This is a genomic window from Clostridium sp. N3C, from assembly GCF_900095445.1.
In the GTDB taxonomy this organism is placed as follows: Bacteria; Bacillota; Clostridia; order Clostridiales; family Clostridiaceae; genus Clostridium_AU.
Map to the genome: position 1 here is coordinate 1 of NZ_FMJL01000010.1, position 56,809 is coordinate 56,809.

The 56,809-nt window shown below is 32.2% G+C and carries 51 protein-coding genes; 34 read left to right on the forward strand and 17 right to left on the reverse strand.

Annotation, left to right across the window (positions count from 1 at the left end):
- Nucleotides 1-63: 63 nt before the first annotated feature.
- From N3C_RS04805 to N3C_RS04845, 9 genes are all read left to right on the forward strand, one after another.
- The gene (locus tag N3C_RS04805; protein ID WP_074364930.1) at nt 64-606 is read left to right on the forward strand and encodes a cysteine hydrolase family protein; all 543 of its coding nucleotides are present in this window, start codon (nt 64-66) and stop codon (nt 604-606) included.
- Between the two features lie 36 nt (nt 607-642).
- The gene (gene nadE / locus N3C_RS04810) at nt 643-1,377 is read left to right on the forward strand and encodes an NAD(+) synthase (protein WP_074364931.1); all 735 of its coding nucleotides are present in this window, start codon (nt 643-645) and stop codon (nt 1,375-1,377) included.
- 82 nt (nt 1,378-1,459) lie between these two features.
- Nucleotides 1,460-1,693 carry a hypothetical protein gene (locus tag N3C_RS04815; RefSeq protein WP_074364932.1) on the forward strand — a complete coding sequence of 78 codons (234 nt, stop codon included), beginning with the start codon at nt 1,460-1,462 and terminating at the stop codon, nt 1,691-1,693.
- Between the two features lie 244 nt (nt 1,694-1,937).
- Nucleotides 1,938-3,071, forward strand: a complete 1,134-nt coding sequence (locus tag N3C_RS04820) for a GGDEF domain-containing protein (RefSeq protein WP_074364933.1) — start codon at nt 1,938-1,940, stop codon at nt 3,069-3,071.
- 212 nt (nt 3,072-3,283) lie between these two features.
- Nucleotides 3,284-4,399 (forward strand): N-acetylglucosamine-6-phosphate deacetylase, encoded by a 1,116-nt coding sequence (gene nagA, locus N3C_RS04825; RefSeq protein WP_074364934.1) that lies wholly within the window; start codon nt 3,284-3,286, stop codon nt 4,397-4,399.
- 177 nt (nt 4,400-4,576) lie between these two features.
- Complete coding sequence (locus N3C_RS04830) at nt 4,577-5,734, forward strand: glycoside hydrolase domain-containing protein (protein ID WP_074364935.1); 1,158 nt, start codon at nt 4,577-4,579, stop codon at nt 5,732-5,734.
- A gap of 55 nt (nt 5,735-5,789) precedes the next feature.
- Nucleotides 5,790-6,704, forward strand: coding sequence for a S66 peptidase family protein (locus tag N3C_RS04835; protein WP_074364936.1), 915 nt, complete (start codon nt 5,790-5,792; stop codon nt 6,702-6,704).
- 129 nt (nt 6,705-6,833) lie between these two features.
- On the forward strand, nt 6,834-8,642 hold the full coding sequence (gene pepF, locus N3C_RS04840; protein WP_074364937.1) for an oligoendopeptidase F: 1,809 nt from the start codon (nt 6,834-6,836) through the stop codon (nt 8,640-8,642).
- A 139-nt stretch (nt 8,643-8,781) separates the two neighbouring features.
- A complete protein-coding gene (locus N3C_RS04845) occupies nt 8,782-10,227 on the forward strand; it encodes an alpha/beta hydrolase (protein WP_083604422.1) in 1,446 nt (481 codons plus the stop codon).
- Nucleotides 10,228-10,292: 65 nt separating this feature from the next.
- On the opposite strand, the gene N3C_RS04850 is transcribed toward N3C_RS04845, so the two are convergent.
- Complete coding sequence (locus N3C_RS04850; RefSeq protein ID WP_074364939.1) at nt 10,293-11,153, reverse strand: preprotein translocase subunit SecA; 861 nt, start codon at nt 11,151-11,153, stop codon at nt 10,293-10,295.
- On the reverse strand, nt 11,128-11,436 hold the full coding sequence (locus N3C_RS04855; RefSeq protein ID WP_074364940.1) for a hypothetical protein: 309 nt from the start codon (nt 11,434-11,436) through the stop codon (nt 11,128-11,130). Before N3C_RS04855 ends, N3C_RS04850 begins: the two co-directional genes overlap by 26 nt.
- Before the next feature lie 284 nt (nt 11,437-11,720).
- On the opposite strand from N3C_RS04855, the gene N3C_RS04860 reads away from it, so the two are divergent.
- From N3C_RS04860 to N3C_RS04885, 6 genes are all read left to right on the forward strand, one after another.
- On the forward strand, nt 11,721-12,008 hold the full coding sequence (locus N3C_RS04860) for a hypothetical protein (protein WP_074364941.1): 288 nt from the start codon (nt 11,721-11,723) through the stop codon (nt 12,006-12,008).
- Between the two features lie 320 nt (nt 12,009-12,328).
- Nucleotides 12,329-12,688 (forward strand): hypothetical protein, encoded by a 360-nt coding sequence (locus N3C_RS04865; protein ID WP_143312598.1) that lies wholly within the window; start codon nt 12,329-12,331, stop codon nt 12,686-12,688.
- A 122-nt stretch (nt 12,689-12,810) separates the two neighbouring features.
- Nucleotides 12,811-13,500 (forward strand): ABC transporter ATP-binding protein, encoded by a 690-nt coding sequence (locus tag N3C_RS04870; RefSeq protein ID WP_074364943.1) that lies wholly within the window; start codon nt 12,811-12,813, stop codon nt 13,498-13,500.
- Entirely contained in the window at nt 13,497-14,330 is an 834-nt protein-coding gene (locus N3C_RS04875; RefSeq protein WP_074364944.1) for a hypothetical protein, read from the forward strand. Before N3C_RS04870 ends, N3C_RS04875 begins: the two co-directional genes overlap by 4 nt.
- Nucleotides 14,331-14,336: 6 nt before the next feature.
- Nucleotides 14,337-15,149 carry a hypothetical protein gene (locus tag N3C_RS04880; RefSeq protein WP_074364945.1) on the forward strand — a complete coding sequence of 271 codons (813 nt, stop codon included), beginning with the start codon at nt 14,337-14,339 and terminating at the stop codon, nt 15,147-15,149.
- A 19-nt stretch (nt 15,150-15,168) separates the two neighbouring features.
- Nucleotides 15,169-16,032 (forward strand): hypothetical protein, encoded by an 864-nt coding sequence (locus N3C_RS04885; RefSeq protein ID WP_074364946.1) that lies wholly within the window; start codon nt 15,169-15,171, stop codon nt 16,030-16,032.
- Between the two features lie 125 nt (nt 16,033-16,157).
- On the opposite strand, the gene N3C_RS04890 is transcribed toward N3C_RS04885, so the two are convergent.
- Together N3C_RS04890 and N3C_RS04895 are read right to left on the reverse strand one after the other, a co-directional pair.
- Nucleotides 16,158-18,413: a glycogen/starch/alpha-glucan phosphorylase gene (locus N3C_RS04890; RefSeq protein ID WP_074364947.1), complete on the reverse strand. Its 2,256-nt coding sequence runs from the start codon at nt 18,411-18,413 to the stop codon at nt 16,158-16,160.
- Nucleotides 18,414-18,654: 241 nt separating this feature from the next.
- Nucleotides 18,655-19,161 (reverse strand): DUF4829 domain-containing protein, encoded by a 507-nt coding sequence (locus N3C_RS04895; protein WP_074364948.1) that lies wholly within the window; start codon nt 19,159-19,161, stop codon nt 18,655-18,657.
- Nucleotides 19,162-19,537: 376 nt separating this feature from the next.
- Here N3C_RS04895 and N3C_RS04900 point away from each other — a divergent pair, with 376 nt between their 5' ends.
- The 4 genes from N3C_RS04900 (at nt 19,538) to N3C_RS04910 (ending at nt 22,445) form a co-directional block, all read left to right on the forward strand.
- A complete protein-coding gene (locus tag N3C_RS04900) occupies nt 19,538-20,824 on the forward strand; it encodes a 3-isopropylmalate dehydratase large subunit (RefSeq protein ID WP_074364949.1) in 1,287 nt (428 codons plus the stop codon).
- Between the two features lie 15 nt (nt 20,825-20,839).
- Nucleotides 20,840-21,364: a 3-isopropylmalate dehydratase small subunit gene (locus N3C_RS04905; protein ID WP_074364950.1), complete on the forward strand. Its 525-nt coding sequence runs from the start codon at nt 20,840-20,842 to the stop codon at nt 21,362-21,364.
- Between the two features lie 110 nt (nt 21,365-21,474).
- Entirely contained in the window at nt 21,475-21,627 is a 153-nt protein-coding gene (locus N3C_RS14970) for a hypothetical protein (RefSeq protein ID WP_178377765.1), read from the forward strand.
- Nucleotides 21,628-21,740: 113 nt separating this feature from the next.
- Nucleotides 21,741-22,445: a Pr6Pr family membrane protein gene (locus N3C_RS04910; protein WP_074364951.1), complete on the forward strand. Its 705-nt coding sequence runs from the start codon at nt 21,741-21,743 to the stop codon at nt 22,443-22,445.
- 77 nt (nt 22,446-22,522) lie between these two features.
- Here N3C_RS04910 and N3C_RS04915 read toward each other — a convergent pair whose 3' ends face one another.
- Both N3C_RS04915 and N3C_RS04920 read right to left on the reverse strand, forming a co-directional pair.
- The gene (locus N3C_RS04915; RefSeq protein ID WP_074364952.1) at nt 22,523-25,069 is read right to left on the reverse strand and encodes a YhgE/Pip domain-containing protein; all 2,547 of its coding nucleotides are present in this window, start codon (nt 25,067-25,069) and stop codon (nt 22,523-22,525) included.
- Between the two features lie 192 nt (nt 25,070-25,261).
- Nucleotides 25,262-25,828: a TetR/AcrR family transcriptional regulator gene (locus tag N3C_RS04920; RefSeq protein WP_074364972.1), complete on the reverse strand. Its 567-nt coding sequence runs from the start codon at nt 25,826-25,828 to the stop codon at nt 25,262-25,264.
- Nucleotides 25,829-26,162: 334 nt separating this feature from the next.
- On the opposite strand from N3C_RS04920, the gene N3C_RS04930 reads away from it, so the two are divergent.
- The 7 genes from N3C_RS04930 to N3C_RS04955 all read left to right on the forward strand — a co-directional run bounded on the left by N3C_RS04930 (nt 26,163) and on the right by N3C_RS04955 (nt 35,800).
- Nucleotides 26,163-28,718 (forward strand): EAL domain-containing protein, encoded by a 2,556-nt coding sequence (locus N3C_RS04930; protein WP_083604424.1) that lies wholly within the window; start codon nt 26,163-26,165, stop codon nt 28,716-28,718.
- 192 nt (nt 28,719-28,910) lie between these two features.
- Nucleotides 28,911-29,300: a hypothetical protein gene (locus tag N3C_RS15260; RefSeq protein ID WP_242944042.1), complete on the forward strand. Its 390-nt coding sequence runs from the start codon at nt 28,911-28,913 to the stop codon at nt 29,298-29,300.
- The gene (locus tag N3C_RS04935; protein ID WP_242944043.1) at nt 29,231-30,292 is read left to right on the forward strand and encodes a L,D-transpeptidase family protein; all 1,062 of its coding nucleotides are present in this window, start codon (nt 29,231-29,233) and stop codon (nt 30,290-30,292) included. Before N3C_RS15260 ends, N3C_RS04935 begins: the two co-directional genes overlap by 70 nt.
- A gap of 127 nt (nt 30,293-30,419) precedes the next feature.
- The gene (locus N3C_RS04940) at nt 30,420-30,773 is read left to right on the forward strand and encodes a hypothetical protein (protein ID WP_074364953.1); all 354 of its coding nucleotides are present in this window, start codon (nt 30,420-30,422) and stop codon (nt 30,771-30,773) included.
- Between the two features lie 265 nt (nt 30,774-31,038).
- A complete protein-coding gene (locus N3C_RS04945) occupies nt 31,039-32,580 on the forward strand; it encodes a hypothetical protein (protein WP_074364954.1) in 1,542 nt (513 codons plus the stop codon).
- Nucleotides 32,581-32,598: 18 nt separating this feature from the next.
- On the forward strand, nt 32,599-34,404 hold the full coding sequence (locus N3C_RS04950) for a hypothetical protein (protein WP_074364955.1): 1,806 nt from the start codon (nt 32,599-32,601) through the stop codon (nt 34,402-34,404).
- 223 nt (nt 34,405-34,627) lie between these two features.
- A complete protein-coding gene (locus N3C_RS04955) occupies nt 34,628-35,800 on the forward strand; it encodes an SGNH/GDSL hydrolase family protein (protein ID WP_074364956.1) in 1,173 nt (390 codons plus the stop codon).
- A 44-nt stretch (nt 35,801-35,844) separates the two neighbouring features.
- Here N3C_RS04955 and N3C_RS04960 read toward each other — a convergent pair whose 3' ends face one another.
- The 5 genes from N3C_RS04960 to N3C_RS04980 all read right to left on the reverse strand — a co-directional run bounded on the left by N3C_RS04960 (nt 35,845) and on the right by N3C_RS04980 (nt 40,462).
- Entirely contained in the window at nt 35,845-36,753 is a 909-nt protein-coding gene (locus N3C_RS04960; RefSeq protein ID WP_074364957.1) for a sensor histidine kinase, read from the reverse strand.
- A 27-nt stretch (nt 36,754-36,780) separates the two neighbouring features.
- The gene (locus tag N3C_RS04965; protein WP_074364958.1) at nt 36,781-37,671 is read right to left on the reverse strand and encodes an ABC transporter permease subunit; all 891 of its coding nucleotides are present in this window, start codon (nt 37,669-37,671) and stop codon (nt 36,781-36,783) included.
- On the reverse strand, nt 37,664-38,587 hold the full coding sequence (locus N3C_RS04970) for an ABC transporter ATP-binding protein (protein ID WP_074364959.1): 924 nt from the start codon (nt 38,585-38,587) through the stop codon (nt 37,664-37,666). The genes N3C_RS04965 and N3C_RS04970 overlap by 8 nt, the downstream gene beginning before the upstream one ends.
- Nucleotides 38,588-38,784: 197 nt before the next feature.
- Nucleotides 38,785-39,480 (reverse strand): response regulator transcription factor, encoded by a 696-nt coding sequence (locus tag N3C_RS04975; RefSeq protein ID WP_074364960.1) that lies wholly within the window; start codon nt 39,478-39,480, stop codon nt 38,785-38,787.
- A gap of 106 nt (nt 39,481-39,586) precedes the next feature.
- The gene (locus N3C_RS04980; protein ID WP_074364961.1) at nt 39,587-40,462 is read right to left on the reverse strand and encodes a VIT1/CCC1 transporter family protein; all 876 of its coding nucleotides are present in this window, start codon (nt 40,460-40,462) and stop codon (nt 39,587-39,589) included.
- Between the two features lie 327 nt (nt 40,463-40,789).
- On the opposite strand from N3C_RS04980, the gene N3C_RS04985 reads away from it, so the two are divergent.
- The gene (locus N3C_RS04985) at nt 40,790-41,671 is read left to right on the forward strand and encodes a hypothetical protein (protein WP_074364962.1); all 882 of its coding nucleotides are present in this window, start codon (nt 40,790-40,792) and stop codon (nt 41,669-41,671) included.
- Between the two features lie 386 nt (nt 41,672-42,057).
- On the opposite strand, the gene N3C_RS04990 is transcribed toward N3C_RS04985, so the two are convergent.
- Nucleotides 42,058-43,320, reverse strand: coding sequence for an O-acetylhomoserine aminocarboxypropyltransferase/cysteine synthase family protein (locus tag N3C_RS04990; RefSeq protein WP_074364963.1), 1,263 nt, complete (start codon nt 43,318-43,320; stop codon nt 42,058-42,060).
- A gap of 269 nt (nt 43,321-43,589) precedes the next feature.
- Here N3C_RS04990 and N3C_RS04995 point away from each other — a divergent pair, with 269 nt between their 5' ends.
- Both N3C_RS04995 and N3C_RS05000 read left to right on the forward strand, forming a co-directional pair.
- On the forward strand, nt 43,590-44,552 hold the full coding sequence (locus N3C_RS04995) for an ROK family protein (RefSeq protein ID WP_074364974.1): 963 nt from the start codon (nt 43,590-43,592) through the stop codon (nt 44,550-44,552).
- Nucleotides 44,553-44,577: 25 nt separating this feature from the next.
- Nucleotides 44,578-46,959: a glycoside hydrolase family 31 protein gene (locus N3C_RS05000; RefSeq protein WP_074364964.1), complete on the forward strand. Its 2,382-nt coding sequence runs from the start codon at nt 44,578-44,580 to the stop codon at nt 46,957-46,959.
- A 146-nt stretch (nt 46,960-47,105) separates the two neighbouring features.
- On the opposite strand, the gene N3C_RS05005 is transcribed toward N3C_RS05000, so the two are convergent.
- The gene (locus N3C_RS05005; protein ID WP_074364965.1) at nt 47,106-48,599 is read right to left on the reverse strand and encodes a protein adenylyltransferase SelO; all 1,494 of its coding nucleotides are present in this window, start codon (nt 48,597-48,599) and stop codon (nt 47,106-47,108) included.
- 47 nt (nt 48,600-48,646) lie between these two features.
- On the opposite strand from N3C_RS05005, the gene N3C_RS14975 reads away from it, so the two are divergent.
- Entirely contained in the window at nt 48,647-48,823 is a 177-nt protein-coding gene (locus N3C_RS14975; protein ID WP_178377766.1) for a hypothetical protein, read from the forward strand.
- Between the two features lie 80 nt (nt 48,824-48,903).
- Here N3C_RS14975 and N3C_RS05010 read toward each other — a convergent pair whose 3' ends face one another.
- Together N3C_RS05010 and N3C_RS05015 are read right to left on the reverse strand one after the other, a co-directional pair.
- Complete coding sequence (locus tag N3C_RS05010) at nt 48,904-50,781, reverse strand: M56 family metallopeptidase (RefSeq protein WP_074364966.1); 1,878 nt, start codon at nt 50,779-50,781, stop codon at nt 48,904-48,906.
- Nucleotides 50,782-50,784: 3 nt separating this feature from the next.
- Nucleotides 50,785-51,150 carry a BlaI/MecI/CopY family transcriptional regulator gene (locus N3C_RS05015; RefSeq protein WP_074364967.1) on the reverse strand — a complete coding sequence of 122 codons (366 nt, stop codon included), beginning with the start codon at nt 51,148-51,150 and terminating at the stop codon, nt 50,785-50,787.
- 169 nt (nt 51,151-51,319) lie between these two features.
- Between N3C_RS05015 and N3C_RS05020 the strand changes: the two genes are divergently transcribed.
- Together N3C_RS05020 and N3C_RS05025 are read left to right on the forward strand one after the other, a co-directional pair.
- Nucleotides 51,320-51,838: a nitroreductase family protein gene (locus tag N3C_RS05020; RefSeq protein ID WP_074364968.1), complete on the forward strand. Its 519-nt coding sequence runs from the start codon at nt 51,320-51,322 to the stop codon at nt 51,836-51,838.
- Nucleotides 51,839-52,051: 213 nt separating this feature from the next.
- Nucleotides 52,052-52,348, forward strand: a complete 297-nt coding sequence (locus N3C_RS05025) for a hypothetical protein (protein WP_074364969.1) — start codon at nt 52,052-52,054, stop codon at nt 52,346-52,348.
- 131 nt (nt 52,349-52,479) lie between these two features.
- On the opposite strand, the gene N3C_RS05030 is transcribed toward N3C_RS05025, so the two are convergent.
- A complete protein-coding gene (locus tag N3C_RS05030) occupies nt 52,480-53,481 on the reverse strand; it encodes a DUF4003 family protein (protein ID WP_074364970.1) in 1,002 nt (333 codons plus the stop codon).
- 311 nt (nt 53,482-53,792) lie between these two features.
- On the opposite strand from N3C_RS05030, the gene N3C_RS15405 reads away from it, so the two are divergent.
- Together N3C_RS15405 and N3C_RS15410 are read left to right on the forward strand one after the other, a co-directional pair.
- Nucleotides 53,793-54,455 carry a LacI family DNA-binding transcriptional regulator gene (locus tag N3C_RS15405; RefSeq protein ID WP_143312600.1) on the forward strand — a complete coding sequence of 221 codons (663 nt, stop codon included), beginning with the start codon at nt 53,793-53,795 and terminating at the stop codon, nt 54,453-54,455.
- Nucleotides 54,456-54,460: 5 nt separating this feature from the next.
- Nucleotides 54,461-54,817: a substrate-binding domain-containing protein gene (locus N3C_RS15410; protein ID WP_083604426.1), complete on the forward strand. Its 357-nt coding sequence runs from the start codon at nt 54,461-54,463 to the stop codon at nt 54,815-54,817.
- A gap of 31 nt (nt 54,818-54,848) precedes the next feature.
- On the opposite strand, the gene N3C_RS05040 is transcribed toward N3C_RS15410, so the two are convergent.
- Nucleotides 54,849-56,660 carry a methyl-accepting chemotaxis protein gene (locus tag N3C_RS05040; RefSeq protein WP_083604427.1) on the reverse strand — a complete coding sequence of 604 codons (1,812 nt, stop codon included), beginning with the start codon at nt 56,658-56,660 and terminating at the stop codon, nt 54,849-54,851.
- Nucleotides 56,661-56,809: the final 149 nt, after the last annotated feature.

Here is a 56,809-nt window from a genome sequence, read left to right on the forward strand (position 1 = left end):
TAGAATTTTAACTAAAGGCCATGCTAAAATTAAAGTATATGAAATTTAATGAGGGGGTCTAAAATGTCAAAACTATTAGTAGTTATTGATTATCAAAAGGATTTCGTAGATGGAGCGTTGGGTTTTGAGAAGGCAGTAACTTTAGAACAAGGCATATACAAGAAGGTTGCTAAATACTTAGAGGAAGGAAACAAAGTATTATTTACATATGATACTCATTACGAGGAATACTTGCAAACTAGAGAAGGAAAAAAACTTCCTGTAGTTCACTGTCTTAAAGGTACAGAAGGTCATGGTTTGTATGGAAGCTTAAAGGACTTCGTTAATGCTGAAAATACTTTGCACTATGAAAAAGAAGGGTTTGGTATAGCACCAAAGGATATGCTTAGATTGGCAGAGGAATTAGGAGAGGACATTACAGAAATTGAGTTAGTGGGAGTTGTTACTAATATATGCGTAATAAGCAACTTAGTAATGTTCCAATCCCAATACAGAAATGCGGATATAATAGTAGATGCCAGTCTTTGTGCTAGCTTTGATGATGCTTTACATGAAAAAGCCTTAGATGTAGCAATTGGTTTACAGGCTAAGGTGATAAATCGTTAGAAATATAAACTTAATTTTTACGGGAGGATAAATAAGATGAGAAAAGACTTTAATGCTCAAAAGGTAACTGAAGATATTATAAGCTGGATTAGGGAGTATTTTGATAATCAACCTGGAGCTAAAGGTGCTGTTATTGGAATTAGCGGTGGTAAGGATAGTACTGTAGTGTCAAGGCTTTTAGTTGAAGCCTTAGGCAAAGATAGAGTTTTTGGAGTTCTTATGCCTAATGGAGAACAGAAGGATATAAAAGATAGCTTAAAGTTAGTAGATTTTATTGGTATACCATATAAGATAGTAAATATAGAAAAAGCTTATAATGGCTTGATAGAAGCTATTTCTGAGGAAAATCTTTCTGAAGATGCCAAAATAAATATAGCACCAAGATTAAGAATGACTACCTTATATGCAATTGCAGCAAATATGCATTATAGGGTATGTGGCACAGGAAACAAATCAGAAGCTTTTGTAGGATATACAACCAAATGGGGAGATGGTGCTTATGACTTTAATCCTATAGGAGATTTAAGCACTGAAGAAGTTATGGCAGTGGGAGACTATTTAGGCTTGCCCTATGAATTGGTTCATAAAACTCCTAGTGATGGACTAAGTGGAAAATCTGATGAAGAGAAACTAGGTTTTACCTACAAGCAGGTTAATGATTATATGGAGAGAGGAACCTGTGGAGATAAGGAAGTAGATGAAAAGATTAGATTAAAACATGAGGCTAATTTACATAAGCAAACTTTGCCTCCAAAGTTTAAAGTGAAATAATTGATTTTAACTTTCTACCTTCGATGAGTTTTTAAATGAAAATCAGCTTGACTATAGAGCCTTTGCAAAGGCACTAGAGGGCATGGCCTTACTACCAAGTACTGATGAAGAACTGATTAGAGCTAGCAATAGTAGCAAGAATCTTTCTTTTGATGATGAAAATATTCTACGTGAAATTGAGGTTAAAAATAATAGCTGTAAGTATAAGTATTATGATGAAGGAAGTTTTAATAATTTGACCCTTCAATGGCAAGCGGGTAAAGGTCTTACCTATTATTTACGATCCAATGGTGGACATATGAAATTTAGTCTATAGGAATGCAATAAGATTTATTGTATTCCTGTTTTTCACTTATAGGAGCTTTAGAAGTTGTGATATATAAATTTTTTAAAATAGAATCAAAGATAGATGAATATACATATATTAAGCAAAGTTTATCTTTATCTTTGTCTAAAAATTGCTATTGTGGCTTTTGCTTGATAATTATAAATGTAAAGTTGTATAATATTGAATATAGTTATTTTTTATCGAAAAATGCGTACAAGTGAAGGAGATTACTGTGTATAAGGATAAATTTGAAGTAATAGAATTTGAAAAGTGGAATAAAAAGATATTAAATGTTTATTGGATAATTGCAATTATTTCTACTATTACTGAAATTATTATCTATTTCTTGACAAAGGATCAAATACTAAGTAATAAATTTGATTATATATTAGTTTATATCATTACACCATCTGTAAATAATGTTATACTACTTTCTATATCGGAGATTATAAATAAGTTAATTAAAAACAAGCATAAGGAAGCGGCAAAGTATTTAATAATAATCTCTGGTACCTTTATGGCTTTTAATTTAATTTGTATTCACTATTCTGTTTCCATGATGTATCTATTATTCATACTACCTATTATACTTTCTGTTTACTATGGAAGCCATAAAATAGCAGCTTTTGCTTTCTTTTTGAATATGATTTTGTACATACTATTTATAACATTTTATTTACCAAATATCCCTTCAGGTGAAATTTATCATGATTTAACTGATGTTATCACAACTATATCTGCAATGATTTCTACAGCACTTATTGTTAGATCCTTGATCATAAGAACTGGTGAGATAATAAATAACTTTTTGTCTACATATGAAAGGGAAAGAGATTTAACACTTAAGAATTTTGTTATGGAATATAACTCCAAAATTGAGCCCTTCACAGGCTTGTATAATCATAAAACCTTTTACGAGTATTTGAAAAGTTTAATAGAGCAAAGTGAGTATTATAATTTTCCCCTTACTTTAGCAGTGATGGACATAGACAATTTTAAGAAAGTTAACGATACCTATGGCCATAGTTTTGGTGATGAAGTTATTAAAGCCTTGGCGGACATTATTAAAGAGAATACTGGCACCGATGATTATGCTGCCAGATATGGGGGAGAGGAGTTTGCTATAATTTTTCCTGATAAGGATAAGAAAAAGGCTTTTGAAATTGTAGAGGCTATAAGAAAGCAATTTAATGAAAAAGTTTTCCAAGGAAAAGAAAATGAAAGATTTAGTATTAGTGCAGGTATAAGAGGACATTATAAAGGGTTGTCAATGGAAGATTTTTTTACACAGGCTGATGCTGCCCTATATGTCTCTAAGTCCTCAGGTAAAAATAAGACAAGCATCTATGAGGATATGGAAAGTTAACTTAATAGAAAAGGGCTTGGCAGCTTTTATTTAAAAGAATAGGAAATTTAAAAAGATGTGACCTAAAATGGGAGCATCTTTTTTTATTACTAATAAAAAATAATTTAGATTCTATGATAGGCTATTAAAAGTACTTTATAACCGTATAATATTTGTGAGTGTTTTTAAAGAGTTAGGAATTATATTCATATGTAATTTTAGGAGGCCTCTTTATGATTATAAAAAACGCTAAGGTATACTTAGAAACAGGAGTTTTCGAAAAAGGAGATATTTATATAAGAGATGATAGGTTTACAGAAAATAATGAAAATGATAATGATATCATAGAGGCAGAAGGATTATATGCTATACCGGGCCTTATAGATATTCATTTTCATGGTTGTGCAGGATATGATTTTTGTGATGGAAGTTTAGAGGCTCTAGCAGCTATAGCTAATTATCAGGCCCAAAATGGTGTTACTAGTATTTGTCCTGCCACAATGACCTTAGATGATGAATCTTTGGCTAAGATATTTACAAATGCATCAAAATATAGGAATGAAAGTGGCGCTACCTTGATTGGGATCAACATGGAGGGGCCTTACTTAAGTTATGCTAAAAGAGGAGCTCAAAAGGCAGATTTTCTTAGAAGGCCTGATGCAGAGCATTTTCGCAAGATGAATAAATTGTCTGCTAATTTAATAAAGCTAGTATCTATAGCTCCTGAGGAAGAGGGAGCCATGACTTTTATTAAGGAGTTAAAGAATGAAGTAGTTATCTCTATAGCACATACTAATGCTGATTATGAAACAGCTCTAGAGGCTTTCAATAATGGAGCTTCTCATGTGACTCACTTATATAATACTATGCCTCCCTTTAACCATCGTGCACCGGGAGTAGTGGGAGCGGCCTTTGACTATGAAAAGGCTAAAGTTGAATTAATTTGTGATGGTATTCATGTTCAACCTTCAGTGATTCGAGCAACTTTTAAGATTTTTGGGGATGATCGTATAATATTCATCAGTGATAGCATGATGGCAACTGGAATGGAAGATGGACAGTATTACTTAGGAGGGCAGTTGGTTACAGTAAAGGGGGATAAAGCTACCTTATCTGATGGTACCATTGCTGGTTCTGTAAGCAACCTAATGAAATGTATGCAAAAAGCCATATCCTTTGGAATTCCGGTAGAAAGCGCAGTGAAATGCGCCGCAGTTAATCCTGCTAAGCAAATAGGTATTTATGATGAATACGGTAGTATAGCTCCTGGAAAATATGCTAATGTGGTTTTGATGGATGAGAAATTTAATCTTAGAAATGTTATATTAAAGGGTAAGCTTATAAAATAATGGTTCTAGTTTAATCTATGGATTTTTATAATCTGTCTATTGAAGATGTAGTAGACAGATTATAGGGAACTTTATATTGTTAATATTTAAATATTGTAAGACTATAACATCAATGTTAAAATTAATATGCGAATTATATGTGTAAAATATTTACAGATACTAAAGGGGGAAAGTGGTATGAAAGCAATGGGGGCCTTTGGACTTAGTTTTATAATTGCTATGAGTACATTAGCTTATACTGAAACTAAGGCAGAGGAAGATAATACAAGGAATAAATATTCCCTAGCTGAAGAGGGGACAGATTTATTGAGAAAAACAGATATTAATTTAGATATGATTATAGATATTAAGGATTTATCCATAGTAGCAAAAAGCTATAATAAAAAGGCTAAACTGGCAGATATAAATGAGGATTCTTTAGTGGATATATATGATATAACCTTAGTAGCTAAAAACATGGATAAGTCCTATGAGGAAGAAGCCCATATTCAATCTGCTGGTAGTGTGAATTTCAGAAAGGGACCCGGTGAAAAAGAGGCTATAATTTATCCCTTGGAAAATGGAACAGCCCTGACTATAATAGGTAAAAGTGATGATTGGTACAAGGTTCGTTACAAGGATAAGGTTGGTTTTGTAGCAGCTCAATTTGTGATGCCAGATATAGCTCAAAGAGGTTTTGATACTTATACGTCATTGTCATTAAGCCAATATCAGCAATTTAAGAAAGATGGTTACAGCTTTGTTGCTAGATACTATAGTGCTAAGGATCAAGCTAAGAAGCTGACTAAAGAGGAAGCTCAGGCAGCATCCCAGGCAGGATTGCGGTTAGTGGCTATTTATCAGGACTATAACAATAAAGCTGAATATTTTAATTATGAATATGGAGTTGCTCAGAGTACAGAAGCTATTAAACAGGCTATAGAAGTTGGACAATCTTTCTCAGTAGCAGGTAAGCCTTCTGCTATATATTTTGCAGTGGATGAAAGTAATGTGGGAGATATTCCATTATCAAATATAGAAGAATATTTTAGAGGAATTAAAGATACTATGGACAAGTTTTCCGCTGATGATCCTGAAAAGAGAAGATGGGATATTGGAGTTTATGGAAATTATAGAGTAGTAAAATTCCTGCAGGAAAAGATGGGCACAGATCTGTATATATGGCAAACCTCCATGGGAACTGGTCAAGCTAATTATTTCTCTAAATACTTTAACTATAATATTTATCAAAATCTTCATGAAGTTAACCGTAATGGTGTAAGAATAGATGAAAACTATAGTAATGTAAGAGGTGATTTGGAGCATTTACCGTTAGCTATTAAAGGTGATATTTGAGAAAGTTAGGTTCATAATATAATTAAGAATCTAATATTGATTGGGAGGCTAAAAAATGATATTCCCAGAGAAACTAAAAAAAGGTGATACTATAGGAATACTTGCTCCATCCTCACCGGTTACTAAAGAAGAGGCTAGTTCATGTAAGGCTTTGGTTGAAGAGATGGGATACAAAGTAAAAATGGCTAGCTGTGTATGTCGTTCCATTCATGGATATTCAGCTGGCACCGGTGAAGAAAGAGCGAAGGATCTAATGGAGATGTTTGCTTGCAAAGAGATAAAGGCAATTTGGTGTATAAGAGGTGGAGATACAAGCTCCCATCTTATGGATAAAATAGACTTTGAAATAATCCGACAAAACCCTAAAATATTTGTAGGATATAGCGATGTAACTAATCTACACGTAAATATTAATCAAAGGTGTAATTTAGTAACCTTTCATGGACCTATGGTAAAATCCAATATGCTAAAAAATTTTGATGACTTTACTAGGGAGAGCTTTGAAAAAGCTTTGAACATGGAGAAGGAGTTAATTCTAGATAATCCTAAGGGAGAAGACTTTAAAGTAATGGTGGAAGGTCAGGCGGAAGGAGTAATTATAGGTGGCAATTTATCTTTGATTACTTCTATGATAGGAACCCCTTATGAGATTGATACAAAAGGGAAAATATTGTTTATAGAAGATGTAGATGAACCAGTAAGAAAATTGGATAGAATGATGTATCAATTAAAATATTCGAAAAAGCTAGATGAGGCAGAAGGAATAATATTTGGTGATTTCGCAGATTGTGTAAATAAAGCGGATAAAAGCTATGATGTTGTAGAAATGCTAAAGGATCTATTAGCAGATTACAAAAAGCCAGTAATGTATAATATAAAATCTGGCCACTGTCATCCTATGTCTACAATTCCTTTAGGCGCTAAGTGCATAATGGATACAGAATCTAAAACTGTTAAATTTACTCTTTAATTATAAAGCTTTGAATTTCTATTATTGTAGAGATTCAAAGCTTTTTTTTATAGTTATAGATATCTTTGTAGACTAAAAAAGTTATGAAGAGTAAAATATTAATAATATACAGTTGAAGGAGGAATTATAATGGCAAAGGAATTAAGGGATAGAAAAGATGTAGAAGAAGCTCTTACCTGGGATTTATCTGCTATTTATACTTCAGAGGAAGAATATAATGCAGCTATAAAAGAGTTAGAAGAGCTTGCTGTAGAAATTGAAAAGGAGTTTAAAGGCAAGTTAAACACTTCAAAAAATATCAATAGGTGTTTAGATAAATTAAGAAAGGTAACAGAGATTGCAGATCTTACTGGCAATTATGCAGAATTATCTTTATCGGTAGACCATACTAATAGCGAAAATGTGGATAGGTATATGAGATTTGCTAATACTATGTCTCATGTTTCTAGTAAATTGAGTTTTATAGACAGTGAAATAATACAGGAGGACGAAAGTCTTATAGATGAAGCCATTAAAGAGTCAAAGGAAAATGAGATTTATTTAGAGGATATAAAAAGAAATAAGCCTCATGCTTTGCATCCTGAAGCGGAAAGAGTATTAGCAGCTCTATCTGGAACTTTAGAGGCACCTTATAGTATTTATGAACAGGCAAAGTTAGCGGATATGAATTTCAAAAGTTTTAATGTGGATGGAAAGGATTATCCTCTTAGCTTTGTATTGTTTGAAAATGAATGGGAATATGAAAATGATACAAAACTAAGAAGGGCAGCCTTTAAAGCCTTTTCTGAGAAATTAAGAGAATATCAGAATACCGTTGCTGCTGCTTATCAAACACAGGTGCAGAAGGAGAAAACCCTTGCTAATTTAAGAGGCTTTGATTCTGTTATTGATAGTTTGTTGTTCCCTCAAAAGGTAGATAGGAAATTATATGACAGACAAATAGACATAATAATGGAGAAACTAGCACCTCATATGCGTAAGTATGCTAAGCTACTTCAGAAAATTCACAAGCTAGATGAAATAACCTTTGCAGATTTAAAGATTGCAGTGGACCCAGAATATGAACCTAAAGTAAGTATAGAAGATTCTAGAAAGTATGTTGAAGAAGCTCTATCTGTACTAGGGGAAGATTATTTACAAATAGTAAGAAGAGCCTATGATGAAAGATGGATAGACTTTGCGCAAAACAAAGGAAAGTCTACTGGGGCCTTCTGTTCTACACCTTATGCTGCCCATCCTTATATTTTATGCTCTTGGAATGAAAAGATGAGCGAAGTCTTTACTTTAGCCCATGAGCTTGGTCATGCAGGGCACTTTACTTTATGCAATCAGAATCAGAGTATTTTCGGTACTAGGGTTTCCACCTATTTTGTAGAATCACCTTCTACTATGAATGAGATGCTCATGGTAAACCATCTTTTGAAGACTAACCATGAACCAAGGTTTAAAAGATGGGTATTATCATCCTTGATAAGCAAAACTTATTATCATAACTTTGTAACACATCTTTTAGAGGCTGCTTATCAAAGAGAAGTTTATAAGATTGTTGATGAAGGAGGCAGTTTGCAGGCAGATAAGCTTAATGAAATAAAGAGAGAAGTGCTAGAAAAATTCTGGGGTGGCCAGGTAAAAATAATTGATGGAGCAGAGCTTACTTGGATGAGACAACCACATTATTATATGGGACTATATCCTTACACTTATAGTGCAGGTCTTACTATAGCTACAGAGGTAAGTAAGAGGATATTAGAAGAAGGTCAGCCTGCAGTAGATGACTGGAGAGAAGTGTTAAAGGCAGGAGGAACTAAGACACCGGTGGAACTAGCTAAGATGGCAGGTGTAGATATTACCACAGATAAGCCTTTATTGAATACTATTGAGCATATTGGAAATATTATTGATGAAATAATTAGATTAACTGATGAAATAGAAGGTTAAAGCTAACTTACTCACTGACACCCTTAATATATTTTCTCATATTATGTTATCAGGAAAGTACATTAAGGGTAAGTGAGTAAAGGGAGGTGAACCTGGCTATACCACTATTCACAAAATAAACTAATGGGCTAGGAAAAAAATGAGATTGTTAGAGATAATACTATTTGTGTTTGCAATAACTTATGCCATTTTATTTTATGTAGGATATTTTGAAAGGATTAAGAGAATTAGATATATTGGTATAATAGCTGCAATTTTCTTCTTGCTTCATAGGGTCACTGAAGGTACTCGGTGGCAGATGTATCCTATTTATTTCATATTTGTATTTATTATTATATTGTTTATTGTAGCTAATATTGATTTTGAAATCTTTAAAAGAATCTATGATAAAAAGGTTCTTAGAATATGTAGTATTATTGGGTTTACTATTTTAATATTTTTATCCGCAGTAGCTTCATATATGTTTCCTTTATACAATTTAATGAAGCCCAGTGGGCCTTATAAGATAGGAACCTTATCCTTTGATGCAGTAGATATGGAAAGAATATGGCTGGATAAGGACAATGATTATGGAGGAAGAAAAATTAGAATTCAACTATGGTATCCTTCAGACAAGGTGGAAGGATATGAGCCAAGTCCCTGGTTGGAGGAGGGAACTGAAGTAGCAGATTCTATAAGTCGATTGGTTGGTCTTCCTGAATTTTTATTAAGGCCTACTACCATGATAAAGTCTAATTCTTACAAGGGTGCACCTCTTAGTTTAACCAAGGAAAAGTATCCTATAGTAATTATATCTCATGGGTTGACAGGTCTCAGAAGTCTCCATACAGATTTGGCTGAGATGCTAGCAAGCAACGGATATATTGTGGCGGCAATAGACCACACTAATGTGGCAGCAGTTACTGTATTTGATGATGGTGAAGCGGCATATCTTAATAGCCAGGTTCTTTCCCTTGGAGCAGATAGAGAAGTTTTTTTATCCGATGGATATAAAATAATGAACGTATATTCAGAGGATATATTGTTTACTATCGGTATCTTAGAAAAAATTAATTTAGATCAAGAGTCAATGTTTGGAGGAAAGCTAGATTTGGCTTCTATTGGACTCATAGGACATTCTGCTGGAGGTGGAGCTGGAGTTTTAACTGCTCAAAGAGACAAGAGAATCAAGGCTATAGTATCCTTTGATCCTTGGCTGGAACCTTTAAGCTCAAAAGCTATTAGCAAAGGGCTTAATATCCCTGCACTTTTCTTGAGAAGTGAGCAGTGGAAAACAGATCCTAACAATAAAAATCTAATTCCTCTCTTAAAAAGCAGTAAAGGCTACAGAGAATTGTATCAGATAAATGGAACAACACACTTGGATTTTACTATGATTTATATGTATTCTCCTTTAAGTAAACCCTATGGATATTCTGGAAAATTAGATGGCAGTAAAAATTCATTAATAAGGCAGGATTTTGTTTTAAACTTTTTTAACGAGCATCTTCTGATTGAAGAAACTTCTATAGAATTAGATAATATATTAAGCAAGTATCCACAAGAAGTAGAAAAAATAGATTATCAAAAGGAAGAAAGTGAGTAAAGGGGCTTGTTCTTAGTGAAAGCTAAGAACAAGCCTAAATTTATTGGTGAATTTATTAAAAGTCTTTATTTCCTACTGCCTATAAATAATTTATTAAATTCGTATTCCGCAGCAAAGGTAAGCCAAGAAAAGAAATTGTTCATACCGCTTATTTTAACTAATCCTTTTAATAGTCCTAGAGTATTTTTAATAGAATCATCATTAACAAGATAGGTCCAAGTTGCTTCTGGTGCCTTTATCCTTTCTTTAAGCTCCTCAAAGGCTGATATGGAAAGCTCAACTTCTTTATAATCTTCTTTGATGGATTCTTCTATTTCTTCCTTGAGCGCTTTAAATTGCTCTATCAATTTTAATTGAAATTCCCTTAAAGGGTCTTTACCACCTATAGCGTTAAGGTGTATACCCTGGCGAAGATTGGCAACCTTATCAAGATAATCTGCCCAATGCTGATCCATATGAAATAATCTTAAATTTCTTTTAAAGGTTTCAATTTCCTCAGAGCTATATTTTGCTTTTAAGCTTTCGTATAACTTAGGATAATCCTTTTCTAGGATTTCATCTTTAAGTCCACCTAGTTTTTTTATTTTTTCTCTATTATTGCCCTCAGGTCCTCCTAATAATATGTCAACTCCTCGTCCTGCCATATTGGTTGAAACCGTTACAGCGCCTAAAACTCCAGCATTCTCAATAATATGAGCTTCCAACTCATCATTTTTAGCGTTTAGTACCTGACAGCTAATGCCTACTTCTTCTAAGAGTTTAGCTAGCTGATCTGATTCTTTAACGCTGCTAGTACCTATAAGTATTGGCTGTCCAGTGGAATGTACTTTTTTGATTTCTTCAATTAGAGCTTTATATTTAGCCTCTTTGTGAGTAAATACATAAGGTGGATAATCTATCCTATATAGGTCCCATCCAAAGGGCATCTCTTTTAGCTAGATAATCGTTGAAGGTAAGAATGTGTACGCCCTTTTTATATAGACTGTGTAGATATGATGGGAATACGGCAGTAAATGTTTTTCCTTCACCAGTATTCATCTCTATAATGTTTTTATTGTTTAGTGCAATAGCTCCTAACAGCTGTACATCATAGACATTAAAGCCTAGAGTTCTCCTTATTGCTTCCTTAACTAGGGCGTAGGCTTTTACAAGAAGGGTGTTAGAATCGGATCCAGTTAAAGCTTCTTCTTTTAATTTGCTAGATTCCAATAATAAATCTTCACTACTTAAGCTGGTTAAGTCAATTTTTTTTTATATCTTCCACTATTTTTTATACTTATTTATTAGGCTAGCTTTTGTATGCATAAATTCTCTTCTCCTTACATTTATATATAGAATTTTAAAGTTTTTACTTACTTTATACAACTGTTATTATATATGTTTATGGATAATATAAGCGATTGATAAATAATGAAAAGTTCGTTCAAAGGTCTATATATTTCGTAGTATATAACAAATAATACATTTAATCATAGCTTATAGGGAGGTTTTTTATGTTAAGGTTGTTAGGGATAATCATCTTAGTTATTATAGTTTCAACTTCTATAACTTTCTGTCTTAATAGACTTTTTAAGAAATATAAGTTTATTAAATATATTCCTTCTATAATGAGTTTTATAATTATGGCAAATAGCATCATCATTGCTATGGGAAATAAGGGGGAAGGTTTTAAGGATTTGGCTGCTATTATAATTGCATTGATGTGTTTTGCTGCTACAGTATCGGGGGGACTAACAGCTCTATATATAGATTTTATATATTTTAAATTGAGATCAAAATAAATTCAATAAGCATTTAAATTAATAAAGCAAAGTAAGAGATTGAAAGTTTTTTATTAATGTATTTAATAATTTTTATCAATTTTAATTTAGAAATAATAGTTGTGTTAAGAATTGCTTATTAGCGAATTGTAACAACAAAAGGGTTTGAAGATAAAAAAAACAAATAATGGTTGTAATTGGAAGTGATTGCTGGTATAATATGTATGTAGGCCAAGCTTGTCTTACTATTTTTAAAAATTTTCAAATTTTTTTAATGGACTAAATTTATAAATTAAAGTATGGAAGGGAGATTAAAATGAAAAAAAGGAATTGTTAAAGCTTTGCTTTGCACAACTTTAATAGCATCATTTCCAGTTGCTGCTTTTGCAGAAACATGGTATAGCTCAGACATAACATTACCTAGAACAGGAAGTTGGACAACTGTAACTAGAGAGGCAACTGCTAATACACAAAAAACAAAGGTTACTAATAACAAGTATGATGTTAATGCAAGAATATTAAATTCTGGTGGAAAAGCTTTAAGTGATTATAAAAAGCACCAAAATGAAGGTAACGATGATTATGGCATAGAAATTGAACATAAAACTGGTACTGCTAAAGGCGATAAAATTAAGGCTGAATTTAAAACAACTGCAGTTAATTACAGAACAACAACTGCTACTTTAAGCTGGAGACCATAGACATAAGTATTTAAAACTAGATGCCCACAGTTAATTAAAAATTGTGGGTGTCTAGCTTTAACATTATATAGTAGAAAAAATCCTCTTGCTTAAGCAATATAGATTTTTAAGGAGAGTATGACATGAGAAAAGATGAAAATATATTAGTAATAAAAGGTTTAGAAAAAAGTTTTAAAGGACAACTGATATTACAAGATGTCAATTTGTCTATTTCGAAAGGTGAAATTGTAGGTATTGTTGGAAGTAATGGATCAGGAAAGACAACTTTATTAAAACTCATTTTGGGATTAAGTTATCCAGAAAAAGGTGACATTATGGTGAGAGGGAAAAGAGTTTTTCCAGGTCTTTTAGGGGATTTACCTACTAGGGTTGGTGCCCTTATTGAAAATCCTACATTTTTGCCCCAATTTTCTGGCATAAAAAACCTGACTATGCTTGCTTCAATTAGAAAGGAAATAGGTAAAAGTGATATTGAAAATGCAATGAAAGAGATGGGGTTAGATCCAAATAATAAAAAAGCCGTATCAAAGTATTCCTTAGGCATGAGGCAAAGATTAGGTATAGCGCAAGCTATAATGGAAAAGCCAGAGTTAGTACTTTTTGATGAACCTACAAATGGATTAGATTCAGATGGTGTTGAACTATTTTCTAAAGTAGTAAATAGGATGAAAGCTGAGGGCGTAAGTTTTATTATTGTATCACATAGAAAGGATGAGATAGATAGCTTATGTGATACTATATATAAAATTGAAAATAGAGGCTTACATAAGGTGAATGAATATCCTGCTTCTTTCAAGGAGAATGTTGAATGATTAGTTTTAACTTGAAAAAGTATTTTTATTGCTCAAGAAAGAAGTGGCTTATTGCTATTATAGTTTTATTAGTATTAGCGGTGATTTTAAAATATATAGTAGGCTATGATTTTTTACCTGTTGGTAAACAACTAACCTTATGGGATTATATATTTGCCTCTTTATCTTACCCATTTGCTATGTTATTAGTTATTCCTTTGTTATATTGCTACTTAGTAGCGGATATTATAACAAAGGATTATGAGGGAGGATATGTGACATTTTTGTTGTCTAGATCATCCTGTAGATTAGAGTATTTTTTATCAAAGGTCATAATTATTTTTGTTACATCGAATATATTCTTTTTCATATATCTAATGATATTATTTCTAGTTGGGTTGATATATGGAATTCCTTCTAATGGTGCTTCTTATTTTACAGTAACAAGTACTATTTTGGAATCTGGTGGTACAATTTTTAATGCAATTATTATGCAATATAGTTTGTTTGTGACCTTATTATATTTATTAGGTATATTATCAGTAACTGTTTCACTAATATTTAATAAGTCTCTATATAGCTATATTTTTATAGCAGGTCTCATTTTGCATGGCCACAATACGGTATTTAATAATCATAATAATTTACCATATTCACCTTTAGCTCAAGGAATCATGTCCTTTCATTATCCATTTTATTATCGAGGGTTGAATAATATGACAGAGATAAGCGAATCAATACAGAGATTTAGTATAGGATATTCTATAGTATATCTTTCATTACTTTTGTTTGTTTTTTTTCTAGTTGGATTTATTAGAATTAGAACTATGAATTTATTTCTGAAGGATTGATAAGTTATGGGTACGTTAATTCTTAATGAATTATATGTATGTATAAATAAGAAAACTATATATATTTGGCTTTTAATACAGTTTGTTATTCTTTGCCCCATTTATTTTGTATATAGCAGTAGTAGTTCTGAAGGAATAGAGGCTACAACTTTAGAGGCAGCTTTAAATGTTTTTGGGGGGCTTTCTAAAAAACATACTATTCTTTCCTTAGCGTTTTGGTTAAGCATAATAGTTATGTTAATGATAATATCTTATAATATTACAAACGTATTATATGGCTTTGATGTAATGCTAATAACAAGGTGTGGTTCAAAAACCAAGTGGTGGCTTTCAAAGGTCATAGCCATCATAATAATTAATGTTATTTATTCTTTAGTTGTAATAGTATCAACTAAAGCAATATCAATTATATTCTTAAAGAATGTTGATCAATTATCTCCATATAGCCAGATATATTATGAACATATTTATGAATCTAGTATTAGTCCAGTTTATCTGAAGATATGTGTTATAGCCATATTAATCACTGGTTTTATGGCTATAAATACTTTATTTCAGAATTTTAATATAATATTTTTTAACAGTAGTAAAGCTTATGTATGTGCACTAATAGTGTCTATATTCCTTTTAGCGCTATATTCTAAAGGTGCTATTCCAAGATGGATGTCACCTTTAAATTATCCATCAATATTAGATTTAGATGGTGATAAAGATATATATTTGCACAGCATTATATTCAATCTTGTTTTGACCTTGTTCAACATAATTATAGGTCTAATAATTATTAATAGGAAAGATTATAAGTCTTTACATAATTAAATTGATAAGGAGAAAAGATATGTTTTGGAACTTTCTTAAGATAGAAGTAAAAAAAATAATTTGCAGAATGCAAACTTTAATAGCTTTTATTTTATTTATTGGTGCTTATATACATATATCAACTTTGGATAAAATGGATATACCCAACCATGATGCATATCCTAAAATTTTAATTTTAGAAGGTAGCAATCCCTTTATTAGTTATTTAAAAGCATTAGCAGGTAGTATTAACAGCTATATGCCTTTAATATTGCCTCTAATAATTCTTCTAATAGTAGCGGACTCTTTATTTACAGATTATAGGACCGGTTTTTTTCAGCTAAACTTATCAAGGATTTCATACAAAAAATATATTAAGTATAAGGTTTTATCAGTGTCGGTAATATCTTTTCTAGTAACCTTTGTATTTCAAATTATAGCTTTTATATATTCTTTAGCTACTAGTCCATATCATTTACCTACTAAAGCAGTAGAAGATATAATGGCTCCTGAATTAGAAAGAGGATTATATATAAATCATCCATACCTATATATTTTTCTGGTAGCATTAATCATAGGTCTGGTGGCTATGGTGGTATCAATGATGGGAATTATATCATCTAATATATTTAAGAGTACTTTTTCCGTACTTGGTGGACCTTGGATAGCATATTTAATTATTGGAGAAGGTTTAATAGTTATAGCATCTGAAATTAGTATGCTCCTATACGATTTTAGTCCTTTAAATATGATAGGACCGATTATTTTTGATGGAGGCTATAGCTTTATACAGGTTTTTGCTTATTGGATTATTTTATTTCTTTTACTTTCTTTTATTGCTTATAAGTTATCTGTTAAAAGATTTCTTAGTGGATATGAAGTTAAGCAGAAGGTAGCAGTATAAAAATTTAATTTAGTTAAGTAAATTAAAAATGTATTCATAAAGAAAATACAGGAGACATTTCCTTATGAAATGACCTCCTGTATTTTTATTTTAGATATTACTTGACTAATAAAGTCTCGGAGTTTTTATAAACGCCAAATATCCTCATCGTACTGAGCTATAGTTCTATCAGAGGAGAAGAATCCTGCCTTTGCAGTGTTAACAAGCATCTTCTTGCTCCAAGCTTTTCTGTCTTCGTAATCTGCGAAAGCTTTTTCCTTTGTAGCTATATAATCCTTTAGGTCAAGAAGAGCCATGAACCAGTCTTTGTTTATAAGATCCTTGTATAGTCTGCCTAGGTTCTCTGGATCTCCTATTTGGATTAGTTCTTTGCTTACTATGAAGTCTACCAATTCTTGAACTTGAGTATCGTTGTTGTAAATATCTCTTGGGTTGTAAGCATTTTTTGCATAAAGGTCAATTACTTCTTCGCTGGACTTACCAAAGATGTAGATATTGTCATCGCCAACGCAGTCGTGAATTTCAACGTTAGCTCCATCCATAGTTCCTAGTGTTATTGCTCCGTTTAACATAAACTTCATGTTTCCAGTTCCGCTAGCTTCCTTAGAAGCAAGTGAAATTTGCTCGGATACATCACAAGCAGGAATTAATTTTGAAGCCTTTGTTACGTTATAGTTTTCAACCATTACAACCTTTAAGTATGGGCTTACTTCAGGATCGTTGTTTATAAGCTGTTGTAAGCAAAGAATTAGGTGAATAATATCCTTTGCAATTACATAAGCAGGAGCAGCCTTAGCACCGAATAGTACAGTGATTGGTCTAGCTGGTTTGTTACCTGCCTTGATTTGCTTATACTTGTAGATTACATATAAGGCATTCATCTGTTGACGCTTATATTCATGAAGTCTCTTAATTTGAACATCGAATATAGAATTTACATCTATATCAACATTTTCTGTTTCCTTTAAGTATTTAGCTAAAGCTACCTTGTTATTGTGCTTTATAGCTAATATTTTATCAAGAACTGCATCATCATCTATATAATTTAATAGGTATTCAAGCTTTGAAGCATCTTTCTTCCAGCCATGTCCTATAGTTTCTGTAATGAAATTGGACAATTCAGGGTTGCAGTGCATAAGCCATCTTCTGAAAGTAATACCATTAGTCTTGTTATTAAACTTTTCAGGATATATTTTGTAGAAGTTATTTAATTCAGAATCCTTTAATATATCAGTATGTAGAGCTGCAACACCGTTTACGCTAAATCCATAATGAATATCCATATGTGCCATGTGAACAAGATTGTTTTTAATGATTGCTACAGACTCATCATTATACTTTTCTTTTACTCTTCTATCTAATTCATATATGATAGGCATTAAGTGTGGTACAACCTGTTCTAAATAGTGTATAGGCCATTTTTCTAATGCTTCAGCTAATATAGTATGGTTAGTGTAAGCACAAGTATTTGAAACTATGTTGATAGCATCATCCATGCTGATTCCTCTAGATGTAAGAATTCTGATAAGTTCTGGTATAACTAGTGATGGATGAGTATCGTTAATTTGAATTACTACGTGTTTGTCTAAGTTACGTAAGTCGAATCCTTTTTCGTCCATTTCCTTTACAATAAGCTGTGCACCACTGCTTACCATAAAGTACTGTTGATATACACGTAATAGTCTTCCTGCATCGTCACTGTCATCAGGATACAAGAATAAAGTAAGGTTACGTGGAATATCTCTCTTGTCAAAGTTTATACCTTCACCAACAAGAGATTCATCTACAGTTTCAACATCAAATAGGTGAAGCTTGTTTACTCCGTTATCATATCCTACTACATCGATGTCGTATAGTCTTGATTTTACACTGAAACCTCCGAAATTAACATCGAAGCAAGTTTCAGTTTTTTCTAACCAGTTTCTATCAGTAATCCAAGGATTTTTTTCTTCTGTTTGCTTATTGTTCTTAAATACCTGCTGGAATAAACCATAATGGTAGTTTAGTCCGATACCATCTCCATTTAATCCTAAAGTAGCAATGGAATCCAAGAAACAAGCTGCAAGTCTTCCAAGACCACCGTTTCCAAGAGATGGTTCTAATTCTACTTCTTCAATTTCTGTTAGGTCTTTTCCTGCTTCTGCTAGGATTTGTTTGATTTCATCATAAATCTTTAAGTTAATTAAGTTATTAGAAAGTAATTTTCCAATAAGGAACTCAGCGGAAATATAATAAAGCTTTCTGTTTCCATCAATCTGTCTTTGCTCCTTGATCATATCTTTAGTGAGCTTTAATAAGGCGCTGAAAAGTTCCTCATTGTTGCAACTAGCAATGTCTTTTCCAAACATTTCATTTACAAGGTTATTTAATCTCTCTTTCATAGCCTCTTCTCCATTTATATAATATTTTGTGTGTCTCTGCACACACCTTATTATTATACTACAAAACCTGCCAAAGTTTCAAGGAATCTATGAGAATGTAAATAAGTAATCTATTTTAAGGTACATATACCAATTTAAAATATATGATAGATAGCAATAGAAAATGAGATATCATTGTAGCGTGTAAGTAAGTCATTAGCTTGGCTTGAAATTTTACATTTTGAATTCCCGTAATTATTAATTACGGGAATTCGTGTTTTGGAGCTGAAGAGATTTCTGCTATTTTCCAAGGAGAATCCTTATGTTCTTTTATAACAAGAATTTTTTGGTTATAAACGCCGTTTTTCAGATATGAAGGATTTAAGTTATTTGTCTTATAATTTATTTCAGTGTAATAAACCTTATAGGCATAAAGATTTTCTAGGTCTATTTTGCTGTCTGGTCGTAGGGTTGAGGTCATATCCGCTAAAATATATATGGTCATATTTTCAATGTTTTTAAGGGGCGCTCTATTACCTATTGAATAAGAGGCGGCTATGGTTCCATCTAATAGTTCTAAAGCAGCCTCATAATCCTTTGCGTTTACTCTTTTGGAAAATTTGCGTATTGTATCAGCAGCCTCATCTAAATGAGGGTCTCTTATTTCTATTGCAGGCACAAAAGTTGACTTGTTGTTTAAGGTTGTAATAAAGGAAGTTGATAATATAGAAATAATAAATAATTGTATTATAGATGATAATATTTTCATAACATCCTCCTAGTTTTACCAAATAAAGTTATATGTTGTTTTTACTGTGATAACATTAATCTATTTATGTGTATTTTTTCCTTAATCAGCTGAATAATACATAATATTTGGAGATAATTAAATTAAAGTCTTTTTTGCAGTTTTACATTTATATGCTGTATAATAAAGTGGATATATTGCAATAAATTTCAAATTTAATTATTGATGCTTTAATTCATATGTTTATATTTTTTACAAATTTCATAAAAGAATAGGAAAATACCTTTTAAATTTCTAGCTTTAGTTATATAATTTTATAAAAGATATAAATTTGTCCAGAATTTTCTTGTTAAAGTGACAAATTAAAAAATATTAAGTATAAAAGAGGGGGCTTAATATGGGGAGAACATTAGTTGAAAAAATATTTGATGAACATAGGGTAGATAGTCCTTTCCCTGACACACATGTTTTAAAATTGGATAGAGTCTTTTGTCATGAAATTACAACACCAATTGCAATTACAGATCTTATGGCAAGAGGCATGGACAGAGTTTTTGATCCTACAAAAATTAAGGCGGTTATAGACCATGTAACGCCAGCAAAGGATTCAAAAACCGCTGAGCAAGGGAAAATACTTAGAGATTGGGCAAGAAGACATGGAATAAAAGACTTCTTTGATATAGGAAGAAATGGGGTATGTCATGCTATCTTCCCAGAAAAAGGCTTTGTAAGACCTGGTTACACAGTTATCATGGGTGACTCACATACTTGTACTCATGGAGCCTTTGGAGCCTTTGCTGCCGGCGTAGGAACCACTGACCTAGAAGTTGGTATATTAAAGGGAGTATGTGCTTTCCGTACACCAAAGACAATTAAGATTGTTCTTAAGGGAAAATTGAAACCAGGTGTCTATGCTAAGGATCTTATACTTTTCATAATTAGAGAACTTACTGTAAATGGTGCAACCAATAAGATTATAGAGTTTACTGGACCTGTAATTGATAAGATGTCTATGGAAGGGCGTATGACCTTGTGTAACATGGCTATAGAAGCCGGTGGTACCTGTGGAGTATGTTATCCAGATATGACCACAGTAGAGTACTTATGGCCATTTATTAAGGATGAATTTGCAACTAAGGAAGACGCCTTAAAGGAATACTCAAAATGGATATCTGACGAAGATGCAGTTTATGAAAAGGTATATGAGTATGATGTTTCAGAATTAGAACCTATGGTTACCTTTGGCTACAAGCCAGATCAAGTAAAAACAGTAAGAGAAATGGAAGGTACAAAGGTTGACCAAGTTTATATAGGAAGCTGTACTAATGGACGTATTGAAGATTTAAGAGTTGCAGCAAGTATACTTAAGGGGAAAAAGATAAGTGATAATGTAAGAGCCATTGTAAGTCCAGCAACTCCAGGGGTATATTCACAAGCATTAAAGGAAGGGCTTATTGAAATATTCCAAGAAGCGGGATTCTGTGTTACAAACCCAACCTGCGGAGCTTGTCTTGGTATGAGTAATGGTGTACTTGCTGAAGGTGAAGTTTGTGCTTCAACTACAAATCGTAATTTTAACGGTAGAATGGGAAAGGGTGGCATGGTCCATCTCATGAGTCCTGCAACTGCTGCAGCTACAGCTATTGAAGGAAAAATAACAAATTCTGAAATTTATCAAGCTTAGCTAGTGGAGGGAAAAATGAAGAATTTTAGTGGAAAAGTTTTATTTTTAGATAGAAGTGATATTAATACAGATGAAATTATTCCAGCAAAGTATCTTACAGAGATTACTAAAGAGGCATTAAAGCCTTATCTATTAGAGGATTTAATACTTCAAGGCTTTAATCCAAAGGAAGATGTTAAGGACAAGACTGTAATTGTAACAAGAGCAAACTTTGGCTGTGGATCTTCTAGAGAACATGCTCCATGGGCTTTAGAAGTTAATGGAATCAATGTAGTTATAGCTGAAAACTTTGCAAGAATATTTAGACAGAATATGTACAACTGCGGTATGTTCGCAATAGAATTACCAAAGGATAAAATTGATTATCTTTTTGATAATTATGCAGATAAAGACACAACAATAGAAATCGATGTGCACAATAACAAAATACTTGTAAAATCAGAAGATAAATCTGACATCATAGATTTTAAAATAGGAGAATTTGACAAGACTTTGATTAAAGAAGGCGGCTGGGTAGGATACGCTAATAAGAATTATTAATAATGAAATAAAGAAATGCAAATCAATTTAAATCATTAATTTTTGATATGATACTTCCAAAGTAGACAGTCTAGTTAATTAAAAATAGATTGTCTACCTGGAGGTATTTTTTGTGCGAAGAAAAGCAAAGTATAGTAAAGATGCAAGCTTCTAAAGATTATGAGGAAGGTAGGCATGCTTTTAGAAGCATTGTAAAAAATATAGCTTTAGTGCTTTCGAAACAACAACAAATAATCATTTATATTTATATTTCAGTTCATTAGTGTTTTTTATTGAAGAGAAAAAAATCAAACCATATTGTTCAAATTATGAAAAAATAATACTATAATAAAGAAGTGATTATTAAATTTCATAATTTATTATAGGGGGGAATACTTTGAGTGAAACTATTTTATCTAAGAAAAACTATACAATAGGACTAATACTAAAAATAGCCACAATACTTTCTTGTTCTTTAGGGTTAATCTTTCAAGTAGTTGAATGGCAAAGCGTATTTATTGGTCCTAATAGCACTTTGTTGTATTTTACAACACAGAGCAATATATGGATTGCAGCTATTTGTCTTGTATTTTTAATTATTGATTTAAAAACAAAGGGAAAGAGGCAAATAAGTAATAGACTTTATATTATTAAGTTTATGTTTACTGTAGCAATTATGCTTACCTTTATTGTATTTGCAGTTTTACTTACACCGCAGCAAGAAATGAGCTACATTCTTTCTGTAACTAATATTTGTTTGCACAATTTAACTCCTATTTTTGCAATTGCTGATTTTATTATGTGTGATTATGGTTATCTAAGTACAAAAAAGCACATTTTGTTTGGAACTATATTACCTCTTATTTATTGCATTGTCACTTTGATTTTATCCTTTAATGGGGTAACTTATGGTGACAATAGAATCGTTCCATATTTCTTTTTAGATTATAAAAAACTTGGTTGGTTATCTATTAGTGATTATGGCATTGGAGTGCTATATTGGGTAATAATTATTACCTTTATGGTATTAGCTATGGGAGCAGGACTTTTAGCTGTAAAAAATATTCGTGGAAAGGGATCTATGTCCAATTTACAGGGATAATAAAAAAGACACATCTTTTTTTGAGATGTGTCCTTTAGAGCTGTAGCACTAAATAAAGAGTGTTACAGCTTTTACTTTTATGCTGCTAAACCTTCTTCTATAGCTTCATTGATAACTTCGCCTTTTCTTATGAAAATCATGTTAATTATCATGAATATTAGACCGAAGGCAGCTACAATTATGGCATCTTTTATAAGTAAACTATTATTCATATTAACTGAGAATAAAAGCTCTCTTATAGCACTTACTGAATAAGTAAATGGTAGGAAAGTGCTTATTCCTTTGAAGAAGTTTGGCAGTACTTCCATTGGGAAGGTACCAGCATCAGAGCAAAGCTGAAGAACTAATAGAACTACTGCAATAGCTTCACCAGCTAAGCCCAAGAGATTAAATAGTGTGTATATTATAGCGTCAAAGGATAGAGCCATCAGTATCAAGAAGGCAAATAACAGTGGAAGATTTGTTGGCTCAATTCCAAGAAGTAAAACAATTCCTCCAAGTAAAAGGGCCTGAACTATACCAATCAATGAGTAAGGAATAAACTTTCCTATAGTAAGTTTGATCTGACCTAATTCTTCATATTTCTTATTATTTATTTTTATAGCAAATAGCATAAATACTGCGCCTAGCCATAAAGATATTGGAAGGAAATATGGTGTAAGGCCTGAACCATAGTTATTTGCGGATCCTAGAGTTTCTTCTGATACTTTTACTGGTTCTCCTATAAATTCTCCAAGATCTTCACTAGTAGATTTTATGTTGTCATCTATTTTCTTTATTCCATCATTTAAGCCATCTTGTAATTGCGAAGTACCATCTTTCAATGAAGATAATCCATCAGTTAGCTTATTTGAACCATCAGATAGCTTGCTAACACCAGAAGCAAGTGCTGGTACCTTAGCGTTAAGCTGATTTGTACCATTTTTCAATGAAGATAATCCACTAGTTAGCTTGTTTGAACCATCAGATAGTTTGCTAACACCAGAAGCAAGTACCGGTACCTTAGAGTTAAGTTCATTTGTGCCATTTTTTAGGGCGCTTGAACCATCGTATAACTTAGAAGTAGCTTCTGCAAGGGTAGGCATACTGGACTTTAAAGTGCTCATTCCATCATACAACTTTGAGGCTCCTGCATTTAGTTCGCTTACTCCAGCGGCTAACTGATTTGTACCATCTACATAGCTATTAACCCCTTCAGTAAATGGCTTAAGTGCTTGCTTATTAAAGTTGTTAAGTCCTGCATAAAAAGTATATACTGCAGATTCGCTATTATTTAAATCAAGCTGATTAGAAAGATTTTCAGTGCCTGCCGCTAAGCTATTTAGTCCATTTTGAAGCTTTATAATAGATTCACTGTTATTTTGGCTTGCAGCAAGTTGATTTTTTATTCCTTGCATAGTTGATAAAAGTACTTGCATGTTTTGGTCAGCGGCTTCCGCTGGATGTTGTGCTAGATAAGCTGTTAGACTAGCTTCTACGGAAGTTAAGGCTTGTGTTAGAGTTGCTTGATTTTGTGCTGTAGCGTTAATTAGTGAATTTACACCATCTCTAACCTGTGAAGATCCTAATTTTAATTGGTCAGCCCCATCTTTTAGACCGTTGGCTAGACTTTTGTAACCAGGAATTACCTGATTTTCATAAACACTGTTTACATTGCTAGCACCATCTTTTAATGCTTGAGAGTTGGTAGTAATTTTATCTGCCCCTACTTTAGCAGCAGCTACTCCATCCTTTAAAGCTTTGGCTCCATCTGAAAGTTGATTAGTTGAATTAGATAAAAGAGGCATTTTAGAATTAAGGGCTGATAGACCTTCATTAAGCTTATCAGAACCATCTGCAAGGCTTTTAACTCCGTCCTGAAGTACTGGAACCTGATCATTTAGTTTATTTAAACCATCTGATAACTCTTTTCCGCCATCATATAGCTTGTTTGCACCATCTGCAAGGCTCTCAACTCCATCTTGAAGTACAGGAACTTGATCATTTAACTTGCTTAAACCATCTGATAGTTCCTTTCCACCATCATATAGCTTGCTTTCACCATCCGCAAGCTCTGAAACTCCATCAGAAGCATCCTGTAGGCCATCTTTTAACTCATAAATTGTTTCGAAGGCCACCTTTCCATAGTTTTTAGAAATACTTTTATTTATTTCTTTTAGTATTTCGTTTTTAATGCTATCAGAAATTTTTGTTCCGATATAATTCTTCTTGTTGTTTGATATATAGTTTAATTTAGGATTTATTACTGTTCCATTTTTAGCATCAACTATATTTTGTGAAAAATCCTCCGGAATTTCAATTGTTGCAAAATATTTATCATCCTTAATGCCTTGCTCGGCGGTAGAGATGTCAACAAACTCAAAGCCTACATCCCTATTGTCTTTAAGGTTATCAATAAGATCTTCACCATAATTTACATTTTCATCATTCATTAAAGCTCCTTTATCATTGTTGACCACGGCAATAGGATAATTTTTAAGATCGCCGTATGGGTCCCAATAGGCTTTTAGATATAGGAAGCTATAAAGTAGGGGAATAGCTATCACTGCAAATAGGGCGATTATTTTGATCTTATTTTTTCCTAAAGATTTAAATTCGTCTTTTGTAATTTGAAATAAACTCATACCTCAACCTCCTTTTTTAGGTATTAATACTGACTGGTCAGTATATATATTTTATATTACTTTTTGATAAATAAATCAAGATGGATTTTGCAAAGTCAATATAATTTAAAGAATTATGTTGATGGCTACGATTACATGACATATAAATGCGTTTAAATAAAAAAAACGGGTTTTTTAAACCCGTTTTTAATACTAAGCCTGTATTCCGTGTAAAATATACATTAATAAGTTTTCAGAGAGCTCATCTATATTACATTTTTCTTTATTTATTAGCTCGTATACAATTGTGGAACATAAAAGACCAAAGAATATATATGCCATAAAATAAGGTTCACCTTTTTTTATTATCCCTTCATCCATAGCCTCTTTTATATATTTTTCTATACTATTTATATAATTTCCAACGACTTTTCTAAGCTCTAACTGTCTTACTTCCTGCCCCCAAAGCTGGCTCATTATAACTTTGAAAAGCTCCTTTTTTTCATAAACTAAATTAAGTTGAAGAGTACAAAGGGCTTTTAACTTAGATAAAGGAGATTCTTCCTTTTCTACAGCTTGGAAGATCTGTTCTTTAATAACTTCAACACCTTCTGTAATAATGTATTTAAATATTTCTTCTTTGCTTTTGAAATAGTAGTATAAGGTACCCTTAGCAACTCCTGCTGCTTGAGCCATGTCATCCATAGTAGCTCCATCATAGCCGTTGGTTGAGAATATCCTTATAGCAGCATCAAATATAGCTTTTTTTGTTTTATTCATCATATGATATCACTCCAAAATTATTTATACCTTTATCTAGCAAATCACTAAGTTTAGTACATTCAGTCTAATTTTATGCAATTTTTTATAACATGTCAAATAGGCAGGCCTTGGTAAATAGTAGAAGTAGTGTAGCTTTATTATTTAATGTTTAATAACTAAATAATAATAAACGATAAGTGATACAAGGCAATTGACGCAAATTGTCGAAATATAGTACAATATTTATATTATAAATAAAAATAGCAGTTTATATTGCGGTGTAGATATTTACCATGATTTTTATAAATCAATGGAGCGTGTTTAAAGAATAGCTACTAAAGGAGCTGTAAATATGGATATATTAGAAGAAGGGTTTTTGGAAAAGCTGAAGGATTTAGAGGATATAAGTTCTTATAAAGGGAAAATACTAGATTATTTTTATCAAATGAAAAGGATTAATGAATATAGTCAGGACCTTGTTCAATTTGGTTTTTTGATATACAGTTTTGAGAAGGGTGGAATTCTCAGAACGGAAGGAGTAGAACGTATATTATGCTGTAAGTCTGAGGACTTAAATAATGATATTGAAAATATGTATAAGTACGTTCATCCGGAAGATCTAGATATAGTTCAGCAATCTAGTCAGTTGACTTTAAATGGGCAGGAATATGATATAGATTTTAGAATTATAACTTCTGAGGGCATGGTGAAATATATAAGTGCGAAATCAAAGGTTATATTAAATGATAAAAATGAACCCAAAGTAGCCATAGGAGTATTCCAGGATATTTCAAAGTACAGAATAATCGAAAAAAATCTTAAGGCTATTGGTGATGGATTGGCTCAGGCACAAAGGGTAGCAGGAGTAGGAAGCTGGAAGTATAGCGTTAAAGAGGATAGATTTTATGGCTCTGAAGAGATATTTCGTATATTCAATGTTGAGGTAATGAAATTTAATCATAGCTTTCAAGGTATTCTTTCATATATTCATCCTGAGGATCGAGGTAAGTTCTTAGAAATAATGAATGAATATGTGCAAGGAAAACCTTCCTATTCAGAATACCGTATAGTACAACCTAATGGAACAGTAAAATATGTTATTTCTAGAGGAGAGCCTGTATTTGATAGTGAACATCAGATTACAGCTATTATTGGCACAATTCAAGATATTACAGAGGCAAAGGAGCTCCATGATGCCGTTAAGAAAAAGCAAGAAGAAATAGAGAGGATCCATCGCTTGTATGAAGTATTAGTGGCACGATCTAATGATGTTTTTGAAATTATAGAGCCTGATAGTACTATTAAATTCATAAGTTCTGCAGTAGAAAGGGTTCTAGGACATAAAAGGCAAGAGCGTATAGGAAAAAAATTATATGATTTCTATAAGGGAGAGGAAAGAGAAAAGTTAAAAAAATTAGTAAAAATGGCTTTAAAAAATCCAGGGCAGGAATATAAAGAGACCATTATTTTTAAAAATGATTATAGTAAAAAGATGTATTTGGAAGCTAGTCTGAGAAATTTAATTGAGGAACCATCCATTGACGGTATTATAATAAGCTTTAGAGATATAACAAATAGAATAACTATGGAGAAGGAGCTGTATTATTTATCAAATTATGATGATTTAACAGGACTTCCTAATAACGTCCATTATAAAAGAGTATTGGAGAAGAAATGCCAGGATGCAGAAAAGTCTAGGAAAAAGTTTGCCTTGATGAATCTAGAAATCACTGGATTAAAGGATATAGATTATTCATTAGGCTATGAGGTTGGTAATAAAATAATAATAGAGATAGTAGAAAGATTGAAGACTTATTTGAAGGAAGACGCCTTTTTAAGTCGTTACTCCGATGAACAGTTTACTATTATATTAGATAAAATTGAATGTTACAATGATTTTGAGATTAAGGCAGCGGAGATAGTAAAGCTCCTTAGTAAGCCTTTTTCAGTGGAGGAATATGAATTTGAGATATCAGCTAATATAGGTATATCAATCTATCCTGATGATGCTCAGGATGTGAATACATTAAAGAAAAATACCAAGATTGCTTTATTAAGGTCTAAAAAGGAAGGCAGAAATAATTACAAGTTTTATTTTGCTGGCTTAGATGTTCAAGCCTATAAGGAACTTCTTATAATAAATGATTTGCATCACGCTGTAAGCAGGGGGCAACTTAGAACCTACTATCAACCAATTGTGCAGCTCAGCAATGGAACTATATTGGCTGCAGAAGCATTAGTTAGATGGCAGCATCCGGATTGGGGGTTAATACCTCCCAATGAATTTATCCCCATTGCAGAGGAAACGGGCATAATTATTCAAATTGGTAAGTGGATGCTTGAAGAAGTTTGTCGTAATTATAAACAGTGGCTTTCAGAGGGCTTCCCACCTATAAAAGTTTCTATTAATTTTTCAAGTGTTCAGTTTTTTGAAAAAGACTTTGTAGAAAATATAATAAATACCATAAATAAATATGAGTTAAACCCCCATTTTTTAATTGTAGAAATTACAGAAAGTATCTTCATGGATAAAATGGACAAGGCTATTGCAGATATTAAAGCTTTGCAGGAGTTTGGTGTGCAAATAGCCCTTGACGATTTTGGAACAGGTTTTTCATCTTTAGCTTATCTAAATTCCTTTAATATTGATATTTTAAAGTTAGATGCATCATTTATAAAGCGTATTATGATTGATGAGACTAGTAAAGTCATAACAAAGTCTATAATTAATATGGCTAGAGATCTAAAGCTAAAAATAGTTGCTGAAGGCATTGAAGACAGGGAGCAATTAGAGTGCTTAAAGGAGTTTTCTTGCCATACCGGACAAGGTTATATCTTTAGCAAACCATTACCTTTAGAACGTTTTAATGAGATTTTATCAACAGGCAAATGTGAACTAAAGGATTAATGCTATGATTATCAGCGGTTTCTGAATATTATATATAGAGGTGTTGTTACATTAGATTTTAAAAATCTTTAATGGGACAACCCTTTTTATTTACTCTAATCAGGAAAAATAGTAAAAAACTGCATGTATCGCAGCCAATTAACATATTTTATATAAGTACTAATTTTATGAATGAGGTATATAAGTGATATGATGAGCATTAAAGCACTTTACAAAAGTAGGAGTGGAGGAAAGGTTATTATTTTATTAACCTCTATTACTCTTCTATATATGCTTATTTCCATTTATTTTTCTAATCATTTCTTTTTTAATACAAGTATAAATGGATTAAATGTATCACTTAAAGCCCATGATGAAGTAGAGGAAATAATAAAAAATTATAGTAAAAGTTATAAGTTACAATTAATGGAAAGAAATGGAGAGATAGAAGAAATTATAGGACAAAGCATAGGTTTTCAATATAATGATAATAATAGTATTTATAAAATTTATGAAGATAAAAATCCTTTTATATGGGTAGGTTCCTTTTTCAAGAGGGAAGAATATTATGTGGAAGATTTATTTATAATAAAGAGGAACTAGAAAGCAAAATTAATGGTCTAAATTGCTTTAATAAAAGTATTCAGGAGCCTCAAAATGCAAGTTTTGTATATTCAAAGGGCTCCTATGAAATTATGAAAGAAGTTTATGGAAATAAGGTAAATAAAAATAAATTAATAGAGGCGGTAAAATATAGCTTACAGCATGGTGAGAGGATATTAAATTTAGAAGAAAAGTTTTGTTATGAAAATCCTAAGTATACCTCTACTTCTGAAAAGGTCATCAAAACTAGAGCTTTACTAAACAAGTGCGTGTCAACAAAAATTACCTACCTATTTGGTGATGAAAAAGAAGTATTGGATGGAGATATTATAAGTAAGTGGCTTATTATAGATGAAAATTTAAAGGTTAAGTTAAATGAAATAGAAGTTATGAAGTATGTTAAATTTTTAAGCGAAAAATACGATACCATGGGAGCTAAAAGAAGTTTTAAAACTTCTTTAGGCAAGGTGGTAGAAGTTGATGGAGGCATATATGGCTGGAAAATTAATTATGGTGATGAAAGCAAGGCTATATTAAAAAGTATACAGCAAGGGGAAGTGATTGAAAGGGAGCCAATTTATTTTCAAAGGGCTGCAAGGAAAGGGCCCAATGACATAGGCGATACATATGTAGAAGTTAATATAACAAGGCAAAGGTTATGGTTTTATAAGAATGGAAGAATCATAGCTCAAGGTCCAGTGGTAACAGGTAATCCCAATAGGGGAAATGCTACGGTGGTTGGTACGTATATGCTTAATTATAAGCAAAAGGATACTACCTTAAAAGGCCCCGGTTATGAAGCAAAGGTAACCTATTGGATGCCCTTTTATGGCAATATTGGAATACATGATGCTAGTTGGAGACATGCCTTTGGCGGGAATATATATAAGAGCAATGGCAGTCATGGCTGCGTTAATGTATCCTTAAATTTAGCTAAAACCATTTTTGAAAACATAGAAAAGAGTACACCCATTATTTGCTATGAGGAGTAGACAATTATATTGAGAAAAAACTGAGTAAAAGATTTGAATTAGTTGTAATACATGTGTTACATTAGAGGAAAGCTATGTATATAATAAAGTGGTTTGCTAAAGCTAAGAGTTGGAGATGAGTTTAATTATGGCTAGAAGTGGAAGTAAGTACAAGTTTCAAGATATCATACCTTTACAAAATATTATAGATAGTATTAATTCTAGTAGTGGTGATGTGCTTTTAGAAGTTGGCAGAGCAGTTGCACCACAGGAATATGCAATTAGATTTTATAAGGATAGGAGTCAACCTCGATTTTATAACAATATAGAACGGCTTAGATATACAGTGTTAAAGGCCATAACCGTAAGTTCCTTTAACCACTGGGAGCAAGTTCTTAATATTCTATATAAAAATCATGTATTAGATTTGGATGAGGAACAGGAGATATTTCTTAATGAAAAATTATATGGCATTGCTAATGAGGACAGGGATTTTCAGTGAAGAGATTTTAAGGGACTTTACTGAAGGAAAAAGCTGGTGGTAGAGAACCACCAGCTTTTTTAAATGATTTCCAGCGATTTTATTAGTTAGTGGTACCTGTCTTTATAAATCCTATATATGTTAATTAGAGATATTGCCTTAAATAAAGAGGTAATAACTATTTTAACCCTTTAGGTGCATATCAGAATAAAAGAAGAGAAAAAACTAAAAATAATATATATGAAAACAGGAAAAGCTTTAACTTATCCATACAGGAGATGAATATATGGAAGTTACTATGGAAGCAATGTATAAAATAGCAAAGAGCTTCAAGGAAAATGAGAGTAAGCATAGCTTAGCTTACGTAAGAGAAGTTGCATATCAAATGAAAAATTTAGTTTCAGATTATTTATACTTTAACTCTAAGGATGACCCTAATAGATCTGCTACTGTTTTTGATTCCTTTTTATTCTTATGTGAATCTATGGGAATTTTTGATGCTTGGGATAAGTATGTAGGAGAAGAATTTAACTTTGAGGATATCTATGAACACTGCAAAAATAAGTCTTTGGTACCTTATTTAGAAGCTTTACAAGCTAAGGATTATGCGGGGGCAGTAGAAATAAATAAAGAACATGAGATAGCCCATTATCATTTACTGCTAAAGTATCTTATGGATATTGGCAGTTCTCTGGAAAATGTAAGCAAGTTAACTGAGGAGCAAAGTAGAGATATTTACAAGCATTGCAGTTATATGGGAGAGGTATATGACTTAACAGAGGGATTAACCTATTGCAAGTATTTAGAAAGTGCCTATGCTTATAATTTCGAAACCGTAAATTTCCTGGACGTGCTAAGCATATTAAAGAGAGAATATCAGTTGAGAGAAAAGAATGCTATGCTAGAAAAGTTAAATCAAGCCTTGCAGGAGGCTATAGATTCTAAAAATGAGATGATAGATAGACATGCTCATAATTGGAAACATATCAGTTATCCTACTGTGGTGAAGGAAGTGGCAGAAAAGTTAGCTGGTGATGAGAAATATAAGGCTGATGCTAATAAACTCTTTAAGGCATATAACTCAGAGAATATCCTAAAGCAAGAGGTTTTAATGCTAAAACTAAAGCATTCCGGCAGCAGTGAAGAAATTCAAAAGCAAATAATGAGCGATGTGTTGCTTTCTAATTCTCGTACTGGTATTGATATAGAAAAGATTATTAAGGATAGCCTTGATCTAGTAATGTTTAGAATATTAATGGAAGATGTAGACACTAGTATAAATACAGAAAAAGCAAAAACTAATTTATCAAAGTTTAAAAATTTGGAAAGACTTCGTGAAAGCTATAATACATATTTTATTTTAAAAAAGCAAGGGGACATAAGTCTTATAGACTGGTTTAGACAGAACATATTTAATATAGAAATACACCTTGATGATAATTGGAAGGCGGTAAAGGTAAAGAAGGACAGCACTGCCTATGCCCAATTGGTAGAAATTTGGATAGATCTTTTTCACAATGCTATAAATTATGGCAGGAAGGATAATGCAGGTTTTATGAAAATTGAACTTAACTCAGAGAAGGTTCAAGGCATAGATTATCTTACCATAAAAATAAGTAATCCTGTGGACTATGATAATGTGCTAACTAAGGAAGGGAGCAATCAAGGTCTAGCTTCATTGAAAAGCTTGCTAGAAAAGCTAAATTATAATGAGGAGATAGAAAGGATTCCAAGTCTGGAGTCTGGCTTAGAAGGAGAAGCAGAAAATTGTTATGCTACTAAAATATATTTTCAGCAAAAGCTATTGCTTAAAAGGCCACAAGAATAATAGAAAAAGGTGACAGCAATGAGATACTTATGGATTGAAGATTTTAATGAGGGATACAATGAAAGTGAACTTAAAGACAAGTGGATTCGATACTATAACCTTACAGCCAGCGACTTAATAATAAAAAAGAACCTTAACTCTGCCTTAAAGTACATTGAGGAAAATCCAGAAGGTTTTGATACAGTGCTCTTAGATATAAATCTTCCTATAGGTGAAAGTATAGATGGAAAGGATTACAAGGATTATTTAAGGGATATAGTATCAGATAAGTATTTAAATATGGATTCAGATGATATTCAAAGAAAAGCTGGCTTTCTCATATTTCTTAAATTGATGTTAGATTTAAGGTTTCCAAAGGAAAGAATTGTTTTCTTAACAGGCAACGTGGATCTGTCAAAGATTATAGAAATAGATAATATAATAAGCTTCTATAGCTATTATTTATATGATAAAAAAATAAGAACCTATGAGGAATTTATGGAAGCTATTGATAAGGTTGATGAGGATTATGATTATTATGAAAGCTGCAAAGTAGATTTAAAACGTCAGTATCCGGAGCTATATAAAAAATTAGATTCCGTTATAGAGAAAGAAAATGATATTAGGAAATGGATCAATTTATTAAGGACAGAAAAGGAAAGATTGTTAGGTGAGAAAAAAATTTCGGAGGATCCTATTAAGCCTAGTGGAAACACTTATAATCGAATGGAGACAGTTTTTATAGAAGCAGGTTTTAATCCGCCAAGAGCTTTTGAAAAACCTACAGAGTCTGTTTATGATAAATTTAATTGGGACTTTCTTGAATGGAAGAAGAGCATAGAGCATCCTTACTATGAACTAAGAAGCTCTATAGTTGAAATGTGTCAAATACTGATTAATAGATTGAAGGAAATGGATGATGATGAATTAGATAAGTTTATCATATTTAATAAGTTATATTTAAATTCTTATACTGCTGATGAAAAGAAAAACATGTATTCAAGAAAGTACTTTCAAGAACTGCTTCAATATATTCAAAGATTATTTCCTTGTAGCTTTCCAGCTACAGAAGAAGAAAGAAGGAGTATATACAGGCAGGTTATAAAGGAAATAAGCCATGATTGGGAAACAGCTATTACAGTTTATTATCCTAATAAAGCTCAATTTGAAAAATATAAATATAGATTACAGCAAGGTAGTCTTAATGGTAATGGTTGCAAGCTCTATGAATACTGTGATAGCTTCAGAGATTTTGCACAAAAGAGTGCCTACGGTGCCATTATGAAAATAATAAGAAATTGGACATCCCACAGTAAGTTAAGAGATTTTAACGAAGCTGAGGTTGGTTTCCTTTTTATTATAGCCATGAGAAGCTTTTTTGAGCTTGGCAATAAGTTTGATACTAATTACTATGAAGAGGATAAGGATAAAAATTATAATTACTATGAATTGAAGCTCCTTCAACTTGCCAATAAAGGTTTAAGGTATGATGATCTGGTGGATAAGTTTAAGAAAAGAAAAAATAAGAAGGATGAACTTTACAGAGAAATTGAATACGACCTAAAGAGATCTTTTGATTTACTCAGTAGGGAGGATCCCAAGAACTACTTATTTAGCTATGACATATATGCAAAAATAAGAAATATCGGTGATGAGGACAGCAAGGCTCAATGCCGAATGGAGCACATATATAAACTCTTTTGGCACTTTATGTTTAACTCTTACTTGGATTATTACAATGGTAAATATACAAACCCCAATTTAAAGTTTTGTCTCGATGATGAGCTATGTGTAACGGATAAGGAGGATGTATTGACTTATTTGTATATGTATTCTTGGAATTGAAAGAAATCAGGAAATATAAAATTGTGGATACGTTATATTCTATGGATTAGAAAGACTCAATATATAGAGTTTGATTTTGAACTCATATATGGGGCCTTTTTAAATGAATATAATACCATATAAGGGGTTATATTGATATACAACTATAATAGACATAAATATTTATAAATTGATTTATAAGCCATATTATGCTATTATCTATATTAGAAAATGAGGTGGTTTAGTGTCAATTAATAGCGGAAAAAATATAAATACTAAATTAATATGTATAATTATATCTATAATAATGATATTAGCAACTATTGTACTTGTTATATTTGGTAATATATCTAATAAACGTAGGCAGAAGGAATTAGCTACTATTAGAGAAAGTTATATAGCTGAAAGAAAGGCTGAGAAAGAAAAAGAAAGAATAGAAAATTACAATGTTTATGAAAAATTGAAAGAAGGTAAGAATATTAATGTAATAATCATAGGTGATGGTATTGGAGCTAGTAGAGGAGCTACAACTGAAAGTAGTAAATGGTATAATGTTTTTGCTGATAACATTAATAAAAAGTATAAAAGTTCTGTTACAACAACAATGCTTAATGGTGAAAATGCCACAGTAATACGTGGATGGGTAGAGCTAAATAGAACAGATTTAAGCAAAAAACAGGATTTAGCCATTATATGTTTTGGTGAAAATGATAATGGTAGAATTACTTCTAATCAATTTGCAATGTTTTATGAAAGCTTGATAAGGAAATTAAAAAAGCATAATCCTAATATAGATATAATACCTATTATAGAAAGTTCTATAAGAAAAGATAATACATATACACAAGTAATAAAAAAGCTTTGTGGCCATTATGGTTTTGCATATGCAGATGCTATTACAGCTTTCAAGAATTCTCAAGAAGGCTATGGAAATTTGACTGATGATGGGATTCTTCCTAATGACAAAGGTTATTCATACTATGCTAAACTCCTTGAAGAGTGTATATCTAAAAATTTAAGTGAAAATAAGAAGATTGAAAATGTAGAAACTACCTTATATCAATGTAATAAACTCGATAATTTTAACTTGAATACTTCTCCAAAATCAAATAATGGCTTTGATGAGAAAGATATATTTTCTAGTTCTACAGTTGGAAGTACACTAGTCTTTGAAAGTTACAAAGATACATTAATAGCTTACTATACAACGGATCCCAAGGGTGGCAAGATAAAGGTATATGTAGACAATGAATTGGTTAAAGAAATTGATACTTATTTATCTTTATCAGTAACTAAAAGTGAGATTATAGCAGAAAACTTAACTGGCAACCATGAAGTTAAATTTGAGGTTTCTAGTGTTAAGGGATATAATTATGATGATGGAATAGTAATATTGAATGGTCTTGTGTCTAATTAGAAACATATAAGGATTAGAGAATTTATAAATAGAACCTTGAAAAATCAAGGTTCTATTTTATAATTTAAAGAAAAACTTACTCTTATATTCAACATACCGTCCTTAAACTGAGCCACCATTCTATTCCCCAACTGTTCTGCTAAAGTCTTTGCTATATATAAGCCTAATCCAGTGTTTTTATCGCTTCTAGCTCTATCTCCGGTAAAGAAGCGATCAAAGATATGAGGAACTTGCTCTTCTTGTAAATCCGGTGCGCTGTTTATAAATTCCGCTATAATAAGGTCTTTTTCCTGCCTTAGATTAATAATAACCGTATCTTGTCCGTGTTTTATCATATTATTAATTAAATTTGTAAATATTCTTGTTAAAGCTTTTTCATCGGAAATTATACTTGGAAGATTTTCTTCTATATTAATAATTGGTTCAATGTTTTTATTTGTGAAATCATGATAAAACAAAGCTACAGTTTCGCATAGAATATTGCTTAAGTCTACAGTTATTAATTCAAATTGATATTCATTGGAGTTAAGTCTTGACAGTTCATAAAAGCTTTCTATTAGGCTTTGTAAGGTTTCTGTACGTCTTTGGATAATATCAAAATATTTTTCTCTTTCTTCCCCTGAGACATTTTCTGATTTTATAAGTTGTAGGTAACCCATGATAGAGGTTAAGGGAGTTCTTAAGTCATGAGTCATGTTGGCTATGCTGCGTCTCAGTTCTTCTTCTTTATGCTTTATTTTAATAGTGGACTTTTGGTTTAAATCATAAAGCTTATTAATTTTTATTACTAAATCCTCTATGCTTTTGTCTAAAGAGTTCATTCTTATATTAACGTATTGACCTTGGCTTTTTTCTATTTGAGCGGAAATATTTTTAATGTCCTTTCTATATGTAAAAAGGATAGTGAGCAAAATCACTATACACAATATTAAAAGTACTATTAACCAGAGCATTTTGCTCACTCCTTTCTTTAATGAACTTTATTTTATATCCTGTTTCTTAAACACCATTATTCCTAATATAGAGGCTACCACTAAGGTAACCAAACTAATTACTACTGATTTAATGATATCACTATTACTGGATACTAATGATGTTATTACTGACCAATTGTAAGCTGGTGTAGTTTCAAATATTTTATCAAACCAATCATATTTTCCATATAAGAAAGCAACTATACTTGGTAACAGGGCAAATACTACTATGCCGATACCTATAGTAGCACCGTTACTCTTTACTAGGGTTGCTATAAGAGTCATAAGAGAAATAATTGCCATGCCTACTATAATAGCAGAGCAAAAAGTTCCTAGAATGTAAGCTAGTTCATGAAGGTCAAAGGCTTTACCCCATCCGAATAATATAGTTGAGCCAATGGTGGCAATGGAAACCATAATGGCTAAAAGTATGATCATTCCAACGGTAGATGCTATTATTTTTGCTAGATAATATTGTTCTCTTCTTTTACCATAGGCCAATTTGTTTTTTATAGTTCCTGATGAATATTCTGCTGCTACCATTACACCAATTAATATGGCAAGAAAAATTTCAATTACTCGGTTACCAAAGGTACCTTTAAATAATTCTCTTGCAGTTGGATTGAATAAATCTGAAGCGTTTATAGTAAAGCCCATAGATGATGAAGAGTTCACTGGTGATGAGTTGTTTGAACTTGCGTTTTTTAGCTCTTCAATAAACTGCTCTTGTTGTTCTTCTGTCATACCTTTTAAATTGTTTTTTAAAAACTGTTCTGAAGAGACGAGTTTCGTAATGCCTATTAACATTAAAGAGCATAACAGGGCAATTATGCATAGTATTTTAAAGGCTCTAGTTTTAAAAAGGGTATATATTTCAGCTTTAATTAATCTACTCATGATTAGCACCTCCAATAGCATTTATAAAGTAGTCTTCTAACTTTTGACCCTTTATGCCTATCTTTTCTACTTCTATTCCATTGGAATTTAGAAGGCTGTTTATTTTTCCAACGCTATCTAGGTGGCTGAAAACTTTAATAATATTATCTGAATGAACGGTATAGTCTTTAATAGCTAGTTCTCTTTCAAGAAGAACTACTGCTTTCTTTACATCATTAGCTTGGATTTGCACATATTGTCTGCAATTTTCTCTTAATTGCTCAGCAGAGAGCTCTTCTATTAGTTTACCATTGTTGATTATTCCGTAGTGGGTAGCTAATTCGGACAGCTCCCCTAAGATATGGCTTGATATTAATATAGTAACTTCTTTTTCCCTATTTACTTTCTTAAGCAGTTCTCTGATTTCAACTATACTTACAGGGTCTAGTCCGTTTATGGGTTCGTCCAGGATTAAAAATGTAGGATTTCCTAAAAGGGCATTAGCTATACCTAATCGTTGTTTCATTCCTAGGGAAAAATTCTTAACCTTTTTCTTTTCCACATCCTTCAAGCCTACTAAGGATAATACCTCATCTATACATTCTTTTCCCGCAATATTACGAACTAGTCTTGATACTTCAAGGTTTTCTCTAGCGGTCATGTTGCCGTAAAAAGCTGGAGTTTCAACTAAACTTCCTACCATGGTTCTAGCCTTATTAATTTCATTTTCTGTTGAGGCACCTAATAGTTCAATTTCTCCACTGGTTTTATGAATCAAACCGGTAATCAATCTTATTAGTGTAGTTTTACCAGCACCATTCTGTCCAATAAATCCATAAATCTGTCCCTTTTTTATGGTCATATTAACGTTATTTACTGCAAATTGATTCCCATACTTTTTGGACAGGTTATGAGTTCTTAACACAATATCATTCATAATACTCCTGCTCCTCTCAATACTTTATGTTGATTATAGTATTTATTAATTTTTGCCTCTTTCATTTAGTCTAACTACATTATGTAATATGAACAATAAGATGGCCTAAAGTAAATCTTAAGAAAGTATTAAGATTTACTACTGCTATATATTGAATAGGGACAATCTGCAGTAAGGTAGGGGTATAAGCTAAATGTTTACTCCTGTAATTTGAAACCAATACCCCATACCGTTTGAATATATTTAGTATCCTTATCTACTTGGGCTAGTTTATTTCTAAGATTGCTTATATGAACATTTACTGTATTATCATCACCGTAAAATTTATCATTCCATACTTTTTCAAAGATATTTGACCTGGTAAAAACACGTTTTGGATTGCTCATTAAAAGTTCTAATATTTTAAATTCTATTAAGGTTAAAGAAAGCTGTTTATCCTTAAGATAAACCTCCTTGGAATCCCTATCTAAGGTTAAATCTTTATAAGTTAATTTGCGATTTTGTTCCTTAGATGCTGAGAATTTTGTGTATCTTCTCAGCTGAGCCTCTACTCTGGCTATTACTTCTTGTATGTTAAAAGGCTTACAAATAAAATCGTCGGCTCCTAGTTTTAACACATTTATTTTATCTTCAACAGCGGTTTTGGCAGAGATAACTATTATAGGAAGTACTTTTATCTTTCTTATTTCCTCAATTAAAGCTTCACCGGTGATTCCCGGTAACATTAAATCTAAAAGCAAAAGATCATAATAGTATTGCTCCATACACATTTTAGCCTCTGTACCGGAATAGGCACTTCTAACAGAGTAGCCTTCTTTGATCAATATGTTACTTAGTAATTGATTTATATCTGCATCATCTTCTACTATTAAAATATTTATATTTGAATTCATACTGGAGGACCTCCTGCTTACTTTTTCCCTTATATAATTATAACATACTAAAAATTTAGGGCAGTCAATTTATGACTGCCCTAGTATAAAAGCCTATGAGTGAAATTTAAATATCTATACCTAAGAACTTTTTAACTAATATTCCAACTATAAAGGATAAGGCTGCAACAGAAAGGCTGATTACAGCCATTTCTAAGAATCTCTTTTTAAAAGGTAAGTCCTTAGCTACTGAAATATAGTAGGTGAAGGCAAAAATGATGACAACTACAATAACTAACATAGCAATCAATGCTTGCACATATTTATCTACAGGAAATAGCAAGAAGGGGAGCACTAGCAAGACTACTGCAAAAATATACATAATGCCTGTATATAGTGAAGATTTTAAGGCATTTGAATCTCCTTCAGAACGAGCGGATAAGTATTCTGAAGAAGCCATGGATAAGGTAGCTGAAATACCGGTAATTAAGCCGGAGAGAGCTACTAACCTATTATTTTGCAAAGCAAAGCTTAAGCCTGCTAAGGTTCCTGTTAATTCTACCAAGGCATCATTTAATCCCAGTACCATGGAACCTACATACTGTAGTCGTTCCTCATCCAATAAAGAGATTAGGGCATTTTCATGTTCCTCTTCTTCTTTATAGATTTGCTTTGCCTCAGGAACCTCTGCGGACAATTTAGAATATATATTCTGAGCGTCTTTCTCTCCTTTTTCCATAATCTTAATAGTAAAAGTGTATCCGAAAATTAAGCTAAGTAAAGTGTATATGAAGACCTTAAGTCTATTAGGAGATAGTTTTTTATTTGTGTACTTCTCCCAAATTTTGCTGTGTACACCTTCTTCCTTTGCAATCCGCTGCAAGGTATCCTTCTCCAATTGACTCTTTACTCTTTTTGCTATGTTTGAATAAATAGCTTGCTCTGTGACTTCGTTTTGCTGAAGTCTAAGTATAATTTTCTTTGCTTGATCTGATATTGCCATATATGAACCATCCTTTCCTAAGTACTTCTAGTAAAAGCATTCTGAAATATTTAAAATAAGTGTCTGCATTAATAATATTATCAGTTACTATATAGAAAGAATGCCTTTAAGAGTATTATATATCAAATTTACTGACAAGTAATAGTTTATATTGATAAAAAGTAGAAGAAAGGTATTTTCAAGAAGTGCTTCTAGAGGATATATAGAGATAGGATTTTATAAGTGAAATAACTATGATATAATACCATTATTAGACATATACTGACTGCAATAATTAAAATTGACCTAGAGTATAATAGTATAGGAGTAATCAATTATATAAAGCTTATGTTAGGGGTAGCTATGGAAAATAAGGAAATTATCAAAGAAGCAAAGCAATATTGTAAAGGCATTAAATCAGCAAGATATTCAATAACCGCATTCTTTCTTGTTACACTTTCTGCCTCTATGGCTAAGGTTTTCTTAGATGATAAGAGATATTTAGTGCTAGCCATAATGGCAGTGGTGGTTTACTGCACAAATATACTTACTAGGAAGAAACATTACGGTATTTTAAAGCAAGTAAGATATGATTTAAAGAACAATTTGATTTGCAAGAAAGAAGAATACATTGAAAATTTCACTGTTGACAATGTTTATGAAAAGGTAGATAAGGATGAAGAATTAAAAAGCTCTATAGAAGGAAAGAGATATATATTATGGGGACAATATGGTGATCAGTATAAAATACTTAGAAAACCCCATGTGGATTTAAAGGGATTTAAGAAAAAAAGGGTAAGTTTAACCTACCTTCAGACTTCAAGGGTGATTGTAGGTATAAAAGTACTAGATCAGGAAGAAGAGGCTCTAACTATAGAAAATATTAATTATGTATCGGAGAAAACTCAAACCTTTAAGTTTAGAATTGTTATGAGCATTGAAGAAGGCGTCATAAAACTACCAATGTTTACTGCTATCACCGCAGATAATAAAATTGTTCATATTTTGGTGGATGTATATTATTCAAATAAGGTGCCTTATAAAGATAAAAATAAGAATGAAGCATCCTGCGTGAAATTTTTGAACGATCAGATTAGGTATTTAGCTGAAGATATTAAGTTTAAGGAATTTAGCAGTGATAAAAAGGTTAATAAAGTGATAAGGCTAGCTATGGAAAAGTACTATCCTAAGGTTAAGGTAGATAGGGTAGATATAAAGGTTAATATGTAATGAGTTTTTTGAAGTTAAGGTCTGGTTATTGATAAAGAATGCAGTGTGCGGAGGAAAAGTTATTGTTTAAGAAATTTTGCATATTTATATCTATAACACTTTGCACAATACTCAATTCTGGACATGCGGTTCTTGCTAATTAAGAAGGCTCTAAATATTACAATTCTGTTTTTGGTTAAATTTATACGAAAGAAAAGATCTGAATACATTAATAATTTAAGTGAAACATAAATCATATTAGTAGTAAAATCATTTAGATGTTTTTGAGCTTTAATAAAGGTGCTAAAAGTAACAGCAATTGAGTTGCTTTTAGCACCTATTTTAAATCCAGAATTAAGGTCCTTGAATGAACTGTTAAAGGTGTAACGGATTTGCTTTAAAAAAGCTTATACTCTTTCTAAGCTTTGACGAATATCCTCAATAATATCATCTATGTTCTCCAAACCTACAGATAATCTAATCATACCAGGATTTACTCCTGCGGCGATAAGTTGGTCATCTGTAAGTTGACGGTGAGTAGCGCTAGCTGGATGCAACACGCAGGTTCTGATGTCTGCTACGTGAACTTCGTTAGATGCTAACTTAAGGCCATCCATAAATTTAACTGCTGCATTCTTTCCGCCTTTTATTACAAAGGAGATAACTCCGCTAGTTCCCTTTGGAAGATACTTTTGTGCTAAATCAAAGTATGGGTTTCCTTCTAAGGCTGGATAATTAACTGTCTCAATTTTATCACTTGCCTTCAAATACTTGGCCACTGTTAAAGCATTTTCACAGTATTGTTTCATTCTAATTGGTAGAGTTTCTAAACCGATATTTAGTAAGAAGGCTGAATGAGCAGCAGGATAGGCTCCAAAGTCTCTCATCAGTTGCATTCTAGCCTTAACTATATAGGCTGCTTTTCCAAAATCTCTTGTATATACAACTCCATGATAGCTTTCATCAGGTTCAGTGAATTCAGGAAATTTGCCGTTAGTCCAATCGAAATTACCGCTGTCTACTATAACTCCTCCTACCTGTAAAGCATGACCGTCCATATATTTTGAAGTAGAATGAATTACTATATCTGCTCCGTATTCTATTGGCTTGCATAGTATGGGAGTGGCAAAGGTGTTATCGATTATTAGAGGAACACCATTGTTATGAGCAATTTTTGCAAACTTTTCTATATCCAATACTGTTAATGCAGGGTTAGCTAAAGTTTCACCAAATACAGCCTTTGTATTAGGTTTAAAGGCCTTATTAATTGTTTCTTCATCACTATTTGGATCTACAAATATACACTCTATACCTAGCTTTTTTAAAGTATTAGCAAATAGGTTTACTGTACCTCCATAAATTGTAGAAGTACTAATAAAGCTATCTCCACTATTGCATATATTTAATATAGAAAATAGGGAAGCGGCTTGTCCTGATGAAGTGCACATAGCAGCGACGCCACCCTCTAAATCTGCGATCTTCTTTTCTACCACCTCTACTGTAGGATTAGAAAATCTTGAATACATATGGGCTGTAGGCATATCAAAGAGTTGCCCTATATGTTCTGTAGAATCAAAAACATAGGTTGTACTTTGAACAATAGGCATTACTCTAGGGTCACCGTTTTTAGGTGTATATCCTGAGTGAAGACATTTTGTTTCGTCTTTCATCTTTATAAACTCCTTTCCACCTTGAAATTATAGATATTATATCATATTTTTGGATAAAATTTCGAAATTTCGGTTAATTTAGATATCGAAAACTATTAATTTTATTGAATTCTTTAATTGATTATATGGATAGGATTTCATATAATTGATATGAGGAGTGAGACCAGAATGCTTTCGTTAATATAAAGATACTTTTATTTTAAATAGGGTATTAGTTTTAATAAAAGCAGGAGGTCTTTTAAAATATTTCAGAAGCGAAGGTGAATGTTATGTCTGAAAAAAATAAATGTAACTATGTTATAGGAATAGACCTAGGTGGTACAAAGATTAAGGGGGCACTAGCAGATTTAGATGGAAGGATATTAAGTTCCTATACCGTGCCTACAAATGCTTTTGAAGGAGAAGAAGCGGTATTGGGGAGAATTAATGGAGTAATTGGTAAAGTGCTAGAAGAGGCAGACAAGAGCGTTAACGATATAAAAGCTATAGGAATCGGCTCTCCAGGCCCCTTAGATTCAAAGAATGGAATTATAATAAATAGCGCCAATTTACCTTTTAAAAACTTTAATATAGTAAAGGAAGTTAAGAAGGTATATGATTTGCCGGTATACTTAGAGAACGACGCTAATGTGGCAGCTATTGCTGAGTACATGTTTGGGGCTGGTAAGGGGACCAGAAATATGGTATACGTTACTGTAAGCACCGGTGTAGGTGGTGGAGCGGTATTAAATGGAAAGCTTTACAAGGGATCTACGTCTAATGCTTTAGAAATAGGACACACTACAGTGCTACCAGATGGGCCAAAATGTAATTGCGGTAATTATGGCTGTGTTGAAGTTTTAACATCCGGTACTGCTATTGCAAGACAGGCAAGAGAAGCTATAGAATCCGGTCTAGAAACTAGTCTATCTCAATATGATAAGGTTACCTCCTATGAGGTTTATGTAGAAGCTCAAAAGGGAGATAAGGTTTCCAAGGATATTCTTGAAAAAAGCTTCACATATTTAGGTATAGGTATCGCTAACACTATAGTATCCTTTGATCCAGAGATGATAGTAATTGGTGGTGGCGTTTCTAAGATGGGTTCTGTAATGTTTGATAAGGTTAATGAAGTTGTAAAAGAAAGAGCTTTAAAGGCCATGGTAGAAAGCTGCAAAATTGTTCCTGCGGGCCTTGGAGAAGATACAGGCGTAATGGGAGCTGTAGCCTTAGCTATAACAGAGGATGAATAAAATTTGAAATTTTGGGGGTGGCTAAATGTTTGGCAAAATTGTGGGCTGTGTTAAAGAAGCCAATAAAGTTTTTGTTCAGTTCGAAGAGCAAAGGGTTACAGTGGAGGTTATTACACCTGCTATAATTAATTTTTTCGCTCCAATTATGAGAGAAGAGAGATCTTCTAAGGCTGTAGAAGGATTAAAGGTTGAGGATTGTAATTTTTCTGTTGAAAAGGAAGATAGAAAAATAACTATAAGCACTGATAAGTTAATTGTAAATATATTTGATGACTTTAAAGTTGATATATATGATTCTAAGGGAAATATCCTTTGTGCTGATTACAGAGGCCAGGCGGATCCTTTTGTAAGAAGAGGAGCAGAGGAGCTTGAAATTGCTGCGGCAGAAGGACATAAGGTAGAAGCGGATCAGCGCAAATGCAAAATAGAAATATTAAAGAAAATGGAAGATGACATGTTCTTCTATGGCTTGGGAGATAAGACAGGTCATTTAAATAAAAAAGGTTATCACTATAAAATGTGGAATACTGATGATCCAAGTCCTCATGTAGAGAGCTTTGAGGCTATGTATAAATCTATTCCTTTTCTAATAGCTATGAAAGGAAAGGACGCTTTTGGTATTTTCTTTGATAATACCTTTGAATCCCACTTTGATATGGGTAAGGAAAACAGAAATTATTATTACTTTGGTGCTGTAGATGGTAATTTAGATTATTACTTTATATATGGACCAAGCATCAAGGAAGTAGTAGGAGGTTATACATATTTAACTGGAAGAACTCCTCTACCTCAGCTTTGGACTCTTGGATATCAGCAGTGCCGTTGGAGTTATGCTCCTGAAAGCAGGGTTAGAGAGATAGCTAATGAGTTTAGAAAAAGAGATATACCCTGCGATACAATTCATCTGGATATAGACTATATGGATGGATATAGAGTATTTACTTGGGATAAAAACAAGTTCCCCAATCCAAAGGCTACTGTAGAAGAATTAAAGGAAGATGGCTTTAAAATAGTAACTATTATAGATCCTGGTGTAAAAAAGGATAAGGGTTATGCAATATATGATGAAGGTATGGAAAAGGGCTATTTTGCCACTGACAAGGACGGAGTTACTTACGTAAACAGAGTTTGGCCAGGAGATTCGGTGTATCCAGATTTTGCTAATGAGAAGGTTAGACAGTGGTGGTCAGATAATCAAAAGATTATGATGGATTGTGGTGTATCTGGAATATGGAATGACATGAACGAGCCTGCTAGTTTTAATGGTCCACTACCAGATGATGTTATGTTTAATAATGATGGTATAGAAGCTGATCATAGAGAAATCCATAATGTATATGGACATTATATGTCTAAGGCTACTTATGAAGGTATAAAGAAGCACACTAATAAGAGACCTTTTGTTATTACTAGAGCTTGTTATGCTGGGACTCAAAAGTATTCTACCGTTTGGACAGGAGATAATCAAAGCTTATGGGAGCATTTAAGAATGTCTCTTCCAATGCTTATGAACCTTGGATTAAGCGGCTTTTCCTTTGCCGGTACAGATGTAGGTGGCTTTGGTCATGATTGTACAGGAGAGCTTTTATCAAGATGGGTTCAGGTTGGTGCCTTTACTCCATTGTTTAGAAATCACTCAGCTATTCATACTAGGGACCAGGAACCTTGGGCCTTTGATCAAGAGACAGAAGACATTAATAGAAAGTACATTAAATTAAGATATACTTTAATACCATATTTATACGACGTCATGAGAGAAGGAGAAATGACTGGTCTTCCAGTTATGAGACCTTTGATGCTACATTACCAGGATGATAAAAATACTTACGAAATCAACGATCAATTCCTATGTGGTGAAAACATCCTAGTTGCTCCTATTGTAGAACAAGGTAAGAATGCTAGAATGGTATACCTACCAGAAGGAGATAACTGGATTGATTTCTGGACTAAGGAAGTATTTGAAGGTGGTCAATACATAATTAAGAAGGCACCTTTAGATGTATGTCCTATATACATAAAGCAGGGCAGCATTATTCCTAAGTATCCTGTACAAAACTATATTGGTGAAAAGGAAATAAAGGAATTAACTTTAGATATTTACCCAGCGCCTGTAGGAAAGCAGGCCGTTTATACCACTTATCAAGATGATGGTGAAAGCTTTGCTTATAGAGATGGAGCTTATAATCTTTACAAGATCATGGTTAATGACAACGGCGACAATTTAACAATAAAAATTGCTAAGGAGCATGAAGGTTATGAAAAATCCTATCAAGGCTTCAAGCTTAAAGTAAATAATGTTACTGCCTCCAAAGTATTAGTAGATGGTAAGACTATAGATTTTGAAGCTTGGGACGGTTCAATTGAATTCACAACAAGTAGTAGTGATGAAATTGTAATAGTAAAGTAGAATTGCTATAAAAAGTTTCACAGTTCAAAGGATTGTGCAACTTGTAAGCTATACAAAAATATAAAAAGAAAAACTATTCACAGTTTGCTATTAACAAAAGCAAAATTTGTGGATAGTTTTTCTTTTAATGTGGATACTTTTCTATACTAAGTACCACAGAAGGTTTTGTAGGGACGGTTCGACTTTCTAGGCAATTTAGCGTATTCTTTTTGCTGAGGGCAATGAGCGTAGGGTTGAGAAAGAACCTCTAGCAGTCGATGCATAGGACCGTAGTCTTCTTGATTTACTGCTGCATCTAAAGCTTCCTCTACGCGGTGGTTACGAGGAATTACCGCCGGATTATTGCTTCGCATAAGCTGATGAGAAGCTTCTTTAGATTCTTTTTGACGAGATAATCTAGCCTGCCAACGCTTATACCACTGAGTAAATTCTGGAGTCTTAAACATATCCATATCCTCATAATTTTCAAAGGTTAGAGCTAAGAAGGTATTGGTGTAATCTGCTTGATGCTTGTGCATAAGCTTTAAAAGGTCTTCAATAAGAGATTGGTCCTCTGCTTCCTCATTAAAGAGTCCAAGCTTAGCTCTCATTCCAGACAACCAGTGATTATTATACACTTCACTAAAGTATGAAATGGCAATTTGGGCTAATTTTACTGCTTCTTCTTCATTATCATGTAACAGTGGTAGAATACTTTCAGCAAATCTAGCTAAATTCCATTGAGCAATAGGAGGTTGATTACCATAGGCATATCGGCCTTCCCGATCAATGGAACTGAATACCGTTGCAGGATCATAGCTATCCATAAAGGCACAGGGACCATAATCTATAGTTTCCCCACTGATAGCCATGTTATCTGTATTCATAACACCATGCACAAAGCCCACTAGCATCCATTTTGCAATGAGTGAGGCTTGAAGCTTAACTACTTCTTTAATCAAAGCAAGATAGGGTTTTTCCTCACTAGCAAGATAGTGATAATGTCTTTGTATAGTATAATCCGCTAGAGCTTTTAAATGATCTACATTATTTAGCCTAGCGGCATATTCAAAGGTACCTACTCGTATATGGCTGGTAGCTACGCGAGTTAAAATGGCTCCTTGGAGCTTAGTTTCACGGTATACCGGCTCCCCAGTAGTTACCACTGCTAAGCTTCTGGTAGTTGGAATACCAAGGGCATGCATTGCTTCACTGATAATATACTCTCTTAGCATAGGACCAAGAGCAGCTCTACCGTCACCACCACGAGAATAGGGTGTTGGACCAGAACCTTTTAATTGAATATCAAACCGTTGACCTAAGGGAGTAATCTGTTCTCCAAGTAATACAGCACGACCATCTCCTAACATAGTGAAATATCCAAATTGATGACCAGCATAAGCTTGGGCAATAGGAAAAGAACCCTCTGGAATACTGTTGCCAGCAAGTACAGAGACACCATGATTATTTTCTAGCTCCTGTGCGTCAAAACCTAAGGCTTCTGCTAGGGAATGATTTAAAATAATTAATTTCGGTGAAGCTACAGCAGTTGGTTTGATAGCTGTAAAAAAGGATTTTGGTAAAGAAGCATAACTGTTGTGTAAATTCCAACTAAGTATTGATTTATCTTTTCTTCCATTTGATTTATTTGTTCCAGTCATTATTTTTCATTAGTTCTCCTTATCTTTCTTTTAGTTTTTTATTTTTAGTGTCTGCTTATGCTTGGCTTTTATACGAGGGACGGTTCAGCAAAACTAGTAAAAACAGGTACGGTTCAACAAAGTATATAAAAGATGAGGACGGTTCAGTAAAATTAAGAGGAAATAGAAAGAAGATTTTGAAGCTGCTACAGAAACATGTGATAAAAGAATTAGAAAAGGACTAGGATAATTAACCTAGTCCAAGCATAAGTTAATAATTAAAGTTAGTAATTTTTATTTGAAGTTGGAACTTTCCATATATTAATCAATCTGGAGAGGAAGGATCAGAAAATATAATATCATAAGCAGCTTCGGCCTTATAGTGAATAGCATTTTTCTTGGTAATATTAAGTTTCTTTGTTACAAGAAGTTTTCCCGACTTATCAACTATGGTAATGGTTACTATATCACCATCATTATTATATGTTGCTTCAGTTGGAAACCATACTACCTTACCGTCAGGGTTACTTATTGTTTTTTGCACTTCTGATGTTTTATTAGAGTTCAACAAACGGAGAGAACCGTTTTTTGCAAAAAAGGTTATATTAAAGTCAGACTTTTTGTAATATGAATCTAAATCCAGCTCTATTTCCATTCCAATTACACTAGACATAGTTAAGGAAAAGGTTTCTGGATAGACTACTAACTTTGTAGATATATCTATGAAAAACTGATCGAAAGTTTCTTTATCCTTTGAATAGGACCATAGATCTTTTTCAAAGTATTTTTGCATTTCTGGTCTATTGTAGGTAATTGGAGCCTTTGTAGAAGGATTCTCAAAATTAAAAGTCACTGTATCAACATTTTTTATAAGAGAAAAAATTAGCAAGGCATTTTGAGTTAATACCGAGTCTTTTATGTTAGAAGAATTTTCAAAGGAGTAATTTGCTGTAATACCGTAAGGTCTTTTTTCTGTTGACAAGGAAATAGTAGTGTTATTGTTACCATAAGGTAGCTTTCTTAATAGATTTACTGTATTACTAGCGTTTCCTACGTATTCTAACCTATGTTCTAATAAAGAGTCCAACAACTTCTCATTTGTGATGGCGGAATATGACTTAGATTTAGTTCTGGACAAGCTAAGATTTTTAGTTGTTTTTCCATTAGTTAAAAGAAGAAGACTTAAAATTACTATGATTACTATTCCTATGATACTCATCCAAAGTTTTGTCCTTTTAAATTTCATTATTCCTTTTACCCTACTTTTAATGTTCTTCTCACCAAAGGCAAGGAGACCTGCTTGAAAGAATACATTTTGCTTGGTGGCTATATTTATAAGAGAATTAGCATAAGACTTTCTAATATCTTCTTTGTTTAAGGATAAAACTGTGGCGTCACAGGAAAGTTCCATATCTTTTTGAGCTAATATATAACTAAACCACATAAGGGGATTAAACCAATGTATAGATAAAGCAAGAAAAGTCAAAGGTTTAATTATATAATCAAATCTTTTGATATGCACCAACTCATGACACAGAAAATGGGATAATTCCATTTTGCTACATTGATTTATAATTTCTAAGGGTAATATTATACGTGGTTTCAATAAACCGCATACCAAAGGGGTATTTATTTTATCAGAGGTATATACTTTTACGTTTCTATGAAATTTTATTTGTTGTTTGCATTGGGAAATTAAACCATCGTTTTTATAAATAACGGAATCCTGGAGTTTATTATATATATTTAAGTAGGCAAAAATACTAATTCCAAAGACAATGAGAACTCCTAAAAGCCATAGGTAGCTCATGAAAGTAATAAATTGATTTGCATTGTTATGAGAATCGTAATAATATTCATTGAAAGCACTTATAAAGTCATAATTTTTTTCATTATTAATATCCTGTTTTTGCTCTGATTCATTGGCGGTTGTGCTAATATATCTTCTAGATATATTCTGATTAAGTGTATAATTTTTGCTTTCTGCAGTTAGTGTCGTAGGCATAGGAACTTTATTAAATATGCTAACCATTGATGGTATTGAAAAGGGAAGAACTAGTCTTATAAATACAATAGCCCACAAGGCATAAGAGAAAGTTTTATGAAGCTTATTACCTAAAAGCCATCTAATAATAAGAATTACAGTAGCTACTACTGAAGCAGAAATGCTCATTTTAACTACGGTGAGAAATATATTTTCCAAGTTTTATTCCTCCTTTCCATACTGTTCAACTATTTTCCTTAACTCTTCTATTTCATCCTTATTAAGTTTTTCTTTTTTTAAGAAGGTATTGAAAAAGAGTCGTAATGAACCTTCATAAATTTTATTGATATGTTCTTCTGTTTCTGATCTCATAACTTGTTCACGACTTATTAAAGAGGAAACTATCGCATTTTCGTTTTTTATAGCTCCACGTTCACATAATCTTCTAATGACGGTATAAGTAGTTGATTTTTTCCAACCAAGCTCCTCCTTAGCGAGCTTTACTAGTTCTGAACTAGCTATAGGGCAATGATCCCATATGATATTCATAAATTTATATTCTGCATCAAATATTTTGATTGTTTCCATAAATAGTTCGCTCCCTTGGTCTAATGGGTTAAACTTTATATTTAGTTTAATTGGTTAAACCAAAAATGTCAATGGGTATTTTTTATTAAATTTTTAGATAAATTAGACTTTTAAATGTGATATTTATATAATTATCTTATAAGTTTATTATGTGGAAAGGGTGGTAAGAATGGAATTTTTAGAACTAGCGAAAAAGCGTTATGCTGTTAGAAAATATGAAGATAAAAAGGTAGAAGAGGAAAAGTTAAAGAAAATATTAGAAGCTGCTAGGGTTGCTCCTACTGCCGCAAATAGACAGCCTCAGAGATTGATAGTGGTACAGGAGGAAGAAGGATTAAATAAGATAAAGAAGGCTGCTAATATATATGGAGCACCATTAGCTATAATAGTATGTGGAGATCATGATGCTGTTTGGAAAAGACAATTGGATGGTAAAGAGGCACTAGATATAGATGCAACAATTGCAACAGATCATATGATGATGGAAGCAGCAGATCTTGGACTTGGCAGTTTGTGGGTTTGTGCTTTTAATCCAACTGTAATAAGAGAAGAATTTAATTTGCCAGAAAATGTAGAGCCAGTGAACATTTTAGCTATAGGCTATGCAGCAGGGGAACCTGCTTCACCGGATAGACATAATGAGACACGAAAACCTCTTGAACATATAGTACGATACGAAAGCTTTTAGTTTTGCTGAAGGTTGTATAAGTAAATAAGTATTTTAAATATGCCGTCTGTTTTACGGACGGCATATTTATTAATAAAAATATTTTACAAACACTGTCTAAAAAACTATACTTGTGTCAACAATTTAAAAGAAAAAGAAATTAGTATGGAAAGAGAGAGAATTATAGCTTATAATAAATAAAATATATGACTAGAAAAGAGTTTGGAGGCAGAAATGATTGAACAATATACGAATCCTTATACTATTAACACTATTTTAAGTATACTTATTATAGTTTTTTCAGTGGTTTTTCAAAATAAATATCCTGAGATTTTCTCCAATGGAAAGGAGGAAGAGGATAGATCTAGAGAAATAAATATCAACATATCAGAAAGAAAGCAGAAAACTGTAATAATCATATTTTTAGCATTTATATTATTTACACCTTACGTAAATATGTTAGTGGCTACAATTATGGCAGTAAGTACTTTTCTTAATGTATATAAGTATAATAAAAATAGAGAACGCTAAAAAAGTTGGACAAAGGGGATTAATAAATTTAATGAAGGAGGCTTCACCTGCTTATTTATGTCGGCTAGTATGGCCTCCCTTTAGCTTATTTAAATTCAATAAAAGTATATTGTTATTTAAAATAGAGTTTTTTAATTTGATGTTGAAGCTGAACTACTAGCTGCTACGCTAGAAGCAATTACAGCTGTCATGGCAGCTTGCTGCTGGACAATTAATATTGAATTAATACTGTTTCCTGTAGTAATGGGCAACAAACCTTTTTTATAATCATCTATGTAGGAGTTACATATAAAGCTGGCGGCGAACATAGTCCTAATATCTTTGCTCATATGCCAAAAACCAAAGCCTTGTTGCTTATAAATATAGTCATAAACTTCTCTAATATCTGATACTATTTTATTGATATCAGTAGCTAGCAGTGAAACTAAACCAAGAGTAGCTAAGCTGTTATACTGAAGCCTGCAGCCACTTTCTTTTAATTTATTATTAATTAAAAGAGCTTTATGGCATTTTTCTTGTACGGATTCCTCTCCTAAAGCTAATACATGAGAAAGGGATTGGAGATAGTTTCCTCGAGAAAATCCTAGGCTATATAAATGATTATAACAGTTTTCAATATCTAAGCAGGTTTCTTCCACCTCTAATTGAGATACAGCTAATATTGCAGCATATACATAATCATCTTGGGAAGTTAACCAAAAGTGATTTTTCTTCATACTTTTATAAAAACTACTCATTCTTGCAATGGTAAAGTTCCAATTTTGACGAGGAACTTCTTTTGCTATAGTATAGGCTGCCAAAGTGAGATAGTTGCTCTTTTTAAAACCGGATCTTGTTAAGCTTTCATAGACTAGCTTCATTTCCATAAAAAACTTTTTATAGTCCTCCTCAAGACTTAACAAGTTGGCAATAATAAGTAAATTCACACCTCTGAAATAGGATGCCCAAGCTGTTTCTTTCTTTATAAAAACTTTAATTTCCTTTATTCTATCTGGATCTACTTCTATATTCTTAATTGCATTTGTCATAGCTATAAATTGCTTTATTAAATTGCTTTCCAAAAAGAAGTTTCTTTTTAATTCACTGTAGTTTCTTGTCATTAAATTAACCTTTAACATTAAATCTGTATTCATACAAGATATCTCCTAAACTATATTATAAGTTAAATTATAACACATAATTTATAGGTATAGTTATTTATTAATTTATTTTAAATTAGTCTTTGCAATAAATTGTATTAAAAGTTTGTTATAGGTAATTTAAAATATTCATATGATTATAAGATAGTTTAGATAAAATGGAATATTATTTTTGAAGGAATAGCACCTACTTTTATAGATTATTGATAGCTTCTTAAACTTAGTTACTCCTCTGTTTTTCTTGTATATTTCTAAAATTTAGTATATCATAATTATTAGATGATATTTTTGAAGAGGTGACATCTGTGGCAATAACTATACGTGATATAGCAAAGCTGGCAAAGGTTTCGGCGTCGACGGTTTCTAGAGTTATAAATGATGATCCTAGAATTTCTGAAAAAACTAAGAAAAAAGTTAAAAAAATAATAGAGGAAATGAACTATATACCCAATAGTATGGCAAAGCAACTTGTGATGAAAACAAGTTTTAATATAGGCTTTTTATTCAATTCACACATTAACACATTGCCATTAGACTTTTACTTTTATAATATGATAGGGGGATTGCAAAGCGTTATCTTTTCTAATAACTATGAACTAACCATTTGTGATTTTAGTTATCTAAAGCCTACAGAAAATTTGTTAGAAAGATTTGTATATAATAAAAGAGTAGATGGGGTAGTGTTGCATGCCACAGTAGTCAATGCAGATATTATTAATCGTTTAAATGAAATTGATTTTCCCTATGTGGTTATAGGAAATACAAATCTTGATTTTTGTAGTGCTTGGGTAGATATTGATAATAATTTTGCAGGAAAATTAGCTTGTAAGCATATGCTAGATATGGGATATAGGAAAATAGCCTTTATAGGAGGAACCGATACTGAAACTGTCTCAAATCAACGTATAGAAGGGTATAAGAATCAATTGATAAGCTCCAATATATCTGTGAATTCACAATATTTATAAATGGAATGGGAACCAAGGAAGACGGATATTATTGTATGAAAAAACTATTACAGCTAGATCCTTTTCCGGATGCTGTGATTTGCATAAATGACTATACTGCCTTTGGTGCTATTAGAGCATTGAAGGAGACAAATTTAAAGTTGCCAGAAGAAGTAGGCATAATTACCTTTGATAATTTTCCACTAGCTCCTTATATGACACCTTCACTCACCTCTATAGATATAGATACTTTTATGCTAGGTAAAAGGGCTGGTGAAATTATAATGGAAAGGATAAAAGGAAACAAGATCCATAAGCAAGAAAGTATAAGTCCTGGGATTATTCTTAGAGATTCCACTGCACGGGAGAAAATAAAAGGCTAAGCATTGATTTATTGCTTAGCCCTTTATAATTTTAAGATATTTTAAATTTATCAACTAATTCGGCAAGCCTGTCCGCTAATTCTGCTGTATTTTGAGCTTGTTGTGTTACTTCGTTTACAGCAACACAGGTTTGCTCAAGTCCAATTAATATGTTTGCGGAGCTGGAGGAAGAATCCTTGGAAACTAATGTAGCGGTTTCTATTACCTTTTCTACATCATTAATGCTATTGTTTATATTCTTAGCAGCTTCTGATAGATTTTGTGACATTTCTTTAAGAAGCATTGCATCTTGTTCGTATTTAGTACCTATATTGTTCATTTCAACGTAATCCGGCTTAACCTTATTATCTATAAAAAATAATATTTCTTTAGCATTCACAACTAAAGTGTCAATAACTGTCTCAATTTGACTCACTAATGTTTTTATAGTATTAACAGATTGAGCGGATTTGTCAGCTAATTTTCTAACTTCACCAGCAACTACAGCGAATCCCCTTCCTGCTTCACCAGCTCTAGCAGCTTCAATGGATGCATTTAAGGAAAGTAGATTTGTCTGTTCTGCAATATCCTTTATTGCATTTACCATCTTAGTAATTTCTTTAACAACCTTGGTATCTTCTATAGCTTTCTTTATGTTTGCTTCTTTTTCAAAATATAAAGCATAGGCTTCTTTTGAAGATTTGTCGGCACCTTCCTTAACCTGTAGTGCGTTATTCATTATGGCAATAGCTGCCTCTTCACCGCTAACAGCTCTAGTAGTTAAATCTTCTGTTAATTTACTTATTTCTTCCGTTGTTACTTTAGCTTGCTCTGTAGACTTGGAAAGTTCTGTACCCATTCCCACAATAACTTGAGTAGAGGCTTTTATTGTATCTACTGTAGCTAATACTTCTTCCATGGTTGCACTGAGTTCTGCACTAGAAGATGTTAAATCATCAATTCCATGATTTAATTCATTTATAAGATCACTTACATTATCAGAAGCTTTATTTAAAGAAATACACATTTCATCCAGTTCATCATTGCCTGTAACTTCAATCTTATTGGATAAATCGCCACTGCTTAAGGCCACAGAGAAGTTAAGAACTTTCTTGATCTTTGAAGTTATTCCTTTAACAATTACTGTACCTGTTATAAAGGAAATTGCAGAGCCTATAGCAATTATGATCAATAAAGTAATTATAGATAGCATATATGTAGCTTTATTTTCTTTATTTTTCATAGTGGCATTAATAAAATTCTCGTTTTGCATTTCTGTTATTGCATTTTCAATATTGTTTTTAGAAATTACAGTATAGATAGTGTTGTATTTCATTTTAGCAGCGTCATAATCATCATTTAAACAGTCATTTATGATATCTTCTCTAGAGCTATTATAAATATCTAATTTAGCTTTAATACTATCTTCATATATCTTCATTTCTTCATTTGAATGATAAGGGATAGCTTCAAATTCTCTGAATAATTTTTCGTTTTCTGTAACTAGACTATCTATATACTCTGATAATTCCGGAATTTCAACTTTATTATTTTCTTGAATTAGTCTTTCCATGGTAGCCCTTATATCGATAACATTACTTCTAATAGTAGCTAATTTGTTATATGATTCTAAATTAATATCATATACAAAGAGACCGTTATCGTATATTTTTGACATATTTACAAAACCAACTAAACCTACAAGAAGTAAAAAAAATGTAGCTGTGATAAAAGAGATTATCAATTTATGAGAAATTTTAATTTTACTCAATAGTTTTGAAAAAAGCTTAAAATATGAGGTTGTCTTTTGTTTTGATGAACTCTTTGATTTTTTTGAAAGTCTTGATTTGGAGAAAGATTTCATTGAGGATTTGAAATTTGTTAGTAATTTTGAACTGTTAAATATGATAAACACCCCCAAATTCAATAGTATTATTACATAAGTTAATAAATTATAAATATATATTTAATTTTATCATAATAAAAAAAAAAAGGAATGTTGTAGCGAAGAAT

Coding starts and splice junctions, on each gene's coding strand:
- N3C_RS04805 (WP_074364930.1), top strand. CDS start 64: ATGTCAAAACTATTAGTAGTTATTGATTATCAAAAGGATTTCGTAGAT.
- nadE (WP_074364931.1), top strand. CDS start 643: ATGAGAAAAGACTTTAATGCTCAAAAGGTAACTGAAGATATTATAAGC.
- N3C_RS04815 (WP_074364932.1), top strand. CDS start 1,460: ATGGCCTTACTACCAAGTACTGATGAAGAACTGATTAGAGCTAGCAAT.
- nagA (WP_074364934.1), top strand. CDS start 3,284: ATGATTATAAAAAACGCTAAGGTATACTTAGAAACAGGAGTTTTCGAA.
- N3C_RS04830 (WP_074364935.1), top strand. CDS start 4,577: ATGAAAGCAATGGGGGCCTTTGGACTTAGTTTTATAATTGCTATGAGT.
- N3C_RS04835 (WP_074364936.1), top strand. CDS start 5,790: ATGATATTCCCAGAGAAACTAAAAAAAGGTGATACTATAGGAATACTT.
- pepF (WP_074364937.1), top strand. CDS start 6,834: ATGGCAAAGGAATTAAGGGATAGAAAAGATGTAGAAGAAGCTCTTACC.
- N3C_RS04845 (WP_083604422.1), top strand. CDS start 8,782: ATGAGATTGTTAGAGATAATACTATTTGTGTTTGCAATAACTTATGCC.
- N3C_RS04850 (WP_074364939.1), bottom strand. CDS start 11,153: ATGCCCTTTGGATGGGACCTATATAGGATAGATTATCCACCTTATGTA.
- N3C_RS04860 (WP_074364941.1), top strand. CDS start 11,721: ATGTTAAGGTTGTTAGGGATAATCATCTTAGTTATTATAGTTTCAACT.
- N3C_RS04870 (WP_074364943.1), top strand. CDS start 12,811: ATGAGAAAAGATGAAAATATATTAGTAATAAAAGGTTTAGAAAAAAGT.
- N3C_RS04875 (WP_074364944.1), top strand. CDS start 13,497: ATGATTAGTTTTAACTTGAAAAAGTATTTTTATTGCTCAAGAAAGAAG.
- N3C_RS04880 (WP_074364945.1), top strand. CDS start 14,337: ATGGGTACGTTAATTCTTAATGAATTATATGTATGTATAAATAAGAAA.
- N3C_RS04885 (WP_074364946.1), top strand. CDS start 15,169: ATGTTTTGGAACTTTCTTAAGATAGAAGTAAAAAAAATAATTTGCAGA.
- N3C_RS04890 (WP_074364947.1), bottom strand. CDS start 18,413: ATGAAAGAGAGATTAAATAACCTTGTAAATGAAATGTTTGGAAAAGAC.
- N3C_RS04895 (WP_074364948.1), bottom strand. CDS start 19,161: ATGAAAATATTATCATCTATAATACAATTATTTATTATTTCTATATTA.
- N3C_RS04900 (WP_074364949.1), top strand. CDS start 19,538: ATGGGGAGAACATTAGTTGAAAAAATATTTGATGAACATAGGGTAGAT.
- N3C_RS04905 (WP_074364950.1), top strand. CDS start 20,840: ATGAAGAATTTTAGTGGAAAAGTTTTATTTTTAGATAGAAGTGATATT.
- N3C_RS04915 (WP_074364952.1), bottom strand. CDS start 25,069: ATGAGTTTATTTCAAATTACAAAAGACGAATTTAAATCTTTAGGAAAA.
- N3C_RS04920 (WP_074364972.1), bottom strand. CDS start 25,828: ATGAATAAAACAAAAAAAGCTATATTTGATGCTGCTATAAGGATATTC.
- N3C_RS04930 (WP_083604424.1), top strand. CDS start 26,163: ATGGATATATTAGAAGAAGGGTTTTTGGAAAAGCTGAAGGATTTAGAG.
- N3C_RS15260 (WP_242944042.1), top strand. CDS start 28,911: ATGAGCATTAAAGCACTTTACAAAAGTAGGAGTGGAGGAAAGGTTATT.
- N3C_RS04935 (WP_242944043.1), top strand. CDS start 29,231: ATGGGTAGGTTCCTTTTTCAAGAGGGAAGAATATTATGTGGAAGATTT.
- N3C_RS04940 (WP_074364953.1), top strand. CDS start 30,420: ATGGCTAGAAGTGGAAGTAAGTACAAGTTTCAAGATATCATACCTTTA.
- N3C_RS04945 (WP_074364954.1), top strand. CDS start 31,039: ATGGAAGTTACTATGGAAGCAATGTATAAAATAGCAAAGAGCTTCAAG.
- N3C_RS04950 (WP_074364955.1), top strand. CDS start 32,599: ATGAGATACTTATGGATTGAAGATTTTAATGAGGGATACAATGAAAGT.
- N3C_RS04960 (WP_074364957.1), bottom strand. CDS start 36,753: ATGCTCTGGTTAATAGTACTTTTAATATTGTGTATAGTGATTTTGCTC.
- N3C_RS04965 (WP_074364958.1), bottom strand. CDS start 37,671: ATGAGTAGATTAATTAAAGCTGAAATATATACCCTTTTTAAAACTAGA.
- N3C_RS04970 (WP_074364959.1), bottom strand. CDS start 38,587: ATGAATGATATTGTGTTAAGAACTCATAACCTGTCCAAAAAGTATGGG.
- N3C_RS04975 (WP_074364960.1), bottom strand. CDS start 39,480: ATGAATTCAAATATAAATATTTTAATAGTAGAAGATGATGCAGATATA.
- N3C_RS04980 (WP_074364961.1), bottom strand. CDS start 40,462: ATGGCAATATCAGATCAAGCAAAGAAAATTATACTTAGACTTCAGCAA.
- N3C_RS04985 (WP_074364962.1), top strand. CDS start 40,790: ATGTTAGGGGTAGCTATGGAAAATAAGGAAATTATCAAAGAAGCAAAG.
- N3C_RS04990 (WP_074364963.1), bottom strand. CDS start 43,320: ATGAAAGACGAAACAAAATGTCTTCACTCAGGATATACACCTAAAAAC.
- N3C_RS04995 (WP_074364974.1), top strand. CDS start 43,590: ATGTCTGAAAAAAATAAATGTAACTATGTTATAGGAATAGACCTAGGT.
- N3C_RS05000 (WP_074364964.1), top strand. CDS start 44,578: ATGTTTGGCAAAATTGTGGGCTGTGTTAAAGAAGCCAATAAAGTTTTT.
- N3C_RS05005 (WP_074364965.1), bottom strand. CDS start 48,599: ATGACTGGAACAAATAAATCAAATGGAAGAAAAGATAAATCAATACTT.
- N3C_RS05015 (WP_074364967.1), bottom strand. CDS start 51,150: ATGGAAACAATCAAAATATTTGATGCAGAATATAAATTTATGAATATC.
- N3C_RS05020 (WP_074364968.1), top strand. CDS start 51,320: ATGGAATTTTTAGAACTAGCGAAAAAGCGTTATGCTGTTAGAAAATAT.
- N3C_RS05025 (WP_074364969.1), top strand. CDS start 52,052: ATGATTGAACAATATACGAATCCTTATACTATTAACACTATTTTAAGT.
- N3C_RS05030 (WP_074364970.1), bottom strand. CDS start 53,481: ATGAATACAGATTTAATGTTAAAGGTTAATTTAATGACAAGAAACTAC.
- N3C_RS15410 (WP_083604426.1), top strand. CDS start 54,461: ATGGGAACCAAGGAAGACGGATATTATTGTATGAAAAAACTATTACAG.
- N3C_RS05040 (WP_083604427.1), bottom strand. CDS start 56,660: ATGAAATCTTTCTCCAAATCAAGACTTTCAAAAAAATCAAAGAGTTCA.